This window comes from Faecalibacillus sp. TM498, assembly GCF_020589955.1.
Taxonomy (GTDB): domain Bacteria; phylum Bacillota_I; class Bacilli_A; order Erysipelotrichales; family Coprobacillaceae; genus Faecalibacillus; species Faecalibacillus intestinalis.
In genome coordinates this window covers 1-55,059 of sequence record NZ_JAJDKB010000013.1, presented here as the reverse complement: position 1 = coordinate 55,059, position 55,059 = coordinate 1, and the positions used below count along the sequence as shown (strand labels likewise).

The 55,059-nt window shown below is 30.8% G+C and carries 74 protein-coding genes and 7 tRNA genes (1 of these 81 only partly in view); 73 read left to right on the top strand and 8 right to left on the bottom strand.

Annotation, left to right across the window (positions count from 1 at the left end; all coding sequences use genetic code 11):
• Positions 1-536, top strand: partial view of a 3'-5' exoribonuclease YhaM family protein gene (locus LJD32_RS06090; RefSeq protein WP_227391939.1) — the 3' portion only. The gene continues 415 nt to the left of window position 1, outside the view; 536 of the gene's 951 nt are visible here — the last part of the coding sequence; its start codon lies off the left edge, out of view; its stop codon occupies positions 534-536.
• 127 nt (positions 537-663) lie between these two features.
• On the opposite strand, the gene LJD32_RS06085 is transcribed toward LJD32_RS06090, so the two are convergent.
• From LJD32_RS06085 to LJD32_RS06060, 6 genes are all read right to left on the bottom strand, one after another.
• Positions 664-1,797, bottom strand: a complete 1,134-nt coding sequence (locus LJD32_RS06085) for a hypothetical protein (RefSeq protein WP_227391940.1) — start codon at positions 1,795-1,797, stop codon at positions 664-666.
• Positions 1,798-2,260: 463 nt separating this feature from the next.
• Complete coding sequence (locus LJD32_RS06080; RefSeq protein ID WP_227391941.1) at positions 2,261-3,844, bottom strand: SIR2 family protein; 1,584 nt, start codon at positions 3,842-3,844, stop codon at positions 2,261-2,263.
• Between the two features lie 12 nt (positions 3,845-3,856).
• Positions 3,857-4,180 (bottom strand): hypothetical protein, encoded by a 324-nt coding sequence (locus LJD32_RS06075; RefSeq protein WP_227391942.1) that lies wholly within the window; start codon positions 4,178-4,180, stop codon positions 3,857-3,859.
• Between the two features lie 26 nt (positions 4,181-4,206).
• Positions 4,207-4,587, bottom strand: coding sequence for a PH domain-containing protein (locus LJD32_RS06070; RefSeq protein ID WP_117480983.1), 381 nt, complete (start codon positions 4,585-4,587; stop codon positions 4,207-4,209).
• A 21-nt stretch (positions 4,588-4,608) separates the two neighbouring features.
• Positions 4,609-5,445, bottom strand: a complete 837-nt coding sequence (locus LJD32_RS06065) for a hypothetical protein (protein WP_227391943.1) — start codon at positions 5,443-5,445, stop codon at positions 4,609-4,611.
• A gap of 24 nt (positions 5,446-5,469) precedes the next feature.
• Positions 5,470-6,114: a LexA family protein gene (locus LJD32_RS06060; protein WP_227391944.1), complete on the bottom strand. Its 645-nt coding sequence runs from the start codon at positions 6,112-6,114 to the stop codon at positions 5,470-5,472.
• A gap of 149 nt (positions 6,115-6,263) precedes the next feature.
• Here LJD32_RS06060 and LJD32_RS06055 point away from each other — a divergent pair, with 149 nt between their 5' ends.
• From LJD32_RS06055 to LJD32_RS06045, 3 genes are read left to right on the top strand one after another with little or no spacing between them, the layout of a single operon-like run.
• Entirely contained in the window at positions 6,264-6,479 is a 216-nt protein-coding gene (locus tag LJD32_RS06055) for a hypothetical protein (protein ID WP_199412981.1), read from the top strand.
• A 36-nt stretch (positions 6,480-6,515) separates the two neighbouring features.
• Positions 6,516-7,220, top strand: a complete 705-nt coding sequence (locus LJD32_RS06050) for a phage antirepressor KilAC domain-containing protein (RefSeq protein ID WP_227391945.1) — start codon at positions 6,516-6,518, stop codon at positions 7,218-7,220.
• A gap of 19 nt (positions 7,221-7,239) precedes the next feature.
• Entirely contained in the window at positions 7,240-7,398 is a 159-nt protein-coding gene (locus tag LJD32_RS06045) for a hypothetical protein (protein WP_227391946.1), read from the top strand.
• Between the two features lie 7 nt (positions 7,399-7,405).
• Here LJD32_RS06045 and LJD32_RS06040 read toward each other — a convergent pair whose 3' ends face one another.
• A complete protein-coding gene (locus LJD32_RS06040; protein ID WP_118573652.1) occupies positions 7,406-7,936 on the bottom strand; it encodes a hypothetical protein in 531 nt (176 codons plus the stop codon).
• A gap of 281 nt (positions 7,937-8,217) precedes the next feature.
• On the opposite strand from LJD32_RS06040, the gene LJD32_RS06035 reads away from it, so the two are divergent.
• The 16 genes from LJD32_RS06035 (at position 8,218) to LJD32_RS05960 (ending at position 15,938) form a co-directional block, all read left to right on the top strand.
• Positions 8,218-8,523, top strand: coding sequence for a hypothetical protein (locus tag LJD32_RS06035; RefSeq protein WP_227391947.1), 306 nt, complete (start codon positions 8,218-8,220; stop codon positions 8,521-8,523).
• Between the two features lie 241 nt (positions 8,524-8,764).
• The gene (locus LJD32_RS06030; protein WP_227391948.1) at positions 8,765-9,043 is read left to right on the top strand and encodes a hypothetical protein; all 279 of its coding nucleotides are present in this window, start codon (positions 8,765-8,767) and stop codon (positions 9,041-9,043) included.
• A gap of 24 nt (positions 9,044-9,067) precedes the next feature.
• Positions 9,068-9,328 (top strand): hypothetical protein, encoded by a 261-nt coding sequence (locus tag LJD32_RS06025; protein ID WP_227391949.1) that lies wholly within the window; start codon positions 9,068-9,070, stop codon positions 9,326-9,328.
• Between the two features lie 21 nt (positions 9,329-9,349).
• Entirely contained in the window at positions 9,350-9,604 is a 255-nt protein-coding gene (locus LJD32_RS06020; RefSeq protein WP_096807545.1) for a 3D domain-containing protein, read from the top strand.
• Positions 9,601-9,777, top strand: a complete 177-nt coding sequence (locus tag LJD32_RS06015) for a hypothetical protein (protein WP_227391950.1) — start codon at positions 9,601-9,603, stop codon at positions 9,775-9,777. Before LJD32_RS06020 ends, LJD32_RS06015 begins: the two co-directional genes overlap by 4 nt.
• Positions 9,758-10,048: a hypothetical protein gene (locus LJD32_RS06010; RefSeq protein WP_032090245.1), complete on the top strand. Its 291-nt coding sequence runs from the start codon at positions 9,758-9,760 to the stop codon at positions 10,046-10,048. Before LJD32_RS06015 ends, LJD32_RS06010 begins: the two co-directional genes overlap by 20 nt.
• On the top strand, positions 10,049-10,708 hold the full coding sequence (locus LJD32_RS06005; RefSeq protein ID WP_032090244.1) for an AAA family ATPase: 660 nt from the start codon (positions 10,049-10,051) through the stop codon (positions 10,706-10,708). It abuts the gene before it with no gap.
• On the top strand, positions 10,695-11,027 hold the full coding sequence (locus LJD32_RS06000; RefSeq protein ID WP_032090243.1) for a hypothetical protein: 333 nt from the start codon (positions 10,695-10,697) through the stop codon (positions 11,025-11,027). The genes LJD32_RS06005 and LJD32_RS06000 overlap by 14 nt, the downstream gene beginning before the upstream one ends.
• Positions 11,028-11,522, top strand: a complete 495-nt coding sequence (locus LJD32_RS05995) for a siphovirus Gp157 family protein (RefSeq protein WP_052010883.1) — start codon at positions 11,028-11,030, stop codon at positions 11,520-11,522.
• Between the two features lie 15 nt (positions 11,523-11,537).
• Positions 11,538-12,104 (top strand): hypothetical protein, encoded by a 567-nt coding sequence (locus LJD32_RS05990; RefSeq protein WP_032090242.1) that lies wholly within the window; start codon positions 11,538-11,540, stop codon positions 12,102-12,104.
• Between the two features lie 11 nt (positions 12,105-12,115).
• Positions 12,116-12,565, top strand: a complete 450-nt coding sequence (locus LJD32_RS05985; RefSeq protein WP_227391951.1) for an ERCC4 domain-containing protein — start codon at positions 12,116-12,118, stop codon at positions 12,563-12,565.
• A 1-nt stretch (position 12,566) separates the two neighbouring features.
• Positions 12,567-13,322 carry a hypothetical protein gene (locus LJD32_RS05980; RefSeq protein WP_227391952.1) on the top strand — a complete coding sequence of 252 codons (756 nt, stop codon included), beginning with the start codon at positions 12,567-12,569 and terminating at the stop codon, positions 13,320-13,322.
• Positions 13,315-14,550, top strand: coding sequence for a DnaB-like helicase C-terminal domain-containing protein (locus LJD32_RS05975; RefSeq protein WP_032090239.1), 1,236 nt, complete (start codon positions 13,315-13,317; stop codon positions 14,548-14,550). The genes LJD32_RS05980 and LJD32_RS05975 overlap by 8 nt, the downstream gene beginning before the upstream one ends.
• A gap of 12 nt (positions 14,551-14,562) precedes the next feature.
• Complete coding sequence (locus tag LJD32_RS05970) at positions 14,563-14,739, top strand: hypothetical protein (protein WP_158546509.1); 177 nt, start codon at positions 14,563-14,565, stop codon at positions 14,737-14,739.
• Complete coding sequence (locus tag LJD32_RS05965; RefSeq protein WP_143712306.1) at positions 14,732-15,217, top strand: hypothetical protein; 486 nt, start codon at positions 14,732-14,734, stop codon at positions 15,215-15,217. Before LJD32_RS05970 ends, LJD32_RS05965 begins: the two co-directional genes overlap by 8 nt.
• A 370-nt stretch (positions 15,218-15,587) precedes the next feature.
• On the top strand, positions 15,588-15,938 hold the full coding sequence (locus tag LJD32_RS05960) for a hypothetical protein (protein ID WP_118473751.1): 351 nt from the start codon (positions 15,588-15,590) through the stop codon (positions 15,936-15,938).
• Between the two features lie 27 nt (positions 15,939-15,965).
• Here the strand turns inward: LJD32_RS05960 and LJD32_RS05955 are convergent, their stop codons facing one another.
• Positions 15,966-16,490 carry a helix-turn-helix domain-containing protein gene (locus tag LJD32_RS05955; RefSeq protein ID WP_052010882.1) on the bottom strand — a complete coding sequence of 175 codons (525 nt, stop codon included), beginning with the start codon at positions 16,488-16,490 and terminating at the stop codon, positions 15,966-15,968.
• A 133-nt stretch (positions 16,491-16,623) separates the two neighbouring features.
• Here LJD32_RS05955 and LJD32_RS15300 point away from each other — a divergent pair, with 133 nt between their 5' ends.
• From LJD32_RS15300 to LJD32_RS05695, 53 genes are all read left to right on the top strand, one after another.
• The gene (locus LJD32_RS15300; protein ID WP_264472076.1) at positions 16,624-16,755 is read left to right on the top strand and encodes a hypothetical protein; all 132 of its coding nucleotides are present in this window, start codon (positions 16,624-16,626) and stop codon (positions 16,753-16,755) included.
• Positions 16,756-16,897: 142 nt separating this feature from the next.
• Positions 16,898-17,062: a hypothetical protein gene (locus LJD32_RS05950; RefSeq protein WP_227391953.1), complete on the top strand. Its 165-nt coding sequence runs from the start codon at positions 16,898-16,900 to the stop codon at positions 17,060-17,062.
• Positions 17,055-17,765: an ORF6C domain-containing protein gene (locus LJD32_RS05945; protein ID WP_052010881.1), complete on the top strand. Its 711-nt coding sequence runs from the start codon at positions 17,055-17,057 to the stop codon at positions 17,763-17,765. The genes LJD32_RS05950 and LJD32_RS05945 overlap by 8 nt, the downstream gene beginning before the upstream one ends.
• Positions 17,766-18,065: 300 nt before the next feature.
• A complete protein-coding gene (locus tag LJD32_RS05940) occupies positions 18,066-18,968 on the top strand; it encodes a hypothetical protein (protein WP_227391954.1) in 903 nt (300 codons plus the stop codon).
• 145 nt (positions 18,969-19,113) lie between these two features.
• Complete coding sequence (locus LJD32_RS05935) at positions 19,114-19,536, top strand: terminase small subunit (protein WP_227391955.1); 423 nt, start codon at positions 19,114-19,116, stop codon at positions 19,534-19,536.
• Positions 19,523-20,809, top strand: a complete 1,287-nt coding sequence (locus LJD32_RS05930) for a PBSX family phage terminase large subunit (RefSeq protein ID WP_175300775.1) — start codon at positions 19,523-19,525, stop codon at positions 20,807-20,809. The genes LJD32_RS05935 and LJD32_RS05930 overlap by 14 nt, the downstream gene beginning before the upstream one ends.
• Before the next feature lie 11 nt (positions 20,810-20,820).
• Entirely contained in the window at positions 20,821-22,302 is a 1,482-nt protein-coding gene (locus tag LJD32_RS05925; protein ID WP_175300776.1) for a phage portal protein, read from the top strand.
• Between the two features lie 14 nt (positions 22,303-22,316).
• Positions 22,317-23,885, top strand: coding sequence for a polymorphic toxin type 50 domain-containing protein (locus LJD32_RS05920; protein WP_175300777.1), 1,569 nt, complete (start codon positions 22,317-22,319; stop codon positions 23,883-23,885).
• On the top strand, positions 23,878-24,090 hold the full coding sequence (locus tag LJD32_RS05915; RefSeq protein ID WP_175300778.1) for a hypothetical protein: 213 nt from the start codon (positions 23,878-23,880) through the stop codon (positions 24,088-24,090). Before LJD32_RS05920 ends, LJD32_RS05915 begins: the two co-directional genes overlap by 8 nt.
• A gap of 227 nt (positions 24,091-24,317) precedes the next feature.
• Positions 24,318-24,506, top strand: a complete 189-nt coding sequence (locus LJD32_RS05910) for a hypothetical protein (protein ID WP_175300779.1) — start codon at positions 24,318-24,320, stop codon at positions 24,504-24,506.
• Positions 24,507-24,547: 41 nt separating this feature from the next.
• Positions 24,548-24,709, top strand: a complete 162-nt coding sequence (locus LJD32_RS05905) for a hypothetical protein (protein WP_175300780.1) — start codon at positions 24,548-24,550, stop codon at positions 24,707-24,709.
• 86 nt (positions 24,710-24,795) lie between these two features.
• Entirely contained in the window at positions 24,796-25,389 is a 594-nt protein-coding gene (locus LJD32_RS05900) for a DUF4355 domain-containing protein (RefSeq protein WP_175300781.1), read from the top strand.
• A 13-nt stretch (positions 25,390-25,402) separates the two neighbouring features.
• Entirely contained in the window at positions 25,403-26,329 is a 927-nt protein-coding gene (locus LJD32_RS05895) for a hypothetical protein (RefSeq protein WP_175300782.1), read from the top strand.
• A 15-nt stretch (positions 26,330-26,344) separates the two neighbouring features.
• A complete protein-coding gene (locus tag LJD32_RS05890; protein WP_175300783.1) occupies positions 26,345-26,593 on the top strand; it encodes a Rho termination factor N-terminal domain-containing protein in 249 nt (82 codons plus the stop codon).
• Complete coding sequence (locus LJD32_RS05885; protein ID WP_175300784.1) at positions 26,586-26,918, top strand: phage head-tail connector protein; 333 nt, start codon at positions 26,586-26,588, stop codon at positions 26,916-26,918. The genes LJD32_RS05890 and LJD32_RS05885 overlap by 8 nt, the downstream gene beginning before the upstream one ends.
• Positions 26,884-27,189, top strand: coding sequence for a hypothetical protein (locus tag LJD32_RS05880; RefSeq protein WP_175300785.1), 306 nt, complete (start codon positions 26,884-26,886; stop codon positions 27,187-27,189). Before LJD32_RS05885 ends, LJD32_RS05880 begins: the two co-directional genes overlap by 35 nt.
• Positions 27,186-27,719, top strand: coding sequence for an HK97-gp10 family putative phage morphogenesis protein (locus LJD32_RS05875; RefSeq protein WP_117827083.1), 534 nt, complete (start codon positions 27,186-27,188; stop codon positions 27,717-27,719). The genes LJD32_RS05880 and LJD32_RS05875 overlap by 4 nt, the downstream gene beginning before the upstream one ends.
• Positions 27,716-28,075, top strand: coding sequence for a hypothetical protein (locus LJD32_RS05870; RefSeq protein WP_117827081.1), 360 nt, complete (start codon positions 27,716-27,718; stop codon positions 28,073-28,075). Before LJD32_RS05875 ends, LJD32_RS05870 begins: the two co-directional genes overlap by 4 nt.
• A 14-nt stretch (positions 28,076-28,089) precedes the next feature.
• Positions 28,090-28,506: a phage tail protein gene (locus tag LJD32_RS05865; RefSeq protein ID WP_117575841.1), complete on the top strand. Its 417-nt coding sequence runs from the start codon at positions 28,090-28,092 to the stop codon at positions 28,504-28,506.
• A gap of 11 nt (positions 28,507-28,517) precedes the next feature.
• Positions 28,518-28,949, top strand: a complete 432-nt coding sequence (locus LJD32_RS05860) for a DUF6096 family protein (protein ID WP_117575843.1) — start codon at positions 28,518-28,520, stop codon at positions 28,947-28,949.
• A 363-nt stretch (positions 28,950-29,312) separates the two neighbouring features.
• The gene (locus LJD32_RS05855) at positions 29,313-32,015 is read left to right on the top strand and encodes a hypothetical protein (RefSeq protein WP_227391956.1); all 2,703 of its coding nucleotides are present in this window, start codon (positions 29,313-29,315) and stop codon (positions 32,013-32,015) included.
• A 16-nt stretch (positions 32,016-32,031) separates the two neighbouring features.
• Positions 32,032-32,397: a DUF6711 family protein gene (locus LJD32_RS05850; RefSeq protein WP_175300788.1), complete on the top strand. Its 366-nt coding sequence runs from the start codon at positions 32,032-32,034 to the stop codon at positions 32,395-32,397.
• Between the two features lie 3 nt (positions 32,398-32,400).
• Positions 32,401-34,593: a hypothetical protein gene (locus tag LJD32_RS05845; RefSeq protein ID WP_227391957.1), complete on the top strand. Its 2,193-nt coding sequence runs from the start codon at positions 32,401-32,403 to the stop codon at positions 34,591-34,593.
• Between the two features lie 3 nt (positions 34,594-34,596).
• Positions 34,597-35,235 (top strand): hypothetical protein, encoded by a 639-nt coding sequence (locus LJD32_RS05840; RefSeq protein WP_175300791.1) that lies wholly within the window; start codon positions 34,597-34,599, stop codon positions 35,233-35,235.
• A 10-nt stretch (positions 35,236-35,245) separates the two neighbouring features.
• Entirely contained in the window at positions 35,246-36,649 is a 1,404-nt protein-coding gene (locus tag LJD32_RS05835) for a DUF859 family phage minor structural protein (RefSeq protein ID WP_175300792.1), read from the top strand.
• Positions 36,650-36,777: 128 nt separating this feature from the next.
• Positions 36,778-37,191 (top strand): hypothetical protein, encoded by a 414-nt coding sequence (locus LJD32_RS05830; protein WP_175300622.1) that lies wholly within the window; start codon positions 36,778-36,780, stop codon positions 37,189-37,191.
• An 18-nt stretch (positions 37,192-37,209) separates the two neighbouring features.
• Complete coding sequence (locus LJD32_RS05825) at positions 37,210-37,608, top strand: hypothetical protein (protein ID WP_175300793.1); 399 nt, start codon at positions 37,210-37,212, stop codon at positions 37,606-37,608.
• A gap of 18 nt (positions 37,609-37,626) precedes the next feature.
• A complete protein-coding gene (locus LJD32_RS05820; protein WP_175300623.1) occupies positions 37,627-38,007 on the top strand; it encodes a hypothetical protein in 381 nt (126 codons plus the stop codon).
• 16 nt (positions 38,008-38,023) lie between these two features.
• Positions 38,024-38,275, top strand: a complete 252-nt coding sequence (locus LJD32_RS05815; RefSeq protein WP_117827065.1) for a hypothetical protein — start codon at positions 38,024-38,026, stop codon at positions 38,273-38,275.
• A 13-nt stretch (positions 38,276-38,288) separates the two neighbouring features.
• Complete coding sequence (locus tag LJD32_RS05810) at positions 38,289-38,696, top strand: holin family protein (RefSeq protein WP_227391958.1); 408 nt, start codon at positions 38,289-38,291, stop codon at positions 38,694-38,696.
• A 29-nt stretch (positions 38,697-38,725) separates the two neighbouring features.
• Positions 38,726-39,166: a crAss001_48 related protein gene (locus LJD32_RS05805; protein ID WP_227391959.1), complete on the top strand. Its 441-nt coding sequence runs from the start codon at positions 38,726-38,728 to the stop codon at positions 39,164-39,166.
• Between the two features lie 13 nt (positions 39,167-39,179).
• Positions 39,180-40,184 carry a peptidoglycan-binding protein gene (locus LJD32_RS05800; RefSeq protein WP_227391960.1) on the top strand — a complete coding sequence of 335 codons (1,005 nt, stop codon included), beginning with the start codon at positions 39,180-39,182 and terminating at the stop codon, positions 40,182-40,184.
• A gap of 361 nt (positions 40,185-40,545) precedes the next feature.
• Positions 40,546-40,851: a PTS sugar transporter subunit IIB gene (locus LJD32_RS05795; protein ID WP_022002012.1), complete on the top strand. Its 306-nt coding sequence runs from the start codon at positions 40,546-40,548 to the stop codon at positions 40,849-40,851.
• 52 nt (positions 40,852-40,903) lie between these two features.
• Positions 40,904-41,815: an AEC family transporter gene (locus LJD32_RS05790; protein WP_227391961.1), complete on the top strand. Its 912-nt coding sequence runs from the start codon at positions 40,904-40,906 to the stop codon at positions 41,813-41,815.
• 8 nt (positions 41,816-41,823) lie between these two features.
• A complete protein-coding gene (gene recG, locus LJD32_RS05785; protein WP_032090210.1) occupies positions 41,824-43,836 on the top strand; it encodes an ATP-dependent DNA helicase RecG in 2,013 nt (670 codons plus the stop codon).
• Positions 43,837-43,865: 29 nt separating this feature from the next.
• On the top strand, positions 43,866-44,855 hold the full coding sequence (gene plsX / locus LJD32_RS05780) for a phosphate acyltransferase PlsX (RefSeq protein ID WP_032090209.1): 990 nt from the start codon (positions 43,866-43,868) through the stop codon (positions 44,853-44,855).
• Entirely contained in the window at positions 44,842-45,516 is a 675-nt protein-coding gene (rnc, locus tag LJD32_RS05775) for a ribonuclease III (RefSeq protein ID WP_032090281.1), read from the top strand. Before plsX ends, rnc begins: the two co-directional genes overlap by 14 nt.
• Positions 45,517-45,591: 75 nt before the next feature.
• Positions 45,592-45,846 (top strand): LysM peptidoglycan-binding domain-containing protein, encoded by a 255-nt coding sequence (locus LJD32_RS05770; protein WP_022002017.1) that lies wholly within the window; start codon positions 45,592-45,594, stop codon positions 45,844-45,846.
• 65 nt (positions 45,847-45,911) lie between these two features.
• Positions 45,912-47,372: a nicotinate phosphoribosyltransferase gene (locus tag LJD32_RS05765; protein ID WP_032090208.1), complete on the top strand. Its 1,461-nt coding sequence runs from the start codon at positions 45,912-45,914 to the stop codon at positions 47,370-47,372.
• Between the two features lie 2 nt (positions 47,373-47,374).
• Complete coding sequence (locus tag LJD32_RS05760) at positions 47,375-47,767, top strand: hypothetical protein (protein WP_227391962.1); 393 nt, start codon at positions 47,375-47,377, stop codon at positions 47,765-47,767.
• Positions 47,755-48,318 carry a hypothetical protein gene (locus tag LJD32_RS05755; RefSeq protein ID WP_119363497.1) on the top strand — a complete coding sequence of 188 codons (564 nt, stop codon included), beginning with the start codon at positions 47,755-47,757 and terminating at the stop codon, positions 48,316-48,318. Before LJD32_RS05760 ends, LJD32_RS05755 begins: the two co-directional genes overlap by 13 nt.
• Before the next feature lie 2 nt (positions 48,319-48,320).
• On the top strand, positions 48,321-49,154 hold the full coding sequence (locus LJD32_RS05750; protein ID WP_032090206.1) for a prephenate dehydrogenase: 834 nt from the start codon (positions 48,321-48,323) through the stop codon (positions 49,152-49,154).
• A gap of 143 nt (positions 49,155-49,297) precedes the next feature.
• Complete coding sequence (locus LJD32_RS05745; RefSeq protein WP_032090205.1) at positions 49,298-49,831, top strand: helix-turn-helix domain-containing protein; 534 nt, start codon at positions 49,298-49,300, stop codon at positions 49,829-49,831.
• Positions 49,832-49,846: 15 nt separating this feature from the next.
• Positions 49,847-51,424 carry an ABC transporter ATP-binding protein gene (locus LJD32_RS05740; protein ID WP_032090204.1) on the top strand — a complete coding sequence of 526 codons (1,578 nt, stop codon included), beginning with the start codon at positions 49,847-49,849 and terminating at the stop codon, positions 51,422-51,424.
• Positions 51,425-52,270, top strand: coding sequence for an ABC transporter permease (locus LJD32_RS05735; RefSeq protein ID WP_032090203.1), 846 nt, complete (start codon positions 51,425-51,427; stop codon positions 52,268-52,270).
• Positions 52,267-54,165 (top strand): extracellular solute-binding protein, encoded by a 1,899-nt coding sequence (locus LJD32_RS05730; RefSeq protein WP_227391963.1) that lies wholly within the window; start codon positions 52,267-52,269, stop codon positions 54,163-54,165. Before LJD32_RS05735 ends, LJD32_RS05730 begins: the two co-directional genes overlap by 4 nt.
• Positions 54,166-54,360: 195 nt before the next feature.
• Positions 54,361-54,435, top strand: a tRNA-Cys gene (locus LJD32_RS05725).
• Positions 54,436-54,444: 9 nt separating this feature from the next.
• Positions 54,445-54,533: transfer RNA gene (locus LJD32_RS05720), tRNA-Leu, on the top strand.
• Between the two features lie 7 nt (positions 54,534-54,540).
• Positions 54,541-54,617 (top strand) — tRNA-Arg (locus LJD32_RS05715).
• Positions 54,618-54,623: 6 nt separating this feature from the next.
• Positions 54,624-54,700: transfer RNA gene (locus tag LJD32_RS05710), tRNA-Pro, on the top strand.
• A 12-nt stretch (positions 54,701-54,712) separates the two neighbouring features.
• Positions 54,713-54,788 (top strand) — tRNA-Ala (locus LJD32_RS05705).
• Between the two features lie 24 nt (positions 54,789-54,812).
• Positions 54,813-54,889 (top strand) — tRNA-Met (locus LJD32_RS05700).
• Between the two features lie 34 nt (positions 54,890-54,923).
• Positions 54,924-55,000: transfer RNA gene (locus LJD32_RS05695), tRNA-Ile, on the top strand.
• The last annotated feature ends 59 nt before the right edge of the window (positions 55,001-55,059 follow it).

Sequence of the window (55,059 nt, the reverse complement as noted above, 5' to 3'; positions counted from 1 at the left end):
AAAATATTGAAAAATTATCTTATTATCCAGCAGCTAGCAAAAATCATCATGAATATGTTTCAGGATTGGCTTATCATACGTATGGAATGTTAAAAGTTGCAGAATCATTTTGCACTTTATATCCAACGCTTAATAAAGATCTATTATATTCTGGAATCACATTACATGATTTAGGAAAAACAATTGAATTAAGTGGTCCTGTTGTTCCAGAATATACGTTAGAAGGAAAATTATTAGGTCATATTTCTATTTCAAATGCGATGATTAAAGAAACTGCTGATAAACTTCATATTGAAGGAGAAGAAGTAACTTTATTACAACATATGATTTTAGCACATCATGGAAAAAATGAATATGGTTCACCTGTTCTTCCGCAAATCAAAGAAGCAGAGATTTTATATTTAATTGATAATATAGATGCTCGTATGGCGATGATGGATAAAGCTTTAGAAACCGTTGAATATGGAAAATTTACAAAACGTGTATTCTCATTAGAAAATAGAGCGTTATATAAACCAAAGATGTATGAAAAGTAGCAAATGCTACTTTTTATATTTTTTCAAAATTTGAAAAAAATAGAATAGAAAATGACGTAAAATCAAGGGTTTTGGGCGATTAATTGTTACTAAATGTACCTAATTAGTAACAAATTAGTAACAAAAATCACACCTTGATTTTATTTATTTCTATGAATAATTTATTGATGATCGTATCAGTGTAAGTATCAAAAGTAATATCCTTCATTTTATGGCCAAGAATTCTTTTTCTACTAAAAACATCAACGTTATTTAATTGACATAAAGTAGTAAATGTAACCCTTGTATCATGCATGGTATGATTCATATTTAACTCTTTCATATATGGATTGAAACTAGTATCTTTAAAAACACTGTATGTATTATCAATAATTCTTTTTCTTTTCTTTAGCAGCAATTCAATTACAAAAGGTTTAATAAAATCATGGATTGGAATAACTCTGTTTCTTCCTGCATCTGTTTTTAAACCAGTAAAGAAATAAGATACTTTTCTTTCAATACCATCATCGTTGCAAGTTTCATCTATATGTATATCTTTTCTATTAATATTTAGCAATTCATTTGCACGTAATCCACTAAAAATGTAGATGAGTATAATTTTACCTATATCACTATTATCATCTCTAATACGTTTAATTTCATTCATAGAGAATGCATAATGTTTTGTACTTTCCTGATTTTTTCCACAAGTAATAAATTCAGTATAATCTTCATCACGACTGATATATTGATGAATGACAGCGTATTTGAAAACTTTTGTACAAAGTATTTTCATGTGGTCTTTTGTACCTTTTCCACATTTGTCATTATCAAATACAAATTGTAAATCTTGTAAGGATATATTTGTAATTTTTCTATCATATATTTGTTTGAAATGTTTGATCCATGAATTGTAACCAGTTTGTGCTGAACTTGATAATAAAGAAAATTCTTCTTTGTTTAAGATATCAAATATTTCTTTAAATGTTGGTACTTTGTTATCATGTTTCTCTTTGACTTTATTAAATATATCAGGAGATAATTCATTTGCTTCTTTATCGTTAATTTGTTTATTAACAGTTAAATGATAAAGTGATAGGGCGTTTAATGCTTCAAGTTCAGTTTCAAAAGTACCAATAGTTACTTGTTTCTTTTTTCCTGTAACAATGTCACGTTCTTCACTTGAAATTTTGGCACAGTAGGGCTTTCTTCGTTTACCTGATAGTTTTACTACCGTACCACTATTATTGGGTCTACGCTTAAATGTTGTTTTTCTAGGCATAATAAAAACACGTCCTTTCAATTTAATTTGCCTTGAACGTGCTCTATGTGGTAAAATTGAGTACGTAAAAGGACTTTTGAGATGGTTCTTTTTATTGTGATGTTGGCGCATCACATATCTGCATCCTAGTTGGCGCTAGGGTGTTTTTTTATTTTATGAATTAGTTAAACGAAACAGATAATTTAATATAAATTTGTAAAATTCATAAATTTTTTAAATCAATTAAGTTGTATTAAGCTATATTAAATCAAATCAATTTGAAAATTTGTTAATTTCCATATTAGTAATTTCATAAAATGGGTTGTTTTTTTTTGATAAATTGGTATACTTTATATCGAAGGTAAGAACAATTCAATTGTTAAACCTCGATGTAGTAAAGATAACACAATAAAATGTGTCAACTGAGATGAAATGTTGGTAACGGTTATGGTTAGCTATAACGTGTGTACCGGCATTTTTTCTTTTACTTATAATTTTCTTTATAATCTATATACATAACAACTCTTTTAAAATTTGAATTTTTTATAAGTTTATCGATATAATTATAAAAGTAAAGTTTACAAATTTCTCGAAGTTGATACAATGATAAATAATCAATGCTATTTAGAACACCTTTGAACACTTTATTGATGTCATTTGTTTCTTGCATATATTTTTTTACTTCAGTAATATTATTGAACTTCGGAGCATTTTTTAAATTTTTCTTTTTATACGTTGGGGTAATTATTTTATCGATTTCATCATGATAGTTAACATAGTTTTTTAATTTAGGAACTTCATTTATATCGATTTTTGCTCTTTTTATGTATTTATAAACAGGCATTAACCTATTCAAAGGAAGAGATTTAAATCTTTCTTTGCACATATTTTTAGAATTAAATTTTTTATTGTTAAATATAATATCTTCCAAAATCTCTTCATCTTTAACAACACTATATCCATATTGATTAATAATATCCTCTTTATTACCGATAGCAATGGCAATATTTTTATCAGAAAGATCATCAGGTATTTCGTCAATGCCAAAGATTACATTAGATGGGTCTCCGCTAACAATGGTATTATTAACTATTCTTTTCACCAATCTTTGAGTATCTCTTATATTTTTCGGTGTCATACCAGGTATTAGTTGATTTATCGTTTTATATACTTTTAAAAAATTGTCAGTGGCAATTTCAGTGATAGGAATATTTTCTCCTTTTTCAGTAATAATTGTTCTTTTGATTTCAATTAGATCTTTTTCATTTTCTTTATATGTAATGAATATAAAATTATCGCTAATTGTATCAAGTTGTTCAGGAGTTAAACAGTTAAGAAAATCAACAACAATTTGTCGTATGTTTTCATCAGTAAATGAATATCCTAAAAAAATAATTGGAGACTCTGTGAATAAAGTCAACATTTTTGCGATAAACAATTTTCTACTTTCATTAAATTGAGCATAATCATCTTTAGTAATAACTATTGTACTAGCATCATCGATTGAACCATGAATTTTATATAACTCCGAAACATTATAAGAATCTTTTGAAAACATTTCATGCTGCCTTGTAAAAACTGTATAGTGCTCATCTAGAATATATCTTTCAATAAAATTATCGTAGTTTGTGGTAATAACAGCTGATACTTTGTTTTTTAACAATGCTATTTCTTGAAGTTCTTTTTTTATAATAACCGAAGAATTATTTAATCTTAAATTTTTGAGTCTGTGTCTAATATACATTTTGTACGGCGATATTCCTCTTTTTGCCCATGCTGGATTTTTAGATTTTCCAAATGATATTTCTCTATTATAAAACGCTTCATTAAAATCATTTTCGATAATAGTTCCTAATTCTTTGTACTGATCAAAAATTGATATACCTTCACGTTTGAATTTTTCTTTATATCTACCGATATAAAATGGATCATTATTTACTTTTTTAAATGACTCATTTAAAAGTTCATCCCAGCTAGGAAATTTTTTTAAATAACGTTTAGGAATACCGGACCCGATAAATAGTACAGGCAAACGTTTATTTTCTACCATCTTTTCTAATGCGTTCATTTTTACATCTCCTTACTTTATTAAATTGTTTTTATCGAATCTCTCTTTTGCAATTTTTCTTGCTGAATTATAATCGTAAATTTCATTATTAAAAATATAATATAAATTTTCACCAGGGTTTTCTTTATAATAAAAGCAGCCAATATTTAATTTTACATCATAACTATCATTATTTAATAGTGTTTGTAAAATAGTATATCCATTTTCGATAACTGTACTTCCAAATCCGTAGTCAAATTCAAAGAGTATACCTTTGTTAATAAGAGAATCTACAATCTTTTTTGAATATTTGTTGTATAAATTTAAGACAATTTCTTCGTAATTATTCTTTTCCATTTCCTTAATCCTCTTCTCTCTAAAAATTATTGATTACTAAGTATTGCTTTACCTAAGATTTGGTCAAATTCTCTTATATCACAATTAGAATTTACTTTGATTTTAAAGTGACCTGCTTTAGTCCAAAGTTCAAGCTCTGCATTAATATCAAATAATTTACCTGCATTCTCTGTTGACCACATATCAATAGAACGATAAGGCAATGAATATATTTCTACTTTGCTTCCTGTCATTCCTTGTTTGTCCATGATAATAATTCTTTTATTTGTTAGTGCTGCTTGATCTCTAACAGTTTGATAACATTGTAAGATTTCTTCTCCTTCTACTAATATTTCTTTCATTGCTTTGTCTGGTTCAACCTTTTTTAAAAAAGTCCAACTTAAAATTACTTCATTATTTACTGCCATTTTTTCTTCCTCCTTTGATGACTATTTTTTATAATCTTTCAATTCCTTTTGAACATCAAGAATATATTTACTTCTAATTAAATGAATAATCATTTTAAAAAGCTTATCATACCATTTGATATAGTCAGTATTAGAATCGAATTTAATATTTCCATCATTATTATGCCTTATGTAAAATTTGTTTAGCATGTAGAATATATCGTCAGTTAATGATTTATTAATAGAGTTAAATTCTTTTCTTTTCGGTTCTAAATAATCACCTAATTTTTTCAAAATAATTCTTTTTTCATTTATATCATTTTCAATTCTAAAATCATTGTATTCTAGCAATGCTAATCTTAAATCATTTTCATTTTCGATAATTGATAATATGCTATCAGTATCAGCATCACGCTTTATAAATGTGTAATGATCGTTTATTTTTTCTATAGAATAATTTGAAAATTCCATTATAATCTTGATGTTTGTGGTAATTAAATCAAATTCGTCTTGATTGTTAATAAATAGATCAAAAATTTTTTTATTAAAATTTATTCCATAAATATTAGCATTATAATAATGTGATGCTACCCACATTACAAAATCGTAAATAAATTGTAAATAATAAAAATATTCCGTATCATTCATTTTTTCGACTTTCATAGGCAATTCTATTAAATCAAAGAAATCATTAACATTAGTTGCGGTATATCGATAGGGCCATAATTTAAAACAACTATTAACCATACTCCAAAATGTATTGTTATTATAGTATCCGTCGAAATTTCTAAATTGTGGTTTGGCTAGATATTTCTCTATACGTAAGCATTCTTTTCTTATATCTGTTCTTTTTTCTAATTCAAAAATACTTTTTACCAATGTTTAATCCTCCAAATTTATTCATTAAATAATATCACTTTGAAAAGCAATAGCCTTTCCAAGTACCTTCACTTCATTTAATTTATCACCTGATAAAACGATATCTTCATATTTTGGGTTTTCAGGCTTTAAGATAACAAGGTTTTGTTCTTTATAATAATAAAAACGTTTTAATGTAGCTTCATCATCAATTATTACAACTGCAATTTCTCCATTGTTTACAATATCTTGTTTTCTAACAAAAACTATATCTCCATCATAAATTCTTGCATTGATCATTGAATCTCCTTGACACTTTAGACAAAAATCAGCCTTCATATCAGTACCAACCATAATATAGCTTTCTCTATCTTCATCTGCGTATATTGGTTCTCCACAAGCTATAGTTCCTAATAATGGTAGCTTGATTTTATCTATTTTATAAAGATTATCTGCATTATCAGTTGTATCATTTTGTGAATTAGGTTCATTCCACCCCATTAATAAACCTGGAGTAGTTTCTAATGCATCGGCAAATGCAATTATTTTTGATTGTGGTAAATCAACTTGTCCTTTTTCTATTTTTGCTATCATACTTTTATCAGCATAACCTAATTTTTGAGCTAATTCTGTTTGTGTTAAATTCAGTTGTTGACGTTGTTTTTTTATGTTTCTATACAACTCAAGCATTTTTTATCACCTCATTTTCTTCCTACAATTATAAAATATCATAAGTTGTAAAATTATTCAACATTTTTGCGTATAAGGTTGACACAAATTCAACTACGTGATATATTATGTGTGGGTTGAATAATATGCAACTTTTGAAAGGAGGAAAAATGACAGATATAAAGAAACTCAAAGAAAAAATTGAAGATAGTGGAATGACTATGACCGCTATTGCGAGAAAATCCTATATTTCAAGGGAAACTTTATACAATAGATTAAACGGTGTGGGGGAATTTACAGCTTCAGAGATTGTTGGACTAACATACGCTTTAAAATTAACAAAGCATGAAAGAGATATTATTTTTTTAAATAAAAAGTTGAATTAAAAGCAACCTTAAAAAATTATGAAAGGAGAAATCAAAATGAATGAATTGTTAAAAGTCAATTATGCCAGTGACCGCATTACATTATCAGCAAGAGAATTACATGAGTTTTTAGAAATTGAAACTCCATTTAAAAAGTGGTTTGGAAGAATGGCTGAATACGGGTTTAGTCAAGAAATTGATTACCGAGAAGTTATGGACAAAATTGTCCAAAACCCTAAAGGTGGTCGACCATCAACAGATTATGAAATCACTCTCGACATGGCAAAAGAAATTGCAATGATCCAACGAAGTGACAAAGGTAAAGAAGTTCGCCAATACTTCTTGGAACTAGAAAGAAGATGGAATAGTCCTGAAGCAGTAATGAATAGAGCTTTGGAATATTCAAGAAAGCAAGTAAAAGCTTTGATGGAAGAAAACAAGGAGTTGAAACCAAAGGCATTGTTTGCTGATGCAGTAAGTGCTAGTGATGAATCAATCTTGATAGGTCAGTTAGCAAAGCTTATTAGACAAAATGGTTATGAAATCGGTCAAAATCGCTTGTTTGAGTGGATGAGAGAGAGTGGTTACTTGATTAAAAGTGGTTCAAGAAGAAATCAACCGACTCAAAGAGCAATGGATATGGGATTGTTTGAAGTTAAAGAAAGAACAATCAGTAATCCAGATGGAAGTACAAGAATTACGTTGACTACTAAAGTTACAGGTAAAGGACAAGTTTATTTTGTTAATAAATTCTTGTCGTAATGATGAAAGGAGATACTGAATGAATAATCAAAAAAAAATTGCTGAATTGGATGAGATAACGATTGAAGTTATTAATCTATTAGCTGATAAAGGTGTAAGTGTTAATGATGCAAGATATATTTCGGAAAATATACCTACAATTTTGGAAGTAGAAACAAAAGTGAAAAGGATAGATTAAATTCATCCTAGAGTTTGATTTTTAAAATATCTTCCATTGTTCTAGAGATTTTTTCAAGAGATTTATCAGCTCCATTAACAGAGGTATGCATATCTGGGAATGGGTTACTTGCATCACAATCTAGAAAAAAAGAATCTGTATAAGTATTTGCAGATGAATGGTATTTTACTTCAAAATTAAATTTTCTTGTTTTTAAACGATATGGGATAAGTTCACAAATAAGTTGACCGTTTGGAGGAATTGTAGCGCCAGATGCTCTTTCAAATGGATTTCCTTGCATTGCTTGGCTTTCTTCTTTTGTGAGATTCATATCTGAATTTATGTAATCGATAATACAACTTGTAGAGCCAAAGTTTTTGGTGATTATATAAAGCTTACCGTCAAAATAACGAGAGTATATTGAAATTACAGGTCTAGTTGATTCTTCAATCATTTTATTGTTTTGTTTCAAAGTTATTAACGAGATAACAATAGCAACAATGCTTACAGTTGTTGATGCAATTATTCCAATGATTTCAATAATGTCAGAAGCTAGCATAGTGTGTTTCACCTCACTTTCTAATTAAATTTCGATATTGCCGTACCGATAACTTAATTATAAAGAAAGAGATGAAAGATGTCGAAAACAATTAAATAAATTACTGATCATCCAGGAATCAATCTCTAGCAAAGCCTATTTTATTAGATTCCTAAAGTTGATGATCATAGAAACACCAAATTAATAACAAATTTCTTTTTTTAATACAATACGTGAAGTTTTCATTTTGTAATAGAGATTGGTTCCTTGGTGGTCAGTAGTAGAAAGGAAGAAAAAAAGTTATGACTCAATCAGAACAAGTTGAAATTATTAAATTCAAAATAAAACATGAAATAGAGTATTTAGAAGAACTTGTTGAATACAGAAATAATGCAAGAAAAGAATTTGAAAAATGCTTTCCTAGAGAATGCAAAGAAAAGAATTCTGATCTTGATGTATGTTATACAGCTATTTCTATTCAACACACATATTTGAATGGTGTTCTTGATACTGCATATAATTTAAAACTTATTTCCCAAGATGAATATAGCGAATTATGTGAGCAAATACTCAATAAAGTTTTAAATAGGAAGGATATGGAATTATGAAATGGATTTTATGTATTTCAATTTTACTTAATGTGCTGGTAATAATCATGCTGATTTATTTAAAAAGAGATCGTGATTGGTATTAAAAATCATGGTTGGAATTAGCAAGAACTATTAGCAAAGCAAAAAGGAGGGGTAAGTTATGACATCTAAAGGTATAGCAGCAGTTATTACAGTTTCTTGTTTTGTTGGTAACTGTTTAGCAATTTTGGTTAGATCTTTATGAAAGGAGGGATAAATCATGGATGAAAACAACATTTCAGTTGAAGAAGTCATGAAGATTACTCACAAGAGTAGAGAATTCATAATCAATGCAATTCAACAAGGATGTTTTCCTGGAAGTGTTGCAATATCTGGTACTAGAAGAAACGTACACATTCCAAGAAAAGCATTTGAGGACTACATGAATAAGTTCAGCAGAAGTCCTAGTGAGCAATTGATTATTGCATTGCTTAATTCTTTAAATGAAAAAAGCACTCGTCATCAAAAGACAAGTGCACAACACGCAAACAAATTATAAACAAATTCGGGAGGAATTGCAAATATGAAATTAACACAAAAAGCACAGGTTACATTGTTTGGTGCTTGTGTAGCAAGTTTAATCTTTGCAGGAACTGGTTATGCTCAAGCTAAATTAGTAGAAGCAAAGTATGAAGAACAAAGTAAACAAATTGAGTTGTACAAGGATGAACTCAATGATATGCAAGGTCAGCTTCAAGAATATACAAAGTACAAAGCAATGTACGAGTGTATTGCAGTTGAAAAAGACCAACTACAAAAAGAAGTTGAAGAACTTCAAAAATGAAGATCTTTAGGGGTCTTTAGAATTACGGCGTACTGGTATGGAGAAGATGAATATGGAGCCTTAACTTCTACGGGAGTTAAGGCACAAGTCAATCATACAATCGCTGTAGACCCCCAAATAATCCCATACGGGAGTGAAATCATGATTGATGGCCAAATTTACGTGGCTGAAGATTGTGGTGGAGCAGTTAAAAATAACGTGATTGACGTATGGGTGGAACATCAAAGTAATAGCTTTGGTGTTAAATATAAAGAAATTTACATCAAGAGGGAGTGAAATTAGTGACCAAGAAGCAGCTAGAAGAAAAGATAGAACATCTAAAACACGAGGTGTTTCTATTAGATATGAAAGATCATTGGGATAGTGCTGATTTCAGTTTAAGTAGTTCGTTGAATCAAGAACTTTCTAAATATGAAGGAATGCTTAAAAATGGACGATATGACAGATGAAAATCTAATTGAATCTAGAAACAGTATCAATAATACAGTAATAGAATTAAAAAACAGTTTAGAAGAGCTTGATGTATGGCAAAAGGAAATCAGTGGCATAGATTACTTTTTAAAAGGTGTAGAAGACCTACTTAATAATGATGTGGGTTTAGGAATTACAATTAAACCTTTTGAAAGTATTCTATCAGAAATAAGAAAACAGTTAGATGATGCTCTTGATGAGCAAGAGGAAATCATCAAAGAAATAGACAAAGAATTGGGGGAATTTTAAATGGGTTTAGCAGTTTTAATCAATGGTGAAAGTGGAGCTGGCAAATCAGCTTCTTTAAGAAATTTTAATAAGAGTGAAGTTTTAGTATTTAGCTTGCATAAGTCAAGACTTCCTTTTAAAAGCAATATCAATGTTATCAAAATGACAAATATGGCTTATTCAGAACGTTATGAAGTTATCAAACAATCAATGAAGAAATACCAAGATAAGGTTAAAACCTTTGTTATTGATGACAGTGATTATCTTATGTTCTTTGAACAACAACAAAGAGCAAAAGAAGGTGGCTATGCAAAATACAATGAAATTGCAGGCCATATGATTGACTTAAAAAATTACATTGAAACATTAAATGATGATGTCATTGTTTACTTTTTGAATCATGTTGAAGTTGATACAAATACAGGAAAATCTAGAGCAATTACTGCAGGTAAATTGATTGATACACAATTAGGTACATTTGAAGCATTATTTGAAAATGTATTATTTGCAAAAATCATTGATGGTAATCATGTTTTCGTAACCAACAGTGATGGTACTACTACCGCTAAAACATCAATGGGAATGTTTGAAGAACAAGAAATTGATAATGATCTAAAAAAAGTAGATGAGGTTATCAGAGAATATTACGGATTAGGAGTTGAAGAAAATGCTCAAGAATAATGATCAAAGAAGAGAATTCATTCTAAACAAAAATAATTGGATTGTTAAAGATAGCTTATCAACTCTAGGTATTAGAGCTTTGGAATTAAAACTTACCAATTCAATTAGTTTAATCAAGTTTGAAAAGAAGCTTACTCAAGAAGAAAAGAATTGTACACATAACCAATATCACTATGTTGATGATGTAAAAGTTGGAGACTACGTTAAATTTGATATGGGCAATGATTTTTATAAATTGGTTGATGGATGCATTACAAAACCATCTTTATCAATCAATAACGCAATAGCATTAATTAAAATTTTAAAGGAGGAAAAATAAATGAAGTTATATGAAATTCCACAAGAAATTGAAAATCTTGTAAATGAAGAAACTGGAGAAATTACTGATCCAATTCTCTTCACACAATTAAATGAAAATATGGAGCAAAAACTCTCATATTTAGCTTTAATCAATAAAAATCGTGAAAGTGATGTAAAAGCTTTAGATGATGAAATCAAAGCGCTAACGGAAAGAAAAAAGGTTTTAGAAAACAAGGTAAACAATACCAAAACTTTCTTATCTAGTTTTATGCTAGAAAATGGCATTAAGAAGATTGAAACACCAAGAGTTGTTATCAGTTTTAGAAAGTCAACATCAGTTGCAATTGATGATGCAGTAGCTTTATTGAATGATTTCAAGGAAAAAGGTTTGACTGATTTATACAAAACCAAAGTAACTGAATCATTGGATAAAACAGCCATTAAGAAGTGGCTTAAAGACAATATGAGTAATTATTGTCATTTAGAAGAAAAGCAAAACATTCAAATCAAATAGAAGGAGACAAAAGAAATGCAATTAAATTTCAACAGAAAAGAATATGAAAGAAAGTTCTTACAACCAGGAGGGTATGTAGGAAAAATCGTTAATGTTGGCATGGAAGGAGAAACAATTAAGGTTTTCTTTGACATTGCTCAAGGAGAATTCAAGGATGTTTATTTAAAAGAATATCAACAAGCTGGTGGAGGAACAAAATTTGTTCCAGATAAATGGAATAAAAAAGCTGTAGTGAATTTTAATTTTCAATATACAGGTGCTAAATATGCATTTGCGGATCTATTAAATTATTTAGAAGAATCAAATCAAGCATTTAAATGGAATAATGAAACAAACGATTTAAAAGGTAAATTGGTTGGTGTCATTTACAAAAAGAATATCTATACTGATAAGTTTGGTGATGAAAAAGAAGGAACTGATTTTCCATCTTTTACAACTGTTAAAAATATTGCAGAACACAAATATTCTATTGAACCAGTAGATAAAAATAAATCATCATCTAGTGCTTCTACTAATCCTAGTGTATCTAATACTGGTACAAGTGATAGTTTCAACATCATGGAAGATGATATTCAATTCTAATGCTGATTCAAGTGGATACAAGAGAAAAACCAAGTCAAACTGAAAGGATATTTGAACACTTTGATAATCAAGGTGTTCAATATCTTATTAAAAAGCTTGATGTTGGTGATTACATGTCATTTTCAAATATCAAATGTGCGATTGATAGAAAACAATCTATTGGAGAATATGCAGTTAATATGGGTGCAGATCATGCACGTTTCAAACGAGAAATGATAAGAGCAAATGAAAACGGAATAAAGCTTATCTTCCTGATTGAAGATGACAAAATAAAATCTATTGAAGATGTTAAAAAGTGGTGGAATCCAAACAGTATGTTTCATCAACGTTTTATGACTGGTGAAATGTTGTACAAAGGGATGAACACGCAAATAGAAAGATATGGTGTTGAGTTTCACTTTTGCAAGAAAGAGGAAACAGGTTATAGAATTGTAGAATTATTGAAAGAAAATGGTGGTTAGTATGTCGTTTGAGGAAAACAAAAAGTTAGGTTTTTTCAAATTGTATAGGTCAATGATAAATTGGGAATGGTTCAAGGATTCGAGTACGCTACACGTCTTTATCTATTGCTTGTTAAAAGCAAATCATAGAGATCAAAAATACAAAGGTGATGTGGTTAAACGAGGGAGTTTCTTTACCAGCAGGAAGATTATTGCTGAGGAAACGGGAATGACCGAGCGTAAAGTAAGGACTGCACTAGAACACCTAAAAATGACCAACGAATTGACCATCTCAACAAGTTCCAAAGGTACTGTTATATCAGTAAATAATTATGATGATTACCAAAAAGTGACCAACGAATTGACCAATGAACGACCAACAAGTGACCAACGACCGACCACTAACAAGAATGAAAAGAATATAAAGAATGTAGTAGTATCTGATGATACTCCTACAACTACAACAATTTTTGATGATGATTTTGTGAGATTTTGGAAGGCATATCAAAAGAAAGGTTCGAAGAAAGATACTTATGAAGCATGGAAGGAACATGAATTTGATGAAGAAGAAATTGATCTAGTTATTTTCGCTGCTAAAGAATATTCAAAAGAAAATGCAAGTGATAGAACTTCAATGATGTATTCAAGAACATTTTTAGAAAATGATATTTATTTGGATTATCAAGATAAGTTCAAAAAATACAAAGTCTACTTAAAAGAACAAGAAGAATTGGATGAGATTAGGAAGAAGCTTAAGATGAAGGATGGTTATGAATGATAACAACGTAAAAAGATATGACAATGAATTTCAATTCTTAAGCATTTTATCCAATGATAGAAAATTAGTAGACAAAATCAAATTTAGTGAAGATTACTTCATGAGTAGTCTTTACAAGAAGTTTTATCGCTATCTAAAGAATGAAAACAAAATGGATATTGAGCGTATGCTTGATTACATGACTCTTGAAGAAGCAAAGGGTTTTGTCACAGAGGTATATATCAACAACATGTATGCTGATAGTGACAAAGAATCCATGGCATTGGGATATGCTAAATTGATTTTAGAAGATTACAAAAAGGATGAGTTGATAAAGTTAGGTGCAGTAAGTGGAACAATCTCAATGAATGAATACTATTCGAGGTTGACTGAGATTGTAAAGCTAAACTGTGAAATAGAGGTTGAAGCACTATCTAAGGATATGATTGACGAAATGATATCAGATGATAGCCAAGGGATTGTTATAGATGGGTTTGGTATTTTAAGCCTTTTCCTCAAACTGGATGTAACTGATTTAGTGACGGTTGCAGGTACTAGTGGCTTTGGTAAATCGGCATTTCTATTAAACCTGTACAAATCCTTGTCACAATACAAGAACCTGTACAAGTGCCATTACTTCAATCTAGAGGTTTCACCGAAAATCATGATTAAGAGATTACTGGCAATTACTTCAGATCATAAAGTTGATGAATTTAACAAAGGCATCATCAATGAGGACTTCTATATAAAAGCTAGGGATAAAATACAAAACAATAATTCCTATATTAAAAGTGGCTCTATCTCAATAGAGGAACTAAAGGCAGTAACTCTTAATGCGTTAGATCCAAACAAAATCAATATTGTGTTTGTGGATCATATTGGATTATTAGAAACTGAAGATAGGAATTTCAGTAGAAATGAATATGACAAGGTTACTCATTGTATGAAGGAATTAAGAAATCTAGCTTTGGATAACAATCTTATCATTTTCGTGGCAAGTCAATTTGATAGAGTTTCAATCAAAACCAACAACATAAGCATGTCCTCTTTAAAATCATCAGGAGAAATAGAAAACAGTTCTACTCATGTGCTTTTGCTAAAAGAAAGTAAACAAAGAGAAACACCAGAAGACCAAAAGAAATACTATCAAGAAGTAACCGTTGAAATTGCTAAAAATAGAAATGGTGAAGTAAGAGAACTTGATAATTATACATTCTTAAAAACAAAACAAATATTTAGAGAAAGTTAGAGGAAATAGAAAATGAACATTGAATCAAAAATCATGAATCTAATAAATGCGTATGCTAAAGATCATGAATTAGCAAAACCATGTGGCAGTGAATATATCACACAAAACGATAGTGCACAAGAAGATGCGCTTCAATTAGTTTGCAATATATTTGATTTATATGCTGGAGGTAGTAATGAAAATGATTAAAGTAGAAGAAATTGCAAAAAAATACAAAGGATACGAAGTGGATGAGGAAAAGTTAAAAGAGTTTCTCACTCCACCTAAACCTAAAACGGTGTGGGATTTAAAAAAAGACGATATATATTGGTATTTTTCTTCTTTTGGGATGTTTATTTCTGATAAATGGAACAATTATGATACCGACATTGCAAGAAGATCGCTTGGCAGTTGTTTCTTAACTAAAGAAGAAGCTAAATTTGAGATTGAAAAACGTAGAGTTGAAGCCACTTTGTTAAAGTATGGTAGAAGAAGATTTAAAAATGGTGAACGTAATTATTATTTTTTTTATGATCACGAGGATAATTTAATTAGAAAAACTATAGTTGATACCTGTCAAAGCCAAGGAATAATCTTTTTTGACAATGATGAATTAATAGACCAAGCTATTAAAGAAGCAGGAAAAGATAATATTAAAAAATACATTTTTGGAGTTTATGATGAATGATATGGATAAATAGCATAGATGAATATGTTTCATTGCAAACAATTCAAAATTATTGCAATTCTCAAAATGAATGTGAAGGAAAGTGTCCACTTTTTCCTCTTTGCTGTTGCATGAGTAAAGAACCTAGTGATTGGTGTTTAGAATATTGTCCACCAAAAAAAGATGAAGGTAATTCCAAATGAGAAAAGAAGATGTTGCAAAACCAGTTGATTGTAAGAAGTGTCCATCATGTAAATATTTCAATCATGACAAGAAGCGTTGTTCTTTGAGGATGTGTAAAGATCAACCGAGTTTGTTTGATTACATTGGGAACAGGTTTTGATGAATGATTAAGAAAAGTTAAGAAAAATAAAAAGCAGGAGGTTTAGAAATGAATTCTAAAGAAAAAATAGAGTATTTAAAATCTTACAAGGATAAAAAAGAAAGATTAGAATTTGTAAAAAATCAAATACAAGGTGTACAAGCGATAAAGTATACGCCGAGTATAAATAGTCCTAAAAAGTCTTTATGCTCCTATATCGAAGAAAAAACGCTATTAGAGGAAGAGTTAAAGAGCATTGAAGAATGTGTTAAAGGCGTAAAAGATGATAAAGCAAGATTTGTGTTAGAATACCGTTTCCTGGAATTCATTCCTTTATCTCAAATTCCTGATTATATGAGTTTTAGCTATTCTCAAATCTATAGGTACTATGAAAAGGGTTTAGAAATGATTGAAATATAAAAAAACTCCTACTCGTTAGAATGGGAGTTAAAATGTTATATCATTTAATATATCCTCTAATACAAATTTATCATATTTTAAAGTATTTTTAGCATAGTTATCTATTAACGATTTAACGACGATTTCGTATGTATCTGCATCAAGTGTATGATCTTCATACAGAGCTTTTACTTTTCCCCATTTTGTTAAAAATTCATTTAATATAGAATTTTTAACTACTAAAGACATATTATAATCATCTTGAGAATAATGATATTCTTCTATATCAATATGAATAGATTTACAAATATTTACTATTAAATTGAAAATATCGGAATATGATGTAAAATCTTTTGTTTTATGAATGTTTGAAAGCCCACAAAGCCAGTCTATAGAAATGTTGCATTTCTTAGCGATGTTGTACAAAGTATCTATATTTGGTGTTTTTGAGCCATTTTCATATGAAGACAATGTAGTTTGTGCTACATTTATTAAATCACCGAATTGACTTTGTGTTAAATTCATAGATTCTCTAAGTTCTTTTAATCTTTTTGCTATTAATTGTTCGTTCATATTTACCACCTTCACTTATATTATATAGTGATTGTTAATAAAAATAAACATTAGTTAATAAAAAGCGTTAAATATTATTGACTAATTATATTTATAAATATACAATGATAAATGTAAACGAAAGGAGGAGCTTATGAAAAACTTGTTATTTCAGATTGATGAAGATTTACATAAGAAAATAAAAGTTAGAGCAGCCGAAAATGGTCAAACAATAAAAGGCTATATAACTACGTTGATTAAAAAAGATTTAGAAACAAAAAAATAGAGAGTTGTCCGCTAAAACAATACTCTCTATTAAACCATCTAGGCGAATGTATTTTAACTTTGTTTGCCTAGAAATTCAATCAAAAGAGGAAAAGGAAGGTAAAAAACAATGGGAAGATTAAACACATTAAAAGCAATAGAAAATGAAAAAAGGGAAGATAAATACTAGATATGATCTAACTTTTGAAGATATTAGAAAAATAGAAAAAGCAAGTAAAGGACATTTTGACTTAATTTGTAAATTCTTTGTATTTGGATATGTTCAAGGTGCAAAAGCACAAAAGAAAGGATGTGCTTTCAATGGATAATCAATTAATGAACACATCAGCAATTGAAACGATCGACAGTAGAGAAGTTGCTGAAATGGTTGATATGCGCCATGATAATTTGTTGAAAAAAGTAAGTAATTACGAGAAAATTTTACTCAACTCAAAATTGAGTTCAGTGGATTTCTTTATTCCTAGTGAATACCAAGATAAAACGGGTCGTACTTTAAAATGCTACCTATTAACCAAGAAAGGTTGTGAAATGGTAGCAAACAAGTTAACTGGAGAAAAAGGTGTAATCTTTACTGCTAAATATGTTAATCGTTTTGAAGAAATGGAAAAACAAATAAAAATCCCAAAAACTGATAGAGAAATTTTACTTTTGAGTGTCAAAGTTCAAGAAGAAACAGCTCAAAGAGTTGATAAGTTGGAAATGAAAGTCAATGGTTTGGAAAATACTTTAACGATAGATCATGGACAACAATTAAAATTACAAAGCATTTGCAAAAGTAGAATCATTTCTTTGTTAGGTGGCAAAGATACTCCTGCATACAAAGAACTCTCAAAGCAACTCTTTAGCTTTATTTGGAGGGATTTTAAGCAATACTTCAATATTTCAAGCTATAGGGATTGTTTGATAACTGATTTTGAAAATGCAGTCAACTATCTAAAAACATGGACTTCTGATAACAACATGAAATTAAAGATAGATTTGGTTAATTCTCAAACACGATTAGAAATCTAGTAAAGATGATATGTAATGATATGTGATGAACATAAAATATGTGTTATTATAGTAATGTGGATTTAAAAAGAAAGAGGTATCCATGATGCCGACACTTTGTATTGATTCATTCACGATTGATTTTTTCCCTAAAGATGTATTACTTTGAAAAGCTCTTGTTTCAGGGGCTTTTTAGTTTGGAATCCTTTTTTAAGGACTTTAATATCTCTAATTATTCTCGTATAAATAATTTGATTGATAAAATAGCTATTGTATTAATACATACGTTTAATATAAAATATAAGAAAGGGTTGAATGGAGATGTTAAAATTGGCGAATGAAAATATTGAAACAATGACAATAAAATTTGAAGGCAGTGATGATATTGATTTAGAAACTCTTTCTACTGTTTTAAGAGGAACTGTTAATAGTTTGAAGATAATTGCTGATAATAAATTGGATGCTGAACAGTATTGTAAATTTAAATTAAAAGATGTTAGAAAAGGAAGTATAATACTAGATATATCATCAATAATTGTATCAAATTATGCTCCACTACTTACGTCGTTACCTACAATTATCACAGCATTTAATGATTACTTAAGTATAAAGAAACATTTAATGGGAAAAGAACCAAAAAATATAAAAAAAGTTGATGACAAACATATTGAAATTGAAAACAATAGTGGAAATATACAAATATATAACATTGATACTGTAAATTTGTATGGAAGTAATGATGCATTGGAAAGAGAGTTAACAAAGTGTTTTAAAACAGTTAATAAAGATACTGATAGAACAGGAATGACATTTATTACTTCAAGAAATAACGAACCTGAAAAGGCGATTTCTTTTTCAAATTCTGAACTGCAATCTTGCTCAGAATTAGTGGATGTATCTAAATTGACCACTAATGTTGAAGAAAGTACAACTGAAGAAACTTTACGAGTAATAAAAGCTGACTTTTTTGGTAATTCTAAATGGACATTCTTTTTGAATAATCAAAGAATTGAAGCGGATATTAAAGATGAAATTTTTTTGGAGAAAGTTCATCAAAATCAAATATTATTTGATGGAAATACTAGATTGAAGGTTCAATTGCTAATAAGATATAAGATTGATTCAAATGGAATACCAATTGAAAATGAAAAAGCTACATATACAGTGTTAATGGTATTGGATGTAATTCAAAATAATATTGAAAAGAAAACATTGTTCAGTTAAATAATCATAAGCAACTTCGGTTGCTTTTTCTTTTACCCAAAACAAGGCAGGGTAGTGAAAAGATATCACGCAAGCCTCTTAAGCTTGTATTCTAGGTTTGAATCCTAGTCCTGCAACCAACAGTTTACAAAGGAGGTGTGTCGTTATGACTGAAAAACAAAAACTTTTTTGTGATGAATATCTGATTGATCTAAATGGCACACGTGCCTATAGAACAGTATATAAAACGATTAAGAATGATAATGTTGCTGGTGTTCGGGCAAACAAACTTCTTAAACAAAAAGATATTGCTGAATACATCAACAAGCGACTGGAAGAAATCCATAATGAAAATACTGCAAATATTCAAGAAGTCATGGAATATCTTACATCTGTCATGAGAGGCAAAAGCGAAGCAAATGTTCTTGCTCTAGCTGGTGATGGTTATCAAGAAGTCATTGCTAAACCGCCTGATGAAAAGGAACGGTTAAAAGCTGCTGAATTACTTGGTAAGCGTTTTGGTATGTTTAAAGAAAGTGTAGATATTACTTCTAATGGTCAAACAGTGATTATAGATGATATCGAATAAAGTCAATTTAAAATCAATCATTGGTCCAGCTTTTTATGATGTTCATAAACATATCAAAAATAATGATTTCACCCACTACTGGTTAAAGGGTGGCCGTGGATCATTGAAATCATCGTGTATTGGAACTGAAATTCCTTTAGGTATCATGAGGGATGCAAAAAAAGGATTAATGAGCAATGCAGTTGTAATCAGACGTGTAAAAGATACTTTGAGAGGTTCAGTTTACGAGCAAATCAAATGGGCCATTTATATGTTGAAAGCTGAAAATGATTGGGAAATTCCTGATTCAAAGCTGCAAATGACATATAAGCCAACTGGCCAAGTCATCATATTTAAAGGCGCTGATAACCCTAAAAAGTTGAAATCAACTAAGGTATTTATTGGCTATATTAAATATGTTTGGTATGAAGAATGCGATGAATTTGAAAGTTATGACAAGATAACGAATATCAATCAGTCGTTGCTTCGTGGTGGTCCTGAATATTGTGTCTTTTATTCGTTTAACCCACCTGAATCACAAAGAAGTTGGGTAAATAAAGAAGTTCTAGTTAAAAGAGATGATTCTTTTGTCTCTCATACAACTTATCTTCAAGCACCGAAAAAATGGCTTGGAGAGCAATTTCTTATTGAAGCTGAACACATGAAAAAGACAAAGCCTGAAAAATACAAGCATGATTATTTAGGCGAAGTAACTGGTACAGGTGGAGAAGTATTTACCAATCTTACAATAAGAGAAATTACAAATGAAGAAATCCAAACATTTGATAGATTAAAGAATGGTTTGGACTTTGGTTACGCTGGTGACCCATTAGCATATCTTAAGATGCATTATGACAAGACGAGAAGACGTCTTTTTATTTTTGGGGAAGTATATGGTACACGTTTATCCAATGCAAAAGCAGTTGCGAAAATTAAAAAGCTTAACCCATTGAATAAATTAGTAACGTGTGACAGTGCAGAACCACGTACGATAAACGAATTCAAGTTGCTTGGATTAAAGGTAACTGGAGCAAAGAAAGGACCTGACAGTGTAGAAAACGGGATAAAGTGGATGCAGGATTTAGAAGAAATCATTATTGATCCTATTCGTTGTCCTAACGCTGCAAGAGAATTTAATGATTATGAGATTGAAAAAGATAAAGAGGGAAATCTTAAAGGAGAGTTTCCTGATAAAAATAACCACACGATTGATGCTGCACGATATGGGTGTGAACAAGACATCATCCAATCAAAAGGTCGAGCAGGTAAGAACCGTGCTAGATATGAAAATTAGGAGGTATCCACGTGTTTACGTTCACAATAGATAGTTCAAATTATGATGAAACAAAGTTGAATCTTGTTCAAATTGAAGAGTTGATCAACAAACATCGTAATTTGATTGGAAGAATTAAAAAGAATCAGCGATATTATGAAGCTAATCATGATATTAAAAGAAGACAAAAGAAGTTGAAGACATCAGCAAATAACAGAGTTGTTTGTAATCACGCTAAAGATATCAGTGATACAGCAACTGGTTATTTTATGAACAGTCCAATTTCTTATGCAAGTTATGATAATCAAAATAAAGAAAGCATTGATAAACTAACGGATGCATTTGATAAAGCGGATGTAGATGATGTCGATAGTGACAATGCACACGATATGAGTATTTGTGGTGTCGCTTATGAATATGTGTATATCAAACAAGGTGAAACTGAAATAGCAGTTAGAAATCTTGAACCTGACCATACATTTTTAGTATACGATGATACGATAGAGCAAAATCTTCTTTTTGGTGTTTATTATTATCGATACAAGGATGTAATCACCAGTCAGCAATGCTATCGTGCGACTGTATGTACTAAGAATTACATCACTACAATGATTTTAGAATGTAACAATAGAAATAGGCATAGGTTTATTGATAAACCAGTTAAGCACTTTTTTGGAGATGTTCCAATCATTGAATATCGAAACAATAAGCTTTGTATTGGCGATTTTGAACAGCAAATCTCTTTGATTGATGCTTATAACAAGCTCATGAGCGATAGGGTTAATGATAAAGAGCAATTTGTTGAATCATTGCTTGTTATTTATGGTTCGCTGATGGGTGATGACAATGAAGAAGTCAGTGAAACAATGAAGATTCTAAAAGAAAATGGTCTTCTAGAATTACCTGCAGAAGCAAGAGCTGAATATCTTTCAAGAGTTTTTGATGAAGCAGGGATGGAAGTATTAAGAAAAGCAATCAAAGAAGATATCTATACATTTTCTCATGTTCCTAACTTAACTGATGAAAATTTCGTTGGTAACAGTTCAGGTGTGGCCATGGAATATAAACTTTTAGGACTTCAAATGATTACTGGAGAAAAGGAAAAGTATTACATAAAAGGATTAAAAAGAAGAATTGAATTGTTCTGCAATTATTTAAATATAAAAGCAATCGTAATAGATCCTGGAAATGTAAAAATCACATTTACTCGAAAACTTCCTAAAAACTTGAATGAGTTAGCTCAAATGATTGCCAATTTAAGTGGAAAGGTATCAAATGAAACATTGATTGAACAACTTCCTTTTATTGAAGATGCTCCAAGTGAAATGGAAAAAGTCAAAAAAGAAAATGAAGAAAGCGTAAAACTTCAACAGCAAATGTTCAAGCAACAAAGTGATGTACCTTTTAATCAAGACGAGGAGAACAAGGATGATGAAACAGGAAATGACACTGATACAAAAAATGATGCTTCAAATGTTAAAGGTAATAAACAAAATTCTAGCATTCCTAATTAAGAAATTAAGATGATATGAAGAATGAGAAATATTGGAAAAAGCGCCAAGAAGAAAAGCTTTCATCTATTTTGAATGATGCACAAGTAGCAAGTGAATATGTTTCAGATATCTACAGTAAGGCTAGTCTTTACACTCAAAGTAAAATCAATGGTATCTTTGAAAAGTATAGAGATGGTCATGGCTTATCAAATGCCGATGCAAAAGAAATGCTTGATTCTTTGATAAGCGATAGGGATTATAATCAAATAAAAAGAATACTTGAAAATAATCCAAAGACCAAACAAAGAAAAGAGCTTTTAAAGAAATTGGATACGCCACCCTATCAATATAGAATCAAACGACTTGAAAATATGCAAAGTCAGTTAGATAAATTGATGAATGAAGTTTATAAAGTTGAAAAAGATGTAAGCACTGATTGTTATATCAACAGTGCTTTTAATGCTTATTATAGAAATGTATATAATCTTCAAAAAGGCATGAAAGTTGCTTATCAGTTCGATATGTTGGATCCTGAACTGATAGACAGCATGTTAAAGTCAAGATGGAGTGGTAAGAATTATTCCAATAGGATTTGGGATAATACGAACGCACTGGCCGAATCTTTAAAAGATGAAATGCTGATGGGCGTTTTAACAAACAAGACTGAAAAAGAAATGGCCGACACGATTATGAATAAGTTTGCTGTTGGTGCTTATCAAGCAAGACGACTTATTCAAACTGAAAGTGCAGCAATGACAGCATTTGCTGATCAACAAGCTTTTAAGGATGCTGGCATTGAAAAAGAAATGTTTATTGCAGTACATGACAGTAGAACATCCCAAATTTGTCAGCATCATGATAGAAGCATCGTAGAAATAGCAAAAGCTAAAGTAGGTGTCAATGTTCCACCTCTTCATCCAAATTGTCGTTCACACATGATTCCTTATATTGAGGGCGTTACTGATGCTATGAAGAAAAGACAACGCAATCCCGTTACTAATAAAGATGAAGTTGTGGATGTTAGTGAAAATTATGATCAATGGTTGAAAAGACAACAAGAAGAACATGGTGTTGATACTGTTAATTCTTTCATGGAAAAAACAAAGAATGCATCTAGCGATAGAAAGCAGTATAATAAATACATTGATGTTTTAGGTAAAGAAAATATGCCAACTTCACTATCTAAATTTCAAGATATGAAGTATAATGATGTTGAGAAATTCAATGATTTAAAATTGCATTTTAAAGATAGTAAGTTGCAAAAGGGAATCACTGAATCTTACAATTTGACTTTACGAGAAGGTCAACAAGGGAAACACATTTTAGGACATAATAATTATCTTGAAGGAAGAAGTTATATAGTTGATGCATCAATGAAAGATATACAAGAATGCATAAAAAAACATGCTGGAAATGGTACAATAAATCGATATAGAAATGGAGACTGGGATAACACAGAGTCTATAGTTGATAATTCAATTGTTGGATATGTATTAAGTATTGACAAGACATGGATAGCAACAAATAAGTTTAAAATACATTATAGTAAAGAGAAAGGTACACATATGGTACCGACACTAAAAGGAGTAAAGAAAAATGACTGAAAGAGAATTGTTTGATTGTTTAGGAAAAAATGTAAAAATCATTTTTAAAGATGGTCAAATTTTAGAAGGATTTTGTGAAGGGTTTGATACTGAAAATGATAATGCTCCTAGAAAGGCATCAATTGATATTAGACAGAAAAATAGTTCACATTGTGTTGTGGCATTTGCTGATGAAATTGAAAAAATAGAATTAACCGACAACTAGTCGGTTTTTATTTTGCCTAAAAAGAAAGGATTAAGAGAAATGTTAAAAGCGTTATTAATTATATTTGTAATAGCAAAAATTCTAGGATTGATTACCTGGCCATGGTGGATTGTGTTATGTCCATTGATTATAGCGATGTTAAGTCCTATTATAGTTTATTTATGTTGTTATATTTTAAGCAAGAAATAGAAACTTGCTTTTCTTTTATTCGTAAAAAGGAGGGCTTTATGTCACAAGGATTAAGACCTCACTTTCATCAAGAATACATTGGTAGAAGTGAACAGTACTACAATAAAAAGAAACATCTTTTAATAAAAAAAGAGCAAAAGATATGTATGATATGTGGCCGAGAGAGATACGTAATTACTAAATGTTATGTACCGCCGCCAAATAGAAAAGAAAATTCAAACGGGTAACTGAGAGGTTGCTTTTTATTTTACTAAAAAGGAGGCATATTATGGCAAAGTTAAGAGTTATTCATAACATGGTTGATACTAGATGTGGAATCACAAGAAGAACTGGAGAAGTTTTTGAAGTGAACGATGAAGAACGTATCAAAGAGTTATTAGATGCAAAAGTAGTAGAAGAAGTAAAAGAAAAAATTAAACCTGATAAATAGGCAATTACTGATTGTCTTTTTATATGTCCAAAAACTTATGACACTAAAAGATGGGATGGTCTTACGGACCTTAACTGGAGGATTTTATGAAAGAAAAATTTTTATTTCCTTTAAACATTCAATTATTTGCTGATGATGGTTCCGGAAATGATTCAGGAAATGATAATGATCAAGGAAACGATGGCCAAGGTAATGACGGCCAAGGAAATGATGGTCAAACTGGCCAAGAAACGAAGACTTTTACTCAAGAGGAACTAGATAGAATCGTTCAAGGAAGAATTGCGAAAGAACGTAAATCTTGGGAAAAGCAATTGGAAGAACAGCAAACAGAAGCTCAAAAACTAGAAAAAATGAGTGAAAAAGAAAAGAAAAAGTATCAGGAAGAAAAAAGAATCAAGGATTTAGATGATAGAGAAGCAGCAATTACACGTAGAGAATTGACTGCACAAGCAAAAGTACAATTGGCCGACAAAGGAATTCCAACTGAACTTGCTGAGATCCTTATTTTAACTGATGCCGATTCTTGTAAAAAAAGTATCGAAACAGTAGAAAAAGCTTTTCAAACAGCTGTGCAAAGAGCAGTGGAAGAAAGAATAAAAGGTAGAGAACCTATGAAAAAAGCTAAAGATGCTAAATTAACTGATGAAGAATTAGTTTATCAAAAAATGATGGGAAAATAGGAGGTAATAAAATATGGCAATTAACACATTAGCAACAGCTACTTTATTTCAAGAAACATTAGATAAAGTAGCTATGCACGAAGCATTAACAGGATGGATGGAAGCAAATGCAGGAGATGTAATCTATAATGGTGGTGCTGAAATTAAAATTCCTAAAATGTCTTTACAAGGATTAGGAGATTATGACAGAGATAATGGATATACACAAGGCTCTGTAACATTAGAATATGAAACAAGAAAAATGACACAAGATCGTGGACGTAAGTTTTCATTGGATGCAGTAGATGTTGATGAAACTAATTTTGTCGCAACTGCTTCAACCGTTATGGGAGAATTCCAAAGAGTTCATGTTGTTCCTGAAATCGATGCATATCGATTATCAAAAATTGCAACAGATGTTATTACAGCTAACAAAACAGAAATGATTGAATATGGATATACTCCTGCAGAATCAACTATTTTAAGAAAAATGAAAACTGGTATTAAAAAAATCAGAGATGCAGGATATAACGGTGATTTAATCATCCATGCAACTGGAGATGTTATGTTAGAACTAGAAATGTTCTTATCAACAAAAATGCAAACAGCAACAATTTCAATCGGTGGAATTGATTTAACAGTTCCAGCAATTGATAAATGTGCAATCATCGAAACACCTCAAAATCGTATGTATACTTCTATCAAAATGAACGATGGAAAAACATCTGGTCAAGAAGTAGGTGGATACGCAAAAGGTACAACTGCAAAAGATATCAACTTTATGATTATTCCTAAACCAGGTGCGATTGCGGTTTCTAAACAAGACAAAATGCGTATCTTTGATCCTAATACAAACCAAAAAGCTGATGCATGGGCAATGGATTATAGACGTTTCCATGATGTTTGGACAAAAGACAATACATTACCATTAATTTATTTAAATATTAAAGATGCTGCGTAATAGGAGGTCTTTTTGATGAAAACTATTATCAATAGCAATGTTGAAAGAATTATCGAAGATGAAATGTTAGAAAAATATAAAGCCTTAGGCTACAAAGAAATTTCATCTTCAAAAGCAAATGATAACGCTCCTGAAAATAAGCCGTTATCTAAAATGAAAGTTGATGAATTAAAAGCATTAGCAACAGAATTAGGAATTGAAAATACAGACTCACTTACAAGAGATGAATTGATTGCAGTAATCAAAGAAAAGAAAAATGGATAAATTAAAAGAGCAGTTTAAAAAACTAACAGGAGAAACTGATGAAGAATTGGTTTCTTCTTTTCTTTTAAAATCTCAAAATACTGTATTATCAAAAACCAATCGAAGTGAGTTGATTGATGATCTCAATGATTATGTTTTGAAATTGGCCATTGCACTTTACAATCGTCAAGGAAACGAGGGGCTTGCATCTTATAGCGAGGGTGGAGAGAGTGAAAGTTATCAAAGTGAAGATGAAATTCTTTCAGGTATTTCCAATTATCGCTTATCAGCTATGGCAAGGAGATTGAAAGATGAAAAAAAGAAGTCTCAAGAAGTTTCAAATTAAAACTTACAGTGCTGTAAAAGATGATGAGGGCAATGTCATTGAAACCTATAGTGATGAAGCAAATGAAGATGTAGCTCTTATATGGCCAGCATCTTCAAAACTTCAAACTGAACTATATGGTATGCGTGTAAATGGTATCTTGAATATGCATTATTATGGCTCTCTAGCAATTAAAGAGCATGACATGATTAATTATGAGGGTATCAGCTATAAAGTCATCAGCATTCAAAATTTCAAGCGATTTAAAGCAATTGAGATTGAAAGAGTATGACAAGCACTGATTTTAGCAATCTCATAAGAAAACTTTCAGCGTTGGACAACCAAGCATGTCAGGAGGTTGCAGTTACAGCTGTTAAACAAGCAGGTGTGATGGTTCAATCTCAAGCAAGACTGCTGATATCCAGTGATACTGGAGCATTGGCCCGTTCAGTCAAGGTGAAAAATGAGGTCAAGGAAAACAAGGCAACAGCCACTGTTTACACTAATTCAGCTTATGCACCTTACTATGAATTTGGAACTGGTCCTAATGGAGAAGCCAATCATCAAGGTATTTCTCCTCAAGTATCACCCAAATATAAACAAACAGGTTGGATGATACCTGCAGATGCGATGACAGTTGATAAAGCTGAAATGTATGGTTTCAAGGTTGCTTATAAAGATGGTGAAGTCATTGGTTATTACACTAAAGGTCAAATGGCAAGGCCTTTTATGTATCCTGCGCTTCATGATCAGGAAGATACCATTAATAAAAATACTGAAAAGCTATTTAAAAATAAAATAAGGGAGCTATGTAAAAAATGATTAATGTTAAAGATATCGTTTATAAAGGATTGTCTCAAGTTGTTGAAAATGTAAGTGATGCTTATCCACAAAACTGGAGCAAAACACCTGCAATTCAATATGTTGAGGAAGAAAATAAGCCATATGAATTTACGGATGATAAGGAACAGCTTTCTTTTGTTCGCTTTAGAATCGACATATGGGATATGAAAAGTACTTCACAAACAGCATGTGATGTAGATGATATCATGTCGTCTCTAGGATTTTTAAGAACGACATGTGCGGATGTTCCTGACCCAAGCGGTTTAAAACATAAACAAATGAGATATGAGGCAATCATTGATTGCAAAAAACAATTTATTTATCACACAAAATAAAGGAGGAGTAGAAAATGTTAGCGAATGGAGCAACATTAGAATATAAGAGTAAGTCAGTAACAAGCTTTGCTAAATTAAAAGGCTTGAAAGAAATTCCTGAAATTGGAGTGGATCCTGAAAAAGTAGATAATACTGATTTGGAAGCCTCTCAAAAAGTGTATGAAATGGGAATTGGAGACCCAGGAGACATCACTTACAAATTCAAATATGAAAATACTGAAACTGACAGTCCATATCGTATTTTAAGAGCATATGAAGCATCAGGAGAAACTTTATCTTTCAAAGAAACATTGAAAGATGGAACAACTACTGAATTCGATGGCCAAATTTCTCTTAAGAGAACTGGTGGCGGTGTCAATGGTGTTATTGAATTTGATTTAAATATTGCATTAGCAAGTGCATTTAAAATTACTGATCCAAAAATTGTTTAGGAGGCTGAAAAATGGGAGTATTAAGTGGAGAAACCGAAGAAGTTCAAGCAGAAGTCGTTGAGGCACCAAAAAGAAAACCTTTTACCATTTGGGAAGTCGATGGTAAAGAATACAGATTAAAACTCACTACTTCTGAAATTGTCAGCTTAGAATCAAAATTAAGAGTTAACCTATTAACGATTATTTCTAGTGCTGATGATGGTTCATTGCCACCATTGAAAGTAATGTTATTGATTACACATGGTGCAATGAAAAAGTTCCAACATGGAATCAAAGAAGATGATGTCATCGAATTATTTGATAAATATTGTGAAGAGGGCGGAACTCAAATGACATTCATGACGGATGTGTTCTTGCCAATTTATCAGGTAAGTGGTTTTTTCTCCCAAGCTCAAGCGGAAACGATGGACAAGAGACTAGTGGAAGCGAAAGAGCAAATGTAGAAAACATAGAATTTGAATATGTATCTGATTTAATAAATGAACTATATCCAGTCGCTTTAGATTGTGATATCAGTTCATTTTTATTTTGGGAATCTTCGGTACTTGAAATCACTGACTATATCGAATCGTATCGAAGAAAAGAAAAGAGAAAACAAAAGCAAATAGCAATCGACAATCATATTCTTGCTGATCAACTGCTTAAAGGAATATCAGTTATTTTCAGTGAAGAAAATAAAGCTATTGAAATCAATGAATTATGGGATTATTACCCTGGATTATTTGAAGAAGAAAAGAAACAGCATCTTATTGAACAAGAAGAAAATGAATTTGAGAACTTTAAGGCAAGAAGAATGAAATTTGCGAATGCTTACAATAAAAAATTTAAAGGAGATGATTAAAAAGACACTAGAAGAATTAAAAGTTATCATCTCAGCTGAAACAAGCAAATTCAAGAATGCATTGAAAGATGCGACGAATGAAGCAAAAACATCAGCTAACAGTATTGAAAGCTCTACTGGTCGAATCAGCAGAGCAGTAAGTGGAATTAAATCTATGGTAGCAAAGGTTGCTGCAGGTTTTGGTTTGTACAAATTAGGAAAAGAAGCGATTGAGGTTGCTTCCAATATTACTGAGGTACAGAACGTAGTAGATACAGCCTTTGGAGATATGTCATGGAAAGCCGAGAGGTTTGCACAAAATTCCATTCAACAATTTGGTATGAGTGAACTCTCAGCCAAAAAGACAGCATCTACATACATGGCCATGGCATCAGGTATGGGACTAGGTGCTGACAAAGCGAGTGATATGGCTATTTCTTTGGCTGGACTTTCAGGGGATGTTGCATCGTTCTACAACATTTCACAAGAGTTAGCGGATATCAAATTGAAATCAGTATTTACTGGTGAAACTGAAACCTTAAAAGATTTAGGAATCGTTATGACACAAACTAACTTGCAATCTTACGCATTGAGCCAAGGAATCAGCAAGAATGTAAGTGACATGTCACAAGCTGAATTGACAACTTTAAGATACAACTTTGTATTGAATCAATTATCAATGGCTCAAGGAGACTTTGCGAAAACAAGTGGAACATGGGCCAACCAAGTGCGTATCTTGCAAGAACAGTTCAAACAGTTATTAGGAATCATTGGTAATGGATTGATTGCTGTATTGACACCAGTCATTCAAGTTATAAATATGATTATTGGAAAACTCATTACACTAGCAAATGTAATTGCAGGTGTTTTTGGCAAATTATTTGGTAAAAAGAGTGGAGCAAAACAAGCAAGTGCTGGATTTACTGCTGCAGGTGATTCAGCTAAAAAAGCTACAGCTTCAACTGGTGGCTTAAATAAGTCATTGAAAGGTACTGAGGGTCAAGCTAAGAAAACAGCAAAGGCCTTAGGCTCATTGGCATCATTTGATGAAATCAATACAATCAGCGCAAGTGATTCATCAGGTTCAGGTGGTTCAGGCAGTGGAGCAGGTGGAGGCGTTGGTGGTGGAGGCTATGATATAGATCCAATCGATTGGGACAGTGCTTTTGGAGAACCTGATACGAGCGGTATCGATAAAGCAGTCGACCATGTATTGAAGAAAATTAATTCTATCAAGGAATGGCTCGTACAAAACAAGCCAATCATTCTTTCATTGATTGCAGGTATCGTTGCTGGATTCCTTACTTTTGAAGTGATCAAGAATTGGGGTACGATTATTGCTGCAGTCACTTATCCATTTCAATTATTAAGTCTTGTAGTTTCTACATTCTTATCAGGAATGGCTGAGGGCGGTGGAATATTAGGTGGATTTCAGGCAGTCTTGGGTGTTACAGCAGGAACTGCAGCATACTTTGCAACAATTGTAGCAGCGATTACTGCCGCATTGGTTTATTTATATCAAACGAGTGATAGCTTTAGACAGTTAGTAAATGATTCAATAGGAGAACTTGTAGGAATTTTAAATAATTTCTATAAGAATATTCTTGTTCCTATTTTTGATTTCTTATTAGATTTGTTTAATACAATTATCGTTCCTTTAGCAACCTTTATAGCAAAAGTCTTTGTAAAGGCAGTAGAAGCAGTCTTTACTATAGCTCTTTCATTATGGAAAAACGTTTTGGCACCACTAGCTAACTTCTTAGTAAGTGTGCTTTCAGTAGTATTACAAGGTGTCTTGGAAGTATGGAATACATGGAAACCAGGTATCCAAGCTATAGGTGATGCTATTAATTGGGTATGGGACAATGTTCTTTCTCCATTGGTTGACTTTATTCTTGGGTCATTCAGTGATACATTCAAATCATGGGGCGATTTGATCAACAAATTGATTCCTGATGTTATTGAAATCTTCCAAGGATTGACTGATTTTTTTGTTGGAGTATTTACTGGCGATGAAAAGCGTTGTTGGGAAGGAATTAGAAAAATATTTGAAGGATTCTCAAGCTTTCTTAAAAATATCTTTGCAACTGACTGGACACAATCATTTGGTTTATTAGGTGTTCCTCTTAATGCATTCTGTTCAACGGTTACAACTATTTGGAACACGATAAAAGGTGTCCTAAATGGAATTATCACGTTTATTAGAGGTGTATTTACTGGAAACTGGAGACAAGCATGGGAAGGTGTTAAACAAATCTTTTCAAGCATCGTCAGTGGATTAGCAAATATTTTTAAGGCACCAATCAATGCAATTATCAGTGGAATCAACAGTTTCATTGGTGGATTAAATAAAATTAAAATTCCTAATTGGGTTCCAGGTGTCGGTGGAAAAGGATTTAATATTTCAAAAATTCCAAAATTGGCTGAAGGTGCAGTTGTTTCAAAAGCAACTCCTGCAATCTTTGGGGAAGCAGGAACTGAAGCAGTTATCCCTTTACAAAGAAATACTAGAGGTTTAGACTTAATTGCTCAAAAGATTTCTGAAAGATTGCCACAAGTTGATAATGGTAATGGAGGTACTTATGTTATCAATTTAGTTTTAGAAAATGGTAAAGTTTTAACTAGAATGGTGATTGATAATATCAAAGAATATGAAGCGCAAACTGGTAAGCCAGTATTCGATTATTAATTAGGAGGTGTAGAATATGGCCGATGAAGCTAAAATAAAAGTGAATGGTGTATTATTACCTACGCCTTCTGATATCAGTGTTGAAATCCAAGATTTGGATGGTGATAGCATTAGACCTATCGCTACAGGAGTTTTAAGGCGTAACAGAATAAGGTCAAATATGTTGAAAGTGACATTGACATGGAATCTAAAGACATTTGTAGATGTCATGAGCATTCTAAATGCAGTTACTCCTGCAGAGTTCAATGCGGAGCTGTATATTCCTGATCATGGAATACGTGGCACCAAAAAAATGTATGCTGGAAATAAGAAATTTAATTATGTAAGGACAAAGGTTGGGCTCAAAGCACAATCTTTTTCTTTTGCTTTGATTGAGGTGTAGAAAATGCTTATTAAATATGGAGATTTGGATGTAACCCATCGTTTATTGGAATATAAAGTATCTGTTGCCTTTGCAAAGGGATATCTTATCGGGAATGTTCCTACAATGCAGTTGAATCTTAAATTCGATAACTACGATGGCATCCTTGATGATTTGGATATAACCAAGTATTGGGAAGTACAGGAAAATGACAATAGCGATGTAAGATATTTCAAAGTATATGATCAACCTGAAAAATATACAAAGTCATTGAGTTTGAAACTATATGATGATAACTATGAATTGGATGTTCCTTATGCAACTCAATTATCTTATCCAGTAACAATTAAAGACCAGTTATATGAAATAGAAACGCTAACTGGTTTTTCTATTGTAAGAACCAATATTCCTGCGTATGTCTTAGAAAAAGAGGTTTCCTGGTACGATAACACAATTGTCATTAGAAACTACTTAGGATGGATTGCTGAGCTTTTTGGAGCAAATGTATTTGCAAGTGGTAAAAGCTCTCTTGAATTTGTTCAAGTAACTAAGGATGTGTTTGCTAAAACAGATACGTTAACAAACTATGAAAAAAATGAATTGTACTGCGTGTCTAGAATTTATTATGAAAATGGGTTAAATCCATTAGAAAAAGGAGATACAACGGGTAATACCATATTTCTAGATTCTAATAATTTATACTTAACAGATGAACAAAATTTGATTGATAAACTATATGATCAATTAAATGGATTAACATTTTATTCAACAAAAAGCATATCAATGATTTCAATAGATAACTTGTTACCAGGATGTTTAGTAAATTATAATGATGAATTCAATTTTATGGTTACTGATTTGTCTATCACATATAAAGGTGGAGAATTTTCTATAAGTGAAGTTGATGGAAATACTCCAACAAAAAACGAAGAACGTGTTATTAAAAAAATTACCAATTCAACAAGAATTAGAAAATTACAGATAACTCAGGACCAAGAAAAATTAAAATTAGATATTGTTGCTAAAGAGCAAGAAGATCTAAATACAAAAATGGGTGAGTTATCATTATCAAATGAAGAAATCAAAACAAAGATTAATGAAATAGAATCCAAAATAGATGATTTGGATGTTTCATTGATTACTGTTAATCTTGTACCTAGTGCAACTATACTTAATAGTTATAATCAAAGTATTAAAATTGCATGTCATGTTATGAATTCTAATGAAGATGTTACTGAAAATTATAATGATCTAAGTTTTCAATGGTATTTAAATGATAAAAAATACAAAACAGGTAAATTTATCACATTAACTCCTGATGATATTAATATGTCAGTTAATGTCAAGTGTGTATTTACATTGGAAAATATTCAATTTGATACAGGATACACAACAATAGTTGATGAAAGTGATGCAGTTCATTTAGGAAATAGTTTTCTAGACGTTACTAATACTACATTAACTCAAAAATTAAATGACAACGGAACTTATATTCCTGATTGGACCATTACACCAGCAATCATTACACCTTGTATTATGGACGGTAATGTAATTATAGAATTAAGTAATTGTACGATTGGTTATAAAAAAATAATCAATAGTAAGGAAGTCGACATAGACAGTAGTTATGAGATCGTAAAAGATGGTATTTTATCAGTTAATAAAAATATTATGACAAACAAATTGCCTAATGTAACATACGTTTGTGATGTTGCATATAAAGGTACTTCGATTAGATTATATGTAAATTTTTCATTAGCTGAACAAGGAGTAGGAATTCAAAATATTACAACCTATTATTTAGCATCAAGTAAAAGTAAAGATATAAGAGTAGACAGTGAGGGATGGACAACATCTATTCAAACTATCAATGCAAATAATAAATATCTATGGACATATTCAGTTACAAATTATACTGATGGTTCATCAAAAACAAGTGAACCACTTATAATGGGAACTTATGGTGATGATGCAATCTATATGAATATTACTTCGTCTAATGGAAATGTATTTAAAAATACCGCAATTGCCACAACTTTAACTGCACATGTTTATAAAGGCGCTACAGAATTAACTGGCGCTGCTATTACAGCTTTAGGAACTATCAAATGGTATAAAGATGGTGGAACAACTTCTATTGCAACTGGTCAAGCATTTACTGTCAGTGCAGGTGATGTAACAAATAAAGCAACTTATACTGCTCAATTAGAGGGATGATATATGGCAGTTAAATCTAGTGCAATTCTAACATTGATTAGAATTGATGATGCAAGCATTAGAAGTGCAACTGCACCTAGTGATACTACAAAGTTGTGGTTTGATACAACTACACAAACTTTAAAGAGATATGACAGTTCAAGTGGTACTTGGGAAATTGTTAACGATTATGCTGATGATATGAACAATATGAGACAAGAAATATCTGTTGAATATAACTCAGCGATAACTCAATTAAAAAACTCATTAACATCATTAGTAGAAGAACTGCAAACAACAACTACTAATAATACAACATCTATCAATAGTCTTAGTTCTCAAATTATTCAAAATGCCAGTTCAATTCAGTTGGTTACGAATAACGTTAATTCTATTACTGATAAATTAACGGGAGTGGCTACAAAAGAAGAAATTTCTCAATGGGCTAAGTTTGAAGAAGGAATATTAAAATTAGGATCTAGCAATAGTCCTTTTGATGTAAGACTGTCCAATACGGAACTTGGATTTTACGAAAATGATAAAAGAATTGCTTATCTTTCAAACCAACAATTGAACATATCACAAGCAGTTGTAATGAAACAAATCAACCTGGGTACTTTTCAAATTATCTATGATGAAGATTTAGGATTGTTAATTTTGTAGGAGGTAATATATGGCAACATTTGGAACCACTAATAAATATATAAATTACAGTGTTAATTCGCAGGAACTGTCATATGACATCAATTCTAACACATCAGTTGTTCGTGTTTGGATTGATGTATGGCGTACAAATACAGGATATACGACATATGGTAATGGTACAGTATATGCTCGTATAAATGGAACAGTATATAGTGCTGGAATAGGTACTGGCCAAAAAATTACTTCCAGTGCAATTCGATTAGGAACTTGGGATGTAACTGTAGGACATAATAGTGATGGTTCAAAGTCAATCGGTGTAAGTGGTTGGATTAGTCATGATAGATTCAGTTCAAGTGAAAATGGATATACACATACATTAACCACTATTCCTCGACAAGCCAATATAACCGATTCACCAACAACTTTCAAAGATACTGATAATCCTTGGTTCAAATACAGTAATCCAGGTAACTTCAATATGGAATGTTGGTTGGAACCAAATCCTAATGGAGAACATTACGCTAAAAGGACATTAAGTGGTACGAGTGGTACGTTTACATGGGAACTTACTAATGATGAAAGAAAACAGTTAAGAGAAGCATGTAAGGGCAAAACATGCACTATTCGTATAGGACTATATTCAAATAACTGTTCCTGGGCAAGTTATCACGATAGAACATATCAGATGACAAACGCTGAACCAACTATAAATAGTGTTGTAACAAGTATTATTGATCCCTTTGGAAGTCTATGTTTACAAAATAGATCCAATATTAAATTTACTATTTCAGCAACAGCTAAATATGGAGCAACAATTACTAATTATGCGGTTAGTGGTAATAACTTTAGCTATGCAGGAAGTAAAAATACGTGTCAAACTTCAAATATCAGGGATAGTGGAAGCTTAAAATATACAGTCACAGTTACTGACAGTAGAGGGTTTACAGCTTCTACAACAAAAACAATCAATGTTACTGGGTATTCCTATCCAACTATTTCTATGGAGGCGTTTAGAAGTAATTCAAGCGGTACAAAGGATGTATCCAGTGGCACTTATATTTGTGTCAAACCAGTATTTACGTATTCAGCAATAACTGGCAATTCAATAGCAAGCAAAGCTATTAAAATAAATAACATTTCTAAAAGTACAAGCTTTTCAAGTGAAGGAAGTTATGTATTTAGTGGTTATTCATTAAACGATTCTTATGATGTAGTGTGCACTGTAACAGATTCCGTTGGAAACAGTGCAAGTATAACAGCCACAATCACAGGTGCTAAAATACCTTTTAATATATCGAAGAATAAAGATGCTATAGGATTGGGAACAGTAGCTAAATATGAGGGTTACATCAATATTGGCTATGGATTTTGCAACGAGAATGGAGAACAGTTGTTTATGTTTGGAGTAACTGATAATTATGATGATGATTAAGGAGGAAAAATCTATTATGCAAGAATTTAAAATCTTCGGGGGGGGGTGCGATATTTACTATTTAAATATTGCATTTCCAAAGAAAGAAGGTGCGCTAATTTAATTAGTGGACCAAGTGGTGATTGTGTATGAAATTTCTAAAACCACCAAAGAATATGTTCTTGAGAAAAAAGGATGTGTACTTTAAATATTCTATCGAAGAACAATGGACTGGTGAATATTGGTTGGATGGAAAGAAAATATATAGCAAAGTTATACAATCAACAGGTGTATTATCTTCTGCTGGTGTAGTTAATATTAAGCATGATATTGTTAATTTAAATGAATTTATTGATTATGAAGTTTTTATTCAAGGTGATAATACATTTTACAAACTACCAGTAGTTTATTATTCTAATGCGACATCAGGGACTTTTTATGATATGTTTGCAAGAATAAACGAAACAAGTCTTCAAATAATTAATAATAGTGTCGGCTGGAACAAATACGCAGTAACTGCTATTATATATTATACAAAAAACACATATCACGATTTTGACTAATTAAATTTAGCAGTAAAAATGAGTTTCATAAAACTTTTTGGAAATAAAATTAGAGCAAAGGATGTTGTAAATAAAACAGGTGTAGATCTTTTGATATGGAAAGAAACAAAGAAAGGTGCAAGGTTTGGCCAAACAATAAATTTAATAGACGGAGCTACGGAATATTTATTTTTATGCCACATGGCTCCAGGTACTGATGGATCATTAACATATCCTTTTTATATACCAGCATTCCTTTGCTCAAATATTGCAACTAATAATTTAACTTTTAGATTTGGAGGATATTTAACAAGTGGTGTAAGTCATGGAATGACTATAATGTTTGACAAAACAAGTAACTATTTTAAGTTGTCGGATTGGTATTATGGAAGTTCACCTAAAAACACCACATATACAGTTGATATCTATTATCGCTAATAGTAAATATCAAAACAAATGAAATTTATTAAGTTTTTTGGAAACAAAGTTAGAAAGAAAGATGTTTATTTCAAGTATTCTACTGAAGAACAGTTTACGGGTGAATACTGGATAGACGGAAAAAAAATATATTGTAAAGTTATATCCGTAAGTGGCTTCACTAAAGATAAATATGTAGCACATAATATATCTAATTTAAAACGAGTGTTGAGTTGTGACCTTTTTGTAATGTTTGCTGATAATACAAACCATATGATGCCACGTGCTCATATGGATAATGATCATGATGGTATTTCTATTCAAGTCAATAAAACTAATTTGATATTACAAGTTGGTACATCAAATGGTTTTGCGGATACAACAGGTTATGCAATATTAAAATATATCAAAACAACTTAAAAAAAGGAGACAAAATATGGATAACAAAACAAACGTATATACATTAGATGTAAGTGAAAAAACATTTAATGATGTACAAGCTAATAAATTCTATATTACTGATACAAAGAATTTAAAAGCAGGAGATTATATATTATTTAGAGTAGTTGTTAAAGATGAACAACAAAATGATAGTTATACTGGAGCAAATACAATGTTAACTGTTAATACAATTAATGATACATTTGTTGGCTTAGAAAAGGGATACAGTGTTGTATTTCTTAAGTAGAAGGTGAGGAAACATGAAATTTATGGAAAAATATTTTAATACTTTAGTAGCGCTAGTTGCTACTTTTTTTACTTATATTTTTGGAAGTTGGGATTTAGCAATTCAAGTATTGATTGTGTTCATGACATTAGATTATGGAACAGGTGTGCTTCATGCTTATTTAATTGGTCAATTAAGTAGTGAAGTAGGGTTCAAGGGATTGGTCAAAAAGTGCATGATCCTTGTTGTTTTAATTATCGGTGTGATGTTAGACCGCATGCTAGGAAACGGAACATGGGTGTTCAGAACATTAGTATGTTATTTCTATATTGCTAATGAAGGCATTAGTTTATTAGAAAATGTAGCGAATATCGGCATTCCAATTCCTAACAAGATTAGAAATGCTTTAGAACAATTGAACAAAGATGAAGAGAGCGAATAGCTCTCTTTTATATTAGGAGGATAAAAGCAATGAAACAATATGTAGGAGTTAAATTAATCGAAGCAAAACCAATGACAAGAGGAAATTATAACAAATATCGCGGATGGACTATTCCAAAAGATGAAAATCCTAATGATGAAGGATATTTGGTTAAGTATTCTAATGATTATGAAAGTTGGTCTCCTAAAAAGCCATTTGAAGATGCTTATAGAGAATATGATGCAAATGATTTACCTCAAACGGCCATTGGAATGATTAGTGCAGATTACAAAGAAAGATTTAAAGCTGAATATTATCAAGCAAAAATTCGTTACAACAAATTACATGCTATGACAATTAAATATGAAGCGAAAACTTTAAATTATACACCTAGTTGCTCGCTTGAACTTTTAAAAGAGCAAAAATCTTATATGGGTAATTATATTAGAATTTTAGAAATTAGAGCCGAAATTGAAGGAATTAAATTATAGGAGGTAGTGAATTATGACATTAATTATTGGTAGTGCACGTATTGATGAAAACGGTAATCTAAAAAATGGAAAGGCTGGCGACCAAACGGGGAAAGAAGTTTGTACCCAATCATATTATATGCATAAAAAAGGATGGTATGTTTTAAGACCAAAAAGTGTAACTCATGCAAACGCGCTCGCTTTAGCTATGAAACAAGCGTGTGATAACAATAAGATTGGTTATGACCAAAATGAAAGAAATGGGGTTATCACTCAATTAAAAAAATATGATTTATTAGATAAAATTGCTACAGCTACTGAATGTGATTGTTCATCATTAGTTAGAGCTTGCATCATTCAAGCTATCGGCAAAGACGTTGGGAATATCACTACAGCTAATGAAGCAAGTGTATTAGAAGCAAGTGGCTTGTTTGAAGCTAAAAAATCTGTTACTGGTGAAGGAATGCTATACAATGGTGATATTCTTGTAACTAAAACTAAAGGTCATACAGTTATTGTAGTAAGCGGTAGAGCAAGAAGTACAGCCACTACTTCCAATACTTCTACAGCAACTAAATCATATCTTTCTAAAGGCGATAAAGGTAATGATGCTAAAACAATGCAAACAATGTTGATTGCTGTAGGGTATTCTTGTGGATCATACGGTGCGGATGGAGATTTTGGAAGTAGCTCCGATAAAGCATTGAGAAAATTCCAAGAAGATTATGGTTTAACTGTAGATGGGAAATATGGGTCAAAATCTAAAGCAAAATTAGAGTCTGTTTACAATCGAAAGAAATCTTCTAAACCTTTAGGAACATATAAAGTTACAGCTAAATCAGGTTTATATGTAAGAGAAGGAGCAGGAACTAATTACAATATTGTTCCTAAAAACAAATTAACTAAAAATGCACAAGAACATGCTAAATCAAACGGAGCATTAAGGTATGGTACTCGTGTCACAGTAAAAGAGTGGAAAAATGGTTTTGCTCGTATTCCTAGCGGTTGGGTATCAGGAGACTATTTAAGAAAAGTTTAATTTATTGTATAATCAAAATGTAAAATATTTGTATTATAACTGAATTATTTTAGTTAAATCATTCGACGTCAAGAAACAATTGAATATTTTACATTTAAATACCCTAGCTTTTTAGCTAGGGTTGTTTTTTTGTATATATGTATATATTAATAAGGATAGGAATTTCTATTTTTTCAATGAATTTTATCACTAAAACGTACTTGTTTAGTAACAAATTAGTAACAAATCGCCCAAAAACCGCAGTATTACGTAAATAGATTTTCAAAATTTGAAAAAAGAAATTTGTATTTTTATAGAAAAAAAATTAAAAAAGAATATAATTATATCAGTAATTTATTATTAAAAAGTGAGGTAGTATAATATGTATAAGATTTTATTATGTTGTGTATCAGGGGTTACAACAAACAAATTAGTAAATGCAGTGAAAGAATCTGCTAAACAAAAAGATATTAAAGTAATGTGTTGGGCAGTTGGATCTAAATCTGTAGGTTTATCATGGGCAGATGCTGATTGTGTTTTATTAGCGCCACAATCTGCTTCAGAATTATCTAAAATTGAAGAAATGGTTCACGGGGTTATTCCATGCGCTTTAATTAATGATGGTGATTTTGCAAGTATGAACGGAGATGCTGTTTTAAATCAAGCATTAGATTTAATTAAAAAATAAACATCCTAAGCGATGTTTTTTTTTGCTATAATAAAATTCAGGAGGAATCAAAATGGCTGAAATTATGATCAAGGCAGCAGGTTTTGTTTTTGTAATTATAATAGCGTTTATTTTAAAACAAGTGCATGTTTTAGAAAAAAGAGATGGTTTAACAATTGCAACAATTATTATGAATGTAACATTACCTTGTGCTTTACTTACAAATGCAAGTGGTGTAACAATTGATCAATCAATGCTCATTTTATTATTAATAGGATTAGCATCAAATATTATCATGCTTTTCATTTCTTTTATACTTTCAAGAAAAGAGGAAAACATTTTAAAAGGATATTATATGATCAATTGCTCTGGATATAATATAGGAAACTTTGTTATGCCGTTTGTACAAAGCTTTTTCCCAGGCATGGGAGTTGCTTATTTATGCATGTTTGATGTAGGGAATTCAATTATGTGTTTAGGAGGAAGTTATGCATTAGCAGGAAGTGTAGCAAGCAGTAATCAAAAATTGACTCCTAAAACAGTAATCAAAAAATTATTTTCATCAATTCCATTTGATGTATATCTTTTAATTTTTGTTTTAGCACTTTTTAAAATTTCAATACCTCAACCAATTTTATCAGTGGCTTCTTTTATAGGAGCAGGAAATGGATTTTTAGCGATGTTTATGATTGGACTTTTATTAGAAGTTAAAATAAATCCTTCGGAAATGAAAATAGTTTTAAAAACACTTTTGATTCGTGTGCTTTTTGGTGCTATCTTAATGAGTATTGTTTATTTTATTGTTCCAATTCCAATGCTTGCTAAAAAAATTGTTGTTTTAGCATTGGCTGCGCCTATTACAACTGTTTCAGCTGTTTTTTCAAAAAATATTGGTTATCATCGTGATGCACCAGCTATTTCGAGCTCACTTTCAATTATTATCAGTATTGCCGTTTTAGTTGTTTTAATTATCATGTTTGCGTAGGTGAGTGTATGGAGTACGATTTAAAAGTTTTAAAAATAAATAAAAATAAAATAGAACAGTTAAATGAATTATCTATTTATACTGTAAAAGATTTAGTACAACATTATCCTTATCGCTTTGAAGAAATGTTAGAAACACCATTACATGATGAATCGAAGGTCATTATTGAAGCACAGCTTATTGATGAACCTAAAATCTTTTATAAAGGAAGATTTTCAAGATTGACTTTTCATGTTAATTACCATGAAGAGCCATTAACAATTACGATTTTTAATCGTCATTTTTTGAAAAAAAATATGCAAGTAGGAATGATGCTTACTATTACTGGTAAATACAGTGCTTCTAAAAAAGCAATTACAGCTAGTGACTTAAAACTAAAGAGCTTAAAAGAAATTTCTGGAATAACACCAGTATATTCTTTAAAAGAAGGACTCACTCAAAAAAGTTTTCAGGGTTATGTCAATAAAGCACTTAATTTTTATAAAGGACACATTGCTAATACTATTCCTTTATATTTATGTCAAAAATATCATTTGATAGATAAAGAAGATGCTTTGTTTAAAATACATCAACCGCAAACACGCAGTGATGTTATTAGTGCACTTAGATACTTAAAATATGAAGAATTTTTTAAATTTCAAATGACAATGCAATATATAAAACAAAATCGCACACAAAATATAGGTATCTCAAAATTAATAGACAAAGAAAAAGTGACTCATTTTATTGAAAAGCTCCCTTTTCAATTAACAGATGACCAACAAAAAGTCGTTGATGATATATTAATAGATTTAACAAGTCAAAAATTAATGTATCGCTTTGTTCAAGGTGATGTTGGTAGTGGAAAGACAGTTGTTGCAGCAATTAGTTTATATGCTAATTATTTAGCAGGTTATCAAGGAGCTATGATGGCACCAACAGAAATACTAGCGCTTCAGCATTATCAGTCTTTAAAAAAAATGTTTAAAAAATATAAAATAAATATCGCGTTACTTACAGGTCATCTTTCACAAAAAGAAAAAAATGAAATCTATCAGCAATTAGAAAATGGACAAATTGATATTATTATTGGAACACATGCTTTATTTCAAGAAAAAGTACAATATAATCAATTAGGTCTGGTTATTACTGATGAACAGCATCGCTTTGGCGTTGAACAAAGAAAAGCGTTAAAAGACAAAGGAAATAAAGTTGACTTTTTAGTAATGACAGCAACACCGATTCCTAGAACGCTTGCTATTTCTTTATATGGAGATATGGATGTTTCAACGATTAAAACACTTCCTAACGGGAGAAAAAAAGTTATTACAAAGTTTATTAAAGGAACATCAATGAAGCCTATATTAAAAGATTTGAAAGATTATCTTTTAAAGGGAGGACAATGCTATGTTGTCTGTCCTCTTGTAAATGAAAGTGAAGCAATCACTGGAAGAAATGCAAGTGATATTTCAAAAGCAATGGCACAATATTTCAAAGGACAATACGAAGTTGGATTAGTTCATGGACAAATGAGTGATGAAGAAAAAAATAAAATCATGAATGCATTTAAAGAAAATAAAATACAGATTCTTGTTTCAACAACAGTAATCGAAGTGGGAGTTGATGTAAGTAATGCAAATATGATGGTTATTTATAATGCAGAAAGATTTGGTTTATCTCAACTTCATCAATTGAGAGGAAGAGTAGGAAGATCAAAGGAACAAGGATATTGTTATCTTTTATCAGAGGCAACACATTCTGAACAAAAGGAAAGATTAGAATTTTTAGAAAATCATCATGATGGATTTGAAGTCTCTGAATATGATTTAAAAATAAGAGGACCTGGAGATTTGTTGGGTCAAAAGCAAAGCGGTTTACCAACTTTTATGATAGGAGATATTTTTAAAGATTATCATATTTTAGAAATTACAAGAAAAGATGCTTTTGAAGCGATGAATCAACATCAAGATGATGAAAAAATTATAAAATTGTTATCAGAAATAAAAAACAATTTAATAAAGAATAATGAATATATTGATTAATGTGTTATAATGCTAAAAGAGGTGAGAACATGAAATTAGCGATAGACGCCATGAGTGGTGATTTAGGTAGCTCTATTGTTGTAGAAGCCTGCCAATCATTTTTAAATAAAAATAAAACAGATGAGCTTTATGTTGTAGGAAAAATTGAAGAATTAGAAGCATTGAAAGATCATCCTCAAGTAACTTTAATAGATGCTAGAGAAATCTTTGAAATGACAGAAAATATTTTAGCAATCCGTAGAAAAAAAGAATCGAGCTTAGTAAAAGCTATGATGTTAGCAAGAAATAACGAAGTTGATGCTGTATTATCTTGTGGAAATACAGGAGCCTATTATGCATGTGCAATGTTGTTTTTAAAACGTATTAAAGGAATTGAAAAATCATGTTTAATGGCAACAATTCCCACTTTAAATGATAAAGGTGTTTGCATGTTAGATGTAGGGGCAAATGCTGAAAATACAGTAGATCAACTCGTTCAGTTTGCAATTATGGGAAATGTTTATGCTAAAAATGTTAGACATATTCAAAAACCTAAAGTTGCCCTGTTAAATATTGGAAGTGAAGAACATAAAGGTGATGAGATCCATAAAGAAACATATCAATCTTTGAGTACACTTGAACAAATTGATTTTGTTGGAAACATTGAAGGAAAAGAAATCTTAAGAGGTGATGTGGATGTCATTGTAACGGATGGATTTACAGGAAATGTTACATTAAAAACAATTGAAGGTGTTGCATTATCTATGATGTCTGCATTAAAAGATGGTTTTATGGCATCAACACGTAATAAATTAGGGGCAGTTATTTCTAAACCAGTTTTAAAAGGATTAAAAACAAAATTTGATCCTGCAGGTGTAGGTGGTGCCTTGATGATGGGATTTGTAAAACCAGTTGTTAAAGCACATGGTGCAAGTGACGCGAAAGCTTTTGAAAGTGCAATGAATTTAGCTTTTGAAATGGTTGAAGTAAATGTAGTAGAAAAAATGAAAGTAGGTCTAGATGAAAGTGGAATTAGGTAAGTTTTTAGAAGTAATGGGCATTCCTTATAAAGATATTCATTTATTTAAAGAAGCTTTTACACATCCTTCTTATACAAATGAAAACAAAGGAAAAAATTACGAACGATTAGAATTTTTAGGTGATTCAGTTTTACAATATTATGTATCAAAGTTTATTTATGAAAAATATCCTGAAAAGCCAGAAGGGGAATTGACACTTTTACGTTCTAAACTAGTAAGAGAAGAATCACTTGCTCGTTTTTCTCGTGAATTAGGATTAGGTGCACAAATTTTCTTAGGTGCAGGTGAAGAACATAATGGTGGTAGAGATCGTAATAGTGTTTTAGCTGATATTTTTGAAGCCTTTATTGGGGCAATAAGCGAAGATTGTGGTATCGAATATGTTTTAAAAATATTAGATATGACAATCTATAAACATGTTGAAGATGTCAACTATGATGATATCACAGATTTTAAAACAAAATTACAAGAATTGATTCAAGCGGATCAAAGAAAGACAGTCACATATTCATTACTTTCAACAACAGGTCCAGCGAATGCACCTGAATTTGAAGTGGCAGTCATGATGGATGATATGACCCTAGGGACTGGAAAAGGTTCTAGTAAAAAAAGAGCAGAACAAAAGGCTGCAAAGGATGCGTTGAAAAAATTAGCCAGATAGATAGCAAATGCTATCTATTTTTTTGCCTAGACATTTTTTATTTTAAAACATATTTTAAAATGAAGGAGGCAAAATATGTTTGATGAAGAATATGAAAGAGTCATTCATCCCCGTAGAGTAGGTGATATCTATCTCTATACAGTAAGACCGGGAGATAATGTTTATCGGATAGCAAGAAATTTTAATACTAAAATAGAATGGATCGCTTGTATGAATAAACTTGATCAACAAATGATGATTTACCCAGATCAACAATTATATATTCCTTTTATTCCTCAAGGACCAATGCCAATGGTACAATCAAGAGATTCTTATGAATTATATTTTTAATGGACTAGATTTTTCTTAAAAAAAAGCTTATTATATTCGTAAAAATAACAATGAAGGAGAATTTTATGAATAAACATGCAGGAAGTGAAAGAAATCTAACTCTTGTAATGGATTTATATGAGTTGACAATGGCATATAATTATTTTAAACAAGGAAATAAAGATCAACTTGTTTATTTTGATATGTTTTATAGAAAAAACCCAGATAATGGAGGGTTCGCAGTTTTTGCAGGATTACAACAATTAATCGAATGTATAAAGAATTTACATTTTAGTGAAGGAGATATTGAATATCTCCGTTCACTTCAAAAATTTGATGAAGACTTTTTAGATTATTTATTAGATTTTAAATTTACAGGTTCTATTTATGCAATGAAAGAAGGTACACCAGTCTTTCCTAATGAACCATTGATTACTGTAAAAGCTAAATTTATCGAAGCACAAATTATCGAAACGATGTTATTAGTAACAGTTAATCATCAATCTTTAATTGCTACTAAAGCACATCGTGTTGTTCAAGAAGCCAAAGGAAGACCCGTTATGGAATTTGGAGCAAGACGTGCTCAAGGATATGATAGTGCAACTTATGGAGCTCGTGCAGCTTATATTGGAGGGGTAGCAGGAACAGCTACAGTTTCAGCAGGTGAGATGTTTGATATTCCTGTAGTAGGAACAATGGCACATTCTTTTGTGCAATCATTTGATAGTGAATATGAAGCTTTTAAAGCTTATGCACTTACATATCCAGATGATTGTGTTTTATTGGTTGATACGTATGATACTTTAAAAAGTGGAGTACCTCATGCCATTGAAATAGCTAAAGAAGTTTTAGAACCAATGGGTAAAAAATTAAAAGGAATTCGTTTGGATAGTGGAGATATTTCATATTTATCAAAACGTGCAAGAGCAATGCTTGATGTTGCGGGTCTTACATATGTAAGTATTTCGGCTTCAAACTCCTTAGATGAATATTTGATTCGCTCTTTATTAAATCAAGGAGCGCAACTTGATTCATTTGGAGTTGGAGAAAATTTAATTGTATCAAAATCATCTCCAGTATTTGGAGGAGTTTATAAATTAGTAGCTATTGAAAAAAATGGACAAATTATTCCTAAAATTAAAATTTCAGAAAATACTGAAAAGATTACCAATCCAGGTTATAAACGTGTATATCGTTTATTTGAAAATGAAACTGGAAAAGCAATAGCGGATTTAATTGCTTTTTATGATGAAGAAATTGATTGTACAAAAGATTTAACGATTTATCATCAATCTGATATTTGGAAATTTAAAACAATTGAAGCTAATACGTATACAGTAGAAGAATTACAAGTTCCTATATTTGAAGATGGAAAATTTGTTTATCAAGAACTGTCTGTAAAAGAAATTAGAGATTATTCAATGCAAGAAAAAGCACGCTTATGGGATGAAATATTTAGATTAGAGTTCCCGCATAATTATTATGTGGATCTTACTAAAAATTTATTAGATTTTAAAATTAAAATGTTAGAAGAAAAGAGAAAATAAAAATGGCAAGATTTGATAGAAAAGTAGAAAGAACAAAGAAAAGTTTTGAATTTACACAAAAAGAGAAAATTGTTGAAACAAATAAAGATGTTTTCAAAAAGAATTTTACTTTTAAATGGGTCCAATTAAATATTAAAACAGTATGTGTTTTTCTTGTTGATTTTTTACTTGTAACATTATTGATTATTCCATTTATGATGCAATATTTAAATGCAACTTTAGCGTTTGTTTTAGGGCATGGGATTATTACAAGTTTAGTGATCGTTTTTACAGGATTTTTAATTAATAAAGAAAAAATAAAAGTAGTTCCATTTATTTCTAGATTCTTATTTATGTTTATTCTATTAGGTGCATCTTCTGCACTTTCGATGGCAATTACATCATGGCTGAATTAGTTTGTTTAACTGCTTTAGGGGTTGTTTCATTATTTACAGGAATTGTATCATTAGGAAACAGTGATGCTTTTATGGGAATGTTTACTTTTATGATCTTACTTGTAAGTTATGCATTGATTATCCTTACTTTTAGAAAAAGAAGAACGCTTTTTAAAGCAAAAGAAGTTATTTATACAGGATATGAAATTTATTTGTATATATTATCATATATTGTTTTAATGACTTCTTGTTTATTGATATATCTTCATGTTGTTCAAGTTGTTTCAATGACATCACCATTAATTATGGTGACATGGCTTGTACCACTTGTTGCTTATTTAACGTATGAATCGGTATTGATTTTTGAAAAAGATGAATTAAATATAAATGGGAAGAAAGTATTATATAGAAGTATCAAAAAAGTTCAAATTATAGAAAATAAAAATAAGTATCATTTAATAATTAGAGCGAAAGGAAATGAATATCTATACAAGACAAATCAAAAAAATAGTCAACATGTTTTAGAATGTTTAAAAAAATATTGTCCGCGTATAGATAAAAATAGGGATTAAATATGATTATAACAGTTGTTGGTCTTGGTGTTGTTGGGGGAAGCTTTGTAAAAGCTTTAAAAGGTCAAGGACACGAAGTTTATGGTGTTGATGTAGATGAAGAAACACTTGCAAGAGCGAAAGCAGATGGATGTATAAAAGAAGGGTTTGTAGATGGTCGAGAAATCATCAAAAAATCGGATATGACGATTATCTGTTTATATCCATCATTAGTTTTAGATTATATAAAAAACCATGAATTTAAAAAGGGAAGTATCATTACGGATGCTGTAGGTGTTAAAACTCATTTTTTAAATGAAGCAATGGATCTTTTGAAAGATAAAGATGTTGAATTTGTTTCAGGGCATCCTATGGCAGGAAGAGAAAATAAAGGCTATCTTTATGCAAGTAAAGAAGTTTTTCAAGGCGCTAATTATATTTTAATTCAACATGAAGAAAATAGTAAAAGTGCCATTGCTATGATGGAACAATTTGTTTCTAATTTAGGATTTCATTCCGTAAAAATCATGTCACCACAGGCTCATGATGAGATTATTTCATTTACCTCTCAATTGCCACATGTCATTGCTGTTTCATTGATTGATAGTGATAATCAAAAATATGATACAGGTAAATATATTGGAGATTCTTATCGTGATTTAACACGTATTGCTAATATTAATGAGGATTTATGGACTGAATTATTCTTTACTAATAAAAATAATCTTTTGAAAAGTATCCAAGGTTTTGAAGATCAATTGGATATTTTGAAAAAAGCTATTAAAGAAGAAGATGCAGATACTTTGAAAGCAATGTTTATTGAATCTTCTAAAAGAAGAAGAAACCTTGAGAAATAGCGTTAGGCTATTTCTTTTTTTGTATCGTGTTTAAAATATTAAACTTTTTGTTTAAAAAGATATTGAACTTAACATAATTATTAGTATAATAGTCTTGTTTAATAAATAAAACAAAAAGTTTTTTTAAATAAACAGGAGGTTTTATGGATATTGGTGCAAAAATTAAAAGAATACGTTTATCAAATCAATTGACGTTAGAAGAACTTGCTAATCGTAGTGAATTGACAAAGGGTTTTTTATCACAGTTAGAAAGGGATTTAACGTCACCAAGTGTTGCCACATTAGAAAATATTTTAGAAGCATTAGGGACAAATTTAAAAGATTTTTTTTCAGAAGATGAAGATGAACAAATTGTTTTTAGTAAAGATGATTTTTTTGAAAATATACAAGATGATTATAAAATTTCTTATATTATTCCAAATGCTCAAAAAAATGAAATGGAACCTATTTTAATTGAACTTAAAAAAGGAAAGAATTCAATGGAAATTGATCCACATGATGGTGAAGAATTTGGATATGTTATTCATGGAAAAATTACATTAATGAATGGTGATGAAGAATATGAGGTAAAAAAGGGAGAAACATTTTATTTAAAAGGAAATTTACCACATTACATAGTCAATAAACATGATACTCTAGCGAAAGTGATTTGGGTATCAACACCACCAATATTTTAAAAGGGGAGAAAAATGATGGAAGAAAAGGTACTCATTAAATTTAGAAACATTGTTAAAGAATTTGATGGAACAATTGTTTTAAAAGGGATTAACTTAGATATTTATGAAAATGAATTTGTTACACTGCTTGGACCAAGTGGTTGTGGAAAAACAACGTTACTTCGTATTTTAGGTGGCTTTTTAGAAGCAGATGAAGGGGTTGTTATCTTTGATGATGAAGATATAAAGGAATTACCACCCTATAAAAGAGAATTAAATACAGTCTTTCAAAAGTATGCATTATTTCCACATATGAATGTTTACGATAACATTGCTTTTGGCTTAAAAATAAAAAAGATGTCGAAAGATGTTATTGATCAAAAAGTCATGAGAATGTTAAAACTTATTGGTTTAGAAGGTTTTGAAAATAAAAATGTAACAACATTGTCAGGTGGGCAACAACAACGTATTGCCATTGCTAGAGCTTTAGTAAATGAACCAAAAGTTTTATTATTAGATGAACCATTAGGTGCTTTAGATTTAAAACTTAGAAAAGAAATGCAATATGAATTAAAAAGAATTCAACAAGAAGTAGGAATTACTTTTATTTATGTAACACACGATCAAGAAGAAGCGTTAACAATGTCTGATAAAATCGTTATTATGAAAAGCGGAGAAATTCAACAAGTAGGGACTCCTCAAGAAATATACAATGAACCTGTTAATAAATATGTTGCAAATTTCATTGGTGAAAGTAATGTTATTTCAGGGGTAATGATTGAAGATTATAAAGTTAAATTTGATGATCAAATCTTTGATTGTGTTGATTTTGGTTTTAAACCAAATGAAAAAGTTGATGTTGTTTTAAGGCCAGAAGATATTGATATAGTGCCTTTAGAACAAGGAAAAATCACAGGAGAAGTTTTAAGTGTTTTATTTAAGGGAGTTTGGAATGAAGCAATGGTAGAAACTGTTCCAGGAACGACTGTTAAAGTGAACATGAACGTTATTAAAAACCATGATGTTGAAAGTGAATATAGTGATGAAAGAATTTCAGCAAATGATTTTTATGTAGATATTGAAGAAGTAGCTTCTTTAGATGATAACGATATTATTGCTAGAGCAGATGCTCAAGCATGGAAAGAAAGTGATGATTCTTATATTTCTATTAGTAAAATTGAACATGATTTAAAAGAAGAATTAGGTGAATATACAGTTACTTTCCAAACATCATCAGGTTTATCTACAACAAGAAAAATCATTGTTGTTGACCAAAAATATGTAAGAAATGAAAAAGCAAACGAAGCAGTGAGTGCTTTTAACTTCTTTAAAACAGTTGATGACATTAAGGAATCTGTTGCTTTAGATACAGATTTAAAGACATGGGCCAATGCTATTGGTTGGAAATTATCTAATGAAGATGAAGCAGTGGATATTTATGTAGATTATGATTTTGATCCTGAAAATATTCAAGAAGGAATCTATCAAGTTACTTTCTCTACAGAAGGTAGAGAATTAAAAGTACATACAACAGATTATGTAGAAGAAGGTCAAGAGGTCGGATTGACTTTTGAAGTAGAAGATATTCATGTAATGGAAAAGATGGGATTTTAGATGAAAAAATTTTCTCAGTTAGCACTTCCATATATTATTTGGAGTATTATTATTCTACTTTTACCAGTATTACTTATTGCTTTTTATGCAATAACTGATAGAGGTAACACTGTTGTTAACTTTAGTTTTACTTTACAAAATTTTGTGAAATTTTTTACCGACCCTGATTTCTTACTTATTTTATGGAGATCACTTTCAATTGCTTTAAAAACAACAATTATTTGCATTTTACTTGGTTATCCAGTAGCTTATTTTATTTCACGTTGTAAAGATCGAACAAGAAATATTTTAATTTTATTAATTACACTTCCTATGTGGATCAATATGCTTGTAAGAACATATGCTTGGATTGGTATTTTATCTGATGGAGGTATTTTACAATCATTATTGAATTTATTAGGATTTAAATCAACACAACTTCTTTATACAGAAGGTGCTGTTTTACTTGGAATGGTTTATAACTTTATTCCTTTTATGATTTTACAAATCAATACATCTTTATCTAAGATGGATAAATCGTTATTAGAAGCAAGTTCTGATTTAGGCGCAAATCGCTATCAAACTTTTTGGAAAGTTACTTTTCCACTTTCAATACCAGGAGTTATTAGTGGAATAGCACTTGTCTTTTTACCGGCAGTAAGTTCATTCTTCATTCCTAAATTATTGGGTGGAGGTCAATATTTCTTAATTGGTAATGTTATTGAAAATCAGTTTATTACTGTAGGAGAATGGAATTTTGGATCTGCTATTTCTGTTATTATGGCTTTTGTAATGATGGCTATCATGTATTTAGTAAGATATGTTGAAAAACGTAATTCTGGTAATAGAAAGGAGAAAAAAGTATGAAAAAACAAAAACATTCTTTATTAAAAATTTTAATGGTTTTAATGCTCTTATTTTTCTACTTACCAATTGGCTTTATGATTGTTTTTTCATTCAATTCAAGCAAGTCATTAACGCATTTTACAGGTTTTTCGATGCAATGGTATTCAAAAATGTTAGCGGATGCTTCAATGATGGAATCTTTATATGTCACAATTATAGTAGCGATTATTGCGACAGTTGTTTCTACGATTGTTGGGACAATTAGTGCAATTGGACTTTCTAAATCAAAAAAAATCGTGCATGATTTAATTATGCAAATCAACGATTTTCCTTTGATGAATCCAGAAATCGTTACAGCGATTGGATTAATGTTATTCTTTATTACCTTTAATATTGAAAAAGGTTTTGTAACATTATTATTGGCACATATCGCATTTTGTATTCCTTATGTTATATTATCTGTTATGCCTAAAATTCGCTCTTTAGATCCAAATTTAGCGGATGCTGCAATGGATTTAGGGTGTACACCTTGGATGGCTTTAATTAAAGTTATCGTACCACAAATCATGCCTGGTATTGTTTCAGGGGCTTTGATTGCTTTTACAATGTCTTTTGATGATTTTATTATTTCTTATTTTGTTACAGGAAAAGGAATTAAAAACTTGAGTATTATGGTTTATACAATGTCAAAACGTGTAAATCCTAGTATTAATGCTATTTCAACTTTAATTGTTATTTTTATTACGATTGTTTTAATTCTTGTCAATGTTGTTCCGGTGATTAGAGAAAAAAGAAAAGTTCAAACGACAGAACTTAAAGAAAAAAATAAAGCACCAAGAATTATTGCTGGAATTGTTGCAGCATGTGTATGTATGGGACTAGTTTTTGTTCAAAAAACAACTTCTTCGACTAAAAAATATGCAGGACAAACTTTACATGTCTATAATGCCGGGGAGTATACGGGTGAAAATTTGCTTTCTAATTTTGAAAAACAAACGGGATGCAAAGTAGTTATGGATTTATTCGATTCGAATGAACAAATGTATATTAAAGTAGCTAATGGTGAAGCTTATGATGTTTTAATTCCAAGTGATTATATGATTGAAAGATTAAAACAAGAAAAGCTTATTCAACCATTAGATCAAGATAAAATCACTTGCTTAGAAGATATTAATGATTCTGTTAAAAATTTATCTTATGATCCGAATAATGAATATTCTGTTCCTTATTTTTGGGGAAGTGTAGGAATCGTTTATGATAAAACAAAAGTAAGTGAAAAAGATTTAAAAGAACAAGGTTTTAATATTTTCTTGAATCAAAAATATAAAGGAGACATTTATTTATACGATTCGGAACGTGATTCGTTTATGATGGCTTTAAAAGCACTTGGCTATTCTATGAATACTGATAATGAAAAAGAGCTTGCAGAAGCTTATAATTGGCTTTTAGAGTGTGTTAATACGATGTCACCAGAAATTGTAACGGATGAAATTATTGATAACATGGCACAAGCAAGAAAAGCTTTAGGACTTATTTATTCCGGGGATGCAACCTATATTATGTCTGAAAATGAAAATATTGGTTATTACATGCCAAAAAAAGGAACAAATATTTGGTGTGATGGCATGGTTATTCCACAAAGTTCTAAAAATGTAGATTTAGCACATGAATTTATTAACTATGTATCAAGTTATGAAGCAGCTTATGGTAATTCATCTTATGTAGGGTATACTTCCCCAAACACGGAAGTTATGAACGATTTAGCGCAAAATGACTTTAAAGGAATTAATGCTTATAATCCAATTAGAACAAATAAATATGATGAAGTCTTTAACTATAATGCTGAAACAAGAAAGGTAATGGCTAATTATTGGGCTAAAGTAAAAATCGCAGCCTCTAATGCTAAAAGTGAATAATAAAAATTCTATGAGAGTTTTCTCATAGAATTTTTTTAAAAAAATAAAATTAAAAAAATGATGAATATACGTATGAAATTTTAAATCCATAAAAATTAGATTGTAAAAAATTATAAAAAACTATTGCAAAAAAATTTTTTATAGCATATAATAATGGGGCAGCGTGATAAGAGACGCGAAACAAAATAAAGAAGTGGTTCCTTGGCCAAGTTGGTAAGGCAACAGACTGCAACTCTGTCATCATCGGTTCGAGTCCGGTAGGAACCTCCATTAATGAATGCCCAGGTGGCGAAATTGGTAGACGCACAGGACTTAAAATCCTGCGGACCTTAAAATCCGTGCCGGTTCGACTCCGGCCCTGGGCACCATTGATATGCGCTAGTAGCTCAACTGGATAGAGTGCTTGACTACGGATCAAGAGGTTGTGGGTTCGATTCCTGCCTAGCGCGCCATTTTTTCGGGAAGTAGCACAGCTTGGTAGTGCACCTGGTTTGGGACCAGGGGGTCGCAGGTTCAAATCCTGTCTTCCCGACCATTTATAAAAATTGGGGCCATAGCTCAGCTGGGAGAGCACCTGCCTTGCACGCAGGGGGTCAGCGGTTCGATCCCGCTTGGCTCCACCAATTAATTTAATAAAAAAATATTATGGCGGGATAGCTCAGCTGGCTAGAGCATTCGGTTCATACCCGGAGGGTCGAGGGTTCGAATCCCCCTCCCGCTACCATTTTTATTTAAGGTGCCTATAGGGCATATACTGCGGACCCTTAGCTCAGTTGGTTAGAGCTATCGGCTCATAACCGATCGGTCGTAGGTTCGAGTCCTACAGGGTCCACCATTACTATTGCGGAGATTTACCCAAGTCTGGCTGAAGGGACTGGTCTTGAAAACCAGCAG

Excerpts from the sequence above, each read along its gene's own strand:
- LJD32_RS06085 (WP_227391940.1), bottom strand. The coding sequence starts at position 1,797 with ATGCCTAGAAAAACAACATTTAAGCGTAGACCCAATAATAGTGGTACG.
- LJD32_RS06080 (WP_227391941.1), bottom strand. The coding sequence starts at position 3,844 with ATGAACGCATTAGAAAAGATGGTAGAAAATAAACGTTTGCCTGTACTA.
- LJD32_RS06075 (WP_227391942.1), bottom strand. The coding sequence starts at position 4,180 with ATGGAAAAGAATAATTACGAAGAAATTGTCTTAAATTTATACAACAAA.
- LJD32_RS06070 (WP_117480983.1), bottom strand. The coding sequence starts at position 4,587 with ATGGCAGTAAATAATGAAGTAATTTTAAGTTGGACTTTTTTAAAAAAG.
- LJD32_RS06060 (WP_227391944.1), bottom strand. The coding sequence starts at position 6,114 with ATGCTTGAGTTGTATAGAAACATAAAAAAACAACGTCAACAACTGAAT.
- LJD32_RS06055 (WP_199412981.1), top strand. The coding sequence starts at position 6,264 with ATGACAGATATAAAGAAACTCAAAGAAAAAATTGAAGATAGTGGAATG.
- LJD32_RS06050 (WP_227391945.1), top strand. The coding sequence starts at position 6,516 with ATGAATGAATTGTTAAAAGTCAATTATGCCAGTGACCGCATTACATTA.
- LJD32_RS06045 (WP_227391946.1), top strand. The coding sequence starts at position 7,240 with ATGAATAATCAAAAAAAAATTGCTGAATTGGATGAGATAACGATTGAA.
- LJD32_RS06040 (WP_118573652.1), bottom strand. The coding sequence starts at position 7,936 with ATGCTAGCTTCTGACATTATTGAAATCATTGGAATAATTGCATCAACA.
- LJD32_RS06035 (WP_227391947.1), top strand. The coding sequence starts at position 8,218 with ATGACTCAATCAGAACAAGTTGAAATTATTAAATTCAAAATAAAACAT.
- LJD32_RS06030 (WP_227391948.1), top strand. The coding sequence starts at position 8,765 with ATGGATGAAAACAACATTTCAGTTGAAGAAGTCATGAAGATTACTCAC.
- LJD32_RS06025 (WP_227391949.1), top strand. The coding sequence starts at position 9,068 with ATGAAATTAACACAAAAAGCACAGGTTACATTGTTTGGTGCTTGTGTA.
- LJD32_RS06010 (WP_032090245.1), top strand. The coding sequence starts at position 9,758 with ATGGACGATATGACAGATGAAAATCTAATTGAATCTAGAAACAGTATC.
- LJD32_RS06005 (WP_032090244.1), top strand. The coding sequence starts at position 10,049 with ATGGGTTTAGCAGTTTTAATCAATGGTGAAAGTGGAGCTGGCAAATCA.
- LJD32_RS06000 (WP_032090243.1), top strand. The coding sequence starts at position 10,695 with ATGCTCAAGAATAATGATCAAAGAAGAGAATTCATTCTAAACAAAAAT.
- LJD32_RS05995 (WP_052010883.1), top strand. The coding sequence starts at position 11,028 with ATGAAGTTATATGAAATTCCACAAGAAATTGAAAATCTTGTAAATGAA.
- LJD32_RS05990 (WP_032090242.1), top strand. The coding sequence starts at position 11,538 with ATGCAATTAAATTTCAACAGAAAAGAATATGAAAGAAAGTTCTTACAA.
- LJD32_RS05980 (WP_227391952.1), top strand. The coding sequence starts at position 12,567 with ATGTCGTTTGAGGAAAACAAAAAGTTAGGTTTTTTCAAATTGTATAGG.
- LJD32_RS05975 (WP_032090239.1), top strand. The coding sequence starts at position 13,315 with ATGAATGATAACAACGTAAAAAGATATGACAATGAATTTCAATTCTTA.
- LJD32_RS05970 (WP_158546509.1), top strand. The coding sequence starts at position 14,563 with ATGAACATTGAATCAAAAATCATGAATCTAATAAATGCGTATGCTAAA.
- LJD32_RS05965 (WP_143712306.1), top strand. The coding sequence starts at position 14,732 with ATGATTAAAGTAGAAGAAATTGCAAAAAAATACAAAGGATACGAAGTG.
- LJD32_RS05960 (WP_118473751.1), top strand. The coding sequence starts at position 15,588 with ATGAATTCTAAAGAAAAAATAGAGTATTTAAAATCTTACAAGGATAAA.
- LJD32_RS05955 (WP_052010882.1), bottom strand. The coding sequence starts at position 16,490 with ATGAACGAACAATTAATAGCAAAAAGATTAAAAGAACTTAGAGAATCT.
- LJD32_RS15300 (WP_264472076.1), top strand. The coding sequence starts at position 16,624 with ATGAAAAACTTGTTATTTCAGATTGATGAAGATTTACATAAGAAAATA.
- LJD32_RS05950 (WP_227391953.1), top strand. The coding sequence starts at position 16,898 with ATGAAAAAAGGGAAGATAAATACTAGATATGATCTAACTTTTGAAGAT.
- LJD32_RS05945 (WP_052010881.1), top strand. The coding sequence starts at position 17,055 with ATGGATAATCAATTAATGAACACATCAGCAATTGAAACGATCGACAGT.
- LJD32_RS05940 (WP_227391954.1), top strand. The coding sequence starts at position 18,066 with ATGTTAAAATTGGCGAATGAAAATATTGAAACAATGACAATAAAATTT.
- LJD32_RS05935 (WP_227391955.1), top strand. The coding sequence starts at position 19,114 with ATGACTGAAAAACAAAAACTTTTTTGTGATGAATATCTGATTGATCTA.
- LJD32_RS05930 (WP_175300775.1), top strand. The coding sequence starts at position 19,523 with ATGATATCGAATAAAGTCAATTTAAAATCAATCATTGGTCCAGCTTTT.
- LJD32_RS05920 (WP_175300777.1), top strand. The coding sequence starts at position 22,317 with ATGAAGAATGAGAAATATTGGAAAAAGCGCCAAGAAGAAAAGCTTTCA.
- LJD32_RS05915 (WP_175300778.1), top strand. The coding sequence starts at position 23,878 with ATGACTGAAAGAGAATTGTTTGATTGTTTAGGAAAAAATGTAAAAATC.
- LJD32_RS05910 (WP_175300779.1), top strand. The coding sequence starts at position 24,318 with ATGTCACAAGGATTAAGACCTCACTTTCATCAAGAATACATTGGTAGA.
- LJD32_RS05905 (WP_175300780.1), top strand. The coding sequence starts at position 24,548 with ATGGCAAAGTTAAGAGTTATTCATAACATGGTTGATACTAGATGTGGA.
- LJD32_RS05900 (WP_175300781.1), top strand. The coding sequence starts at position 24,796 with ATGAAAGAAAAATTTTTATTTCCTTTAAACATTCAATTATTTGCTGAT.
- LJD32_RS05895 (WP_175300782.1), top strand. The coding sequence starts at position 25,403 with ATGGCAATTAACACATTAGCAACAGCTACTTTATTTCAAGAAACATTA.
- LJD32_RS05890 (WP_175300783.1), top strand. The coding sequence starts at position 26,345 with ATGAAAACTATTATCAATAGCAATGTTGAAAGAATTATCGAAGATGAA.
- LJD32_RS05885 (WP_175300784.1), top strand. The coding sequence starts at position 26,586 with ATGGATAAATTAAAAGAGCAGTTTAAAAAACTAACAGGAGAAACTGAT.
- LJD32_RS05880 (WP_175300785.1), top strand. The coding sequence starts at position 26,884 with ATGAAAAAAAGAAGTCTCAAGAAGTTTCAAATTAAAACTTACAGTGCT.
- LJD32_RS05875 (WP_117827083.1), top strand. The coding sequence starts at position 27,186 with ATGACAAGCACTGATTTTAGCAATCTCATAAGAAAACTTTCAGCGTTG.
- LJD32_RS05870 (WP_117827081.1), top strand. The coding sequence starts at position 27,716 with ATGATTAATGTTAAAGATATCGTTTATAAAGGATTGTCTCAAGTTGTT.
- LJD32_RS05865 (WP_117575841.1), top strand. The coding sequence starts at position 28,090 with ATGTTAGCGAATGGAGCAACATTAGAATATAAGAGTAAGTCAGTAACA.
- LJD32_RS05860 (WP_117575843.1), top strand. The coding sequence starts at position 28,518 with ATGGGAGTATTAAGTGGAGAAACCGAAGAAGTTCAAGCAGAAGTCGTT.
- LJD32_RS05855 (WP_227391956.1), top strand. The coding sequence starts at position 29,313 with ATGCTTACAATAAAAAATTTAAAGGAGATGATTAAAAAGACACTAGAA.
- LJD32_RS05850 (WP_175300788.1), top strand. The coding sequence starts at position 32,032 with ATGGCCGATGAAGCTAAAATAAAAGTGAATGGTGTATTATTACCTACG.
- LJD32_RS05845 (WP_227391957.1), top strand. The coding sequence starts at position 32,401 with ATGCTTATTAAATATGGAGATTTGGATGTAACCCATCGTTTATTGGAA.
- LJD32_RS05840 (WP_175300791.1), top strand. The coding sequence starts at position 34,597 with ATGGCAGTTAAATCTAGTGCAATTCTAACATTGATTAGAATTGATGAT.
- LJD32_RS05835 (WP_175300792.1), top strand. The coding sequence starts at position 35,246 with ATGGCAACATTTGGAACCACTAATAAATATATAAATTACAGTGTTAAT.
- LJD32_RS05830 (WP_175300622.1), top strand. The coding sequence starts at position 36,778 with ATGAAATTTCTAAAACCACCAAAGAATATGTTCTTGAGAAAAAAGGAT.
- LJD32_RS05825 (WP_175300793.1), top strand. The coding sequence starts at position 37,210 with ATGAGTTTCATAAAACTTTTTGGAAATAAAATTAGAGCAAAGGATGTT.
- LJD32_RS05820 (WP_175300623.1), top strand. The coding sequence starts at position 37,627 with ATGAAATTTATTAAGTTTTTTGGAAACAAAGTTAGAAAGAAAGATGTT.
- LJD32_RS05815 (WP_117827065.1), top strand. The coding sequence starts at position 38,024 with ATGGATAACAAAACAAACGTATATACATTAGATGTAAGTGAAAAAACA.
- LJD32_RS05810 (WP_227391958.1), top strand. The coding sequence starts at position 38,289 with ATGAAATTTATGGAAAAATATTTTAATACTTTAGTAGCGCTAGTTGCT.
- LJD32_RS05805 (WP_227391959.1), top strand. The coding sequence starts at position 38,726 with ATGAAACAATATGTAGGAGTTAAATTAATCGAAGCAAAACCAATGACA.
- LJD32_RS05800 (WP_227391960.1), top strand. The coding sequence starts at position 39,180 with ATGACATTAATTATTGGTAGTGCACGTATTGATGAAAACGGTAATCTA.
- LJD32_RS05795 (WP_022002012.1), top strand. The coding sequence starts at position 40,546 with ATGTATAAGATTTTATTATGTTGTGTATCAGGGGTTACAACAAACAAA.
- LJD32_RS05790 (WP_227391961.1), top strand. The coding sequence starts at position 40,904 with ATGGCTGAAATTATGATCAAGGCAGCAGGTTTTGTTTTTGTAATTATA.
- recG (WP_032090210.1), top strand. The coding sequence starts at position 41,824 with ATGGAGTACGATTTAAAAGTTTTAAAAATAAATAAAAATAAAATAGAA.
- plsX (WP_032090209.1), top strand. The coding sequence starts at position 43,866 with ATGAAATTAGCGATAGACGCCATGAGTGGTGATTTAGGTAGCTCTATT.
- LJD32_RS05770 (WP_022002017.1), top strand. The coding sequence starts at position 45,592 with ATGTTTGATGAAGAATATGAAAGAGTCATTCATCCCCGTAGAGTAGGT.
- LJD32_RS05765 (WP_032090208.1), top strand. The coding sequence starts at position 45,912 with ATGAATAAACATGCAGGAAGTGAAAGAAATCTAACTCTTGTAATGGAT.
- LJD32_RS05760 (WP_227391962.1), top strand. The coding sequence starts at position 47,375 with ATGGCAAGATTTGATAGAAAAGTAGAAAGAACAAAGAAAAGTTTTGAA.
- LJD32_RS05755 (WP_119363497.1), top strand. The coding sequence starts at position 47,755 with ATGGCTGAATTAGTTTGTTTAACTGCTTTAGGGGTTGTTTCATTATTT.
- LJD32_RS05750 (WP_032090206.1), top strand. The coding sequence starts at position 48,321 with ATGATTATAACAGTTGTTGGTCTTGGTGTTGTTGGGGGAAGCTTTGTA.
- LJD32_RS05745 (WP_032090205.1), top strand. The coding sequence starts at position 49,298 with ATGGATATTGGTGCAAAAATTAAAAGAATACGTTTATCAAATCAATTG.
- LJD32_RS05740 (WP_032090204.1), top strand. The coding sequence starts at position 49,847 with ATGGAAGAAAAGGTACTCATTAAATTTAGAAACATTGTTAAAGAATTT.
- LJD32_RS05735 (WP_032090203.1), top strand. The coding sequence starts at position 51,425 with ATGAAAAAATTTTCTCAGTTAGCACTTCCATATATTATTTGGAGTATT.
- LJD32_RS05730 (WP_227391963.1), top strand. The coding sequence starts at position 52,267 with ATGAAAAAACAAAAACATTCTTTATTAAAAATTTTAATGGTTTTAATG.